The following is a 44423-nucleotide window of genomic DNA, read 5'->3' as shown; positions in this document are numbered from 1 at the left end:
GGCCAAGCCACCTCCACGGGCCCCCCGCGCGCCCACTACCCCGCCCCCCGCTTTTGGGGGGGAGGGGGGGTAGGGGTTGGGCGCGAAGGGGCGCCCAAACGCGATCGGGGTGAGGGGCAGGGCACAGCATCGGCCCAAGCAATAGTCCATCCAACTTCACTCATCGAAGCACGCATAAAAAAGGCCCGCGCGAAGCGGGCCTTTCCAATTTGCACTGTCACGACAGCCTTACCGCAGATTGCCGCAGAAGCGCTGGATGCGCTTGCAGGCGTCTTCGAGGTCGGAGGTCTTGGTCGCGTAGGAGATACGGAACGCGGGGCCGAGGCCGAACGCCGAGCCCTGCACCACGGCGACACCTTCGGTCTCCAGCAGTTCGGTCACGAACGTCTCGTCATTGTCGATCACCTTGCCCGACGGCGCGGTCTTGCCGATGGTGCCGGCGCAGGACGGATAGACGTAGAAGGCGCCCTCGGGCCGCGGGCATTCGATGCCCTTGGCCTGGTTGAGCATGGAGACGACGAGGTCGCGGCGCTCCTTGAACACCTTGTTGTTGGCCGGGATGAAGTCCTGCGGACCGTTCAGCGCCTCGACCGCGGCCCATTGCGCAATGGACGACGGGTTCGAGGTCGACTGCGACTGGATCGTCGACATCGCCTTGATCAGCTGCGCCGGACCGCCGGCATAGCCGATGCGCCAGCCGGTCATGCAATAGGCCTTCGACACGCCGTTCACGGTGAGCGTGCGATCGTAGAGTTTCGGCTCGACCTGCGCGACCGTGGTGAACTGGAAATCGTCATAGACGAGATGCTCGTACATGTCGTCGGTCATGACCCAGACGTGAGGATGCTTCACCAGCACGTCGGTCAGCGCCTTCAACTCGGTCCTGGTGTAGGCAGCTCCCGTCGGGTTTGACGGCGAGCACAGGATCACCCATTTGGTCTTCGGCGTGATCGCGCGCTCGAGCGCCTCGGCCTGGAGCTTGAAGCCGGTCGCGGCGGTGCAGACCACCGGCACCGGCTCGCCGCCGGCGAGCGCCACCATCTCGGGATAGCTGACCCAGTACGGCGCGGGGATGATCACCTCGTCGCCCGGATTGATGGTTGCCATCAGCGCGTTGTAGAGCACCTGCTTGCCGCCGGTGCCGACGATGATCTGGTTCGCCTTGTAGACGACGCCGTTCTCGCGCTGAAACTTGGCGATGATGGCTTCCTTCAACTCGGGAATGCCGTCGACCGCGGTGTACTTGGTCTTGCCGGCTTCGATGGCGTGGATCGCGGCCAGCTTGATGTTCGCGGGCGTGTCGAAGTCGGGCTCGCCGGCACCTAAGCCGATGACGTTGCGGCCCGCCGCTTTCAGCGCACGTGCTTTATCCGTGACCGCGATGGTCGCGGACGGCTTCACACGGTCGAGCGCAGCGGCAAGGAAGGACATTGTCATCTCCTGACAAGCGTCGTGAACCCTTTGGCTTCACGACTCCGATTGTGGGAATGAGCCACCCTAAAACGAGTGCCGTTGCGCCGCAAGAAACTTCGGTCCGATCCCGCAAAAGTTTACGTATCTGGCGCGCATCAAGGCGTGACTTTCCGCAATTTTCCGCAACTTTGCCGGGCAAATCCCACATATCCGACAAGGCGTGTCCTCGGAGCAATTTTGCGCGCTTCAAGACGCCCATAAAGCTGACGGCAGTCCGGCGCTTGAGAGACCAGCGGCCGAGGCGATCACGACCTTCAACCCTCTCACACAAATGCGCCGAGCAATGCGGCCGCATTGACGCAAGCGTGAACTGAGTTGGATGGTCGCACGGAAATGATCTTCCGCCGCATTGCAATGCGGTAGGGTTTTCGAGTTTTTCTATTGGCCGGGTCTTGCGGCGGATTCGCATCGGCATCATTGTTTAGCCGCGTTGCGGGGCAACAAGCGCCGCGCCCTCCCGTCTTCCGGAATCACCCCTAGAATGTACAAGCTCTATTCGATGCAGCGCTCGGGCAACAGCTACAAGGTCCGCCTTGCGCTGGCGCTGCTGAACTTGCCTTACGAAGCGGTCGAGGTGGACATTCTGCGCGGCGAGAGCCGCACCCCGGACTTCCTGGCCAAGAACCCATCCGGTCAGGTGCCGCTGCTCGAGGTCGGCGACGATCGCTATCTCGCCGAGTCCAACGCCATTCTCTGGTATGTCGCCGTCGGCACGCCGCTCGCGCCGGAGAACCGCATCGATCGCGCCGACGCGCTGCAATGGATGTTCTTCGAGCAGCACGCGCTGGAGCCGAACATCGGCGCGGCCTATTTCTGGCTGTCGCTGGTGAGGGGCGGCCGCGACCTCCAGACTCATTCGCTGGAGGACTGGATGGAGCGCGGCTATGGCGCGCTCCAGGTGATGGAGAATCACCTCAAGACCAACGCCTATTTCGCCGCCCGCCAGCTCACGGTCGCCGACATCGCGCTGTACGGCTATACCCACCTCGCCGACCGCTGCGACTTCGACCTCTCGACCTTCCCGGCGATCCGGGACTGGCTGAAGCGCGTGGAAGCCGCCCCCGGCTTCGTCGCGATGGACTGGCGGCCGGCCGACATCGAGGACCCCGCCAGCATCGCCGCCGGCGCCTGAGGGGCGATCGCGCTCTGGCGAATAGCGGGCATAAGGGTCACCATTGCCGCAATCTCGCCATTTTCACCCGATTGGCCGCCGCAATATTGCCGATTGCAACAGTGAAATTGTTCGATGTCGCGGGTGATTCGCTCGCGCGTTGAAGGATTTAGACCATGATTCGGGCGTCCGGCACGGCGGGCTTTCAAGGCCAACCCGCAACCGTTTCGTCTTCCCGGCTGACCAACGCGGTCGCGGCCTCGCTCGCCGTCGCCGCGCTCTCGCTGTGCCTGATCGTCACCCTGACGGTGCTGTCGACCAAGGCGACCATGGCGATGGGCCTGCCGGTCTGATTCCCGCTTCATCCTGGACACGCCTTCAAGGCGAAGCGTCGCCCGCGCCGACCGGCATCGCGACAGGATTTCGATGAAATCACCTGTGGTCATCGTTGCAATCACCCTGACCGCGGCCATCCTGGTCGCGGCGTCACTGTTGATCTTCGTCGGCACGCGCAAGGGCCAGGGGACGTCGACGCTGAATGCGCCCGCGCTGCAACAACGTCTCAAGCACGCGCACTTGGTCTAAAATCATCCGAAAGCTTTGCGCATGAATCAAAGCGCACCTTAAGCACACCGCGCGAAACCGCATCGCACTGGCGCGATAATCAGTCAGTGTTGCCGCCTTACCGCGTTCAGGGAGGAGCGAGACAGGCCCATGCGGTTGGGATGGCGTGCGATCTCCGGTCCGGCGCTGACGGCAGCGACTTTGCTGCTGGCGATGTTTTTCGATCGCTTCGTCCCCACTCCCTCGCCCGCGCCGCTGCTCGTCTGCATCGTGGCGCTCGCCGGCGCGCTCTCGGGTCCCGCTTCCGCCGTCGCCAGCGCAGCCATCGCCGTCATCGGCGCGGCACTGCTGCTCCTCAGCCGACACGGCGTTGCAGGTCTTACCACCGCGGATATGATCCGGCTCGGCGTCCTGGCCGCGACGGCCGCGGGCACCGCAGCCATCACCGGCCTGATGCGCCAGCGGCTGCTCGGCACGTTTGCCGCCGAACGTCGGAGCCACGCCACCGCCGCGCGGCTGTCGGCCGCGCTCGACCAGGTCGATATCGGCATCGTGCTGCTCGATGCCGAGACGCGCGCCGAATTCATCAACCGCGCGTTCCGCGATTATTTTGCGGTGCCGGACGACATCGCCGACGACAAGCCGCCGTTCATCGCGCTGATGTATCATGGCCGCGACACCGGCGCGTTCGAATTGCCCGAGGACGAGCTCGGCACTTTCATCGCACAGCGCATGGAGATGGTGCGGATCGGCGATGCCACGCCGATCGACATCGCCTTGCGCAATGGCGCGGTGTTGCGCTTCGTCTGTGCTGCGCTGCCCGATGGCGGGCGCATGCTGAGCTACACGCCCGTGACCGACCTCGTGCGCCACACCGATGCGCCGTCCCGCGCCGACTACTACCGCTCACTGCGCGATCCCACAGGCCGCAAGCTGATCCGGTATCTGCGCGTCGCGGAGTGATGCGCGATTGATCAGCACGTCCCTCATCACGTATGAAGGACACCTCATCGATCGCGGGAATCCATATGTCGCTCACCATTCGCTCCGTCACGAGGCAGGACTACGAACAATGGCTGCCGTTGTGGGACGGCTACAACGCCTTCTACGGCCGCTCCGGTCCGACCGCGCTCTCGCCCGACATCACGCGCGCGACATGGCAGCGCTTTTTCGATGCCTATGAGCCGGTGCACGGATTGGTCGCCGAGAGCGACGGCCGCCTGCTCGGGATGACGAATTACCTGTTTCACCGCAGCACCACCGCGATCGAGCCGTCCTGCTATTTGCAGGACCTGTTCACGACCGAGGCCGCACGCGGCAAGGGTGTCGGCTCGGCGCTGATCCATGGCGTCTACGAGCGCGCAAAGCTCGTGGGATCGCCGCGCGTGTACTGGCAAACGCACGAGACCAACGTCACGGCGCAGCGCCTGTACGACAAGGTCGCCGACCGTTCCGGGTTCATCGTCTATCGCAAGATCTTCTGATCCTCGCGATCGCGACGCCTGTGGATAACTCTGCCTGTCACCCGCGCGTAACATAGCGGGACTAGGCTGCAGCTGCGTCTGGTCAGCCCCCCGTCACCGATCAAGCGCCCCAAAGCGGTCCCCGTCAGTCGCCGCGTCTGACAGGGGCCGCATTTTTTTGTCGGCAGTCGTTGTCCGCAGTTCCTTGTCAGCATGGCAGCAACGCGGCGCGCGGCTTGCTGCGGCGGCGTACCGCAGTCACAATAAGCCCCTGCCCATCTCCGACAGGGATCTCCCATGGAAATTCGTAATCTCGGCGCCTCCGGCCTGCGCGTGTCTGCGGTCGGGCTCGGCTGCAACAATTTCGGCCAGCGCACGGATTTGGAGACCTCGCGCAAGGTGATCCATCGCGCGCTCGATCTCGGCATCACGCTGTTCGACACCGCCGACATCTATGCCGGCATGGGCGGTTCGGAAACGGTGCTCGGCACCGTGCTTGGCGACCGCCGCAAGGAGATCGTGCTCGCCACCAAATTTTCCAAGCCGATGGCGACCGACGGAACCAAGCAGGGCGCTTCGCGCCGCTACATCATGAACGCAGTCGAGGCGAGCCTGACGCGGCTCAAGACCGACTACATCGATCTCTATCAGCAGCACGATTACGACCCGCTGACGCCGATGGAGGAGACGCTGCGCGCGCTCGACGATCTCGTCCGTCAGGGCAAGGTGCGCTACATCGGCAATTCCAACTTTCCGGCCTGGCGCATGGCGGAGGCCGAATTCACCGCGCGCGCGATGAATGTCAGCCGCTTCGTCTCCTGCCAGGACGAATACAGCGTGCTGGTGCGCGACATCGAGAAGGACCTGCTGCCGGCCGCACAAGAGTATAAGCTCGGCCTCTTGCCGTTCTTCCCGCTCGCAAGCGGCCTCCTCACCGGCAAGTACCAGCGCGGCGCGGCCGCCCCGACCGATACGCGATTCGGCAAGGTCCCGGCGTTGCGCGACCGCTATGTCACGCCGCGCAATGAGGACATCGTCGAGAAGCTCACGGCATTCGCGAAAGCGCGCGGGCACAGCATGCTCGAGCTCGCCTTCTCCTGGCTCGCCGCGCGCCCGCAAGTGTCGAGCGTGATTGCCGGCGCCACCCGCGTCGAGCAGGTCGAGGAGAACGTGAAGGCGATTGCCTGGAAGCTCAGTCCGGAGGAGATGGCGGAGATCGACAAGATCACGCTGGGCTGATCGTTACGGCGTGGCGCGCTACTTGGCGCCGCGCCCCACCGTCTGCATCACCTCGAAGCCCTCGAACTGGGGATGGCCGAGATAGGTCGGCTTGGTATCGCCGGCCCGCGCATGCGCGGCACGAAAAGCATCCGATTTGGTCCAGGCCTCGAACGCCGCATGGTTCGCCCACACCGTGTGCGAGGCGTACAGCGTGTGGTCCTCGAGCTCGGGGCCACGCAGCAGATGAAACTCGACGAAACCCGGCACCTTGTCCAAATGGGTATCGCGCGAAAGCCAGACCTGCTCGAAAGCGGCCTCGGAGCCCTTGGCGACGCGGAAGCGGTTCATGGCGATGTACATGGATGATGGTCTCCTGATGTTCGGCTGATCATGTCGTAATTCCGGGACGCGCCGCAAGGCGCCGGCCCGGAATCGCAGTCAGACAACCAGCCCCTTCATCGGCCGTGCTCCCGCACTGTCCGGAAACACCGTCTCGGCCAGCACGCGATCCGACAGGCCGAACTGGCCCTGCAGCACGCCCTTGATCACCGAACGCAAATCAGTGGTGGGCTTGAGATCGCGGGCCTCGAAGAGATTGGCGGGCTTGAGACCTGGCCAGTCGGCGACGACACGACCGCCCTTCACCGCGCCGCCGGCGAGCAGCGCGATCGTTCCCGTGCCGTGATCGGTGCCGTCGGTGCCGTTGATGCGCGCGGTGCGGCCGAATTCGGTCGCGACCACCACGACGGTGTCGCGCCAGCGTTCCCCTAAGCCGCTTTCGAATTCGGCGAGCGCGCCGTCGAGCCCGCCGAGCAGAAATGCGAGGCGACCGACCGGCCCGCCTTCATTGGCGTGCGTATCCCAGCCATCGAACGCGAGCGCCGCGATGCGCGGGCCGTCGTCCGACGCCATCAGTTTTGCGGCGCCACGCGCGACCTGGCGCATCTGCGCGACCGCATTGCCCGGCTTCGGCTTCATGTCGTCGCCGCTCGCGGCCTTTTCCAGCTGAAGGCCCTGCGACAGCACGGCCGCCAGCGCGGGATCGCGGTGACGATAGAGCTCGACCAGACGCATCGCGGTGTCGTCATCGGCTTGCGGCAGCGCCACCGGCGCCCAGCCGACGGTCGGCGCATTGCCGCGCAGCACCAGCGGCGTGGTTGGGCCGACGGCAAGAGCACTCGACACCCGCTCGCCGCGCGGCAGCGCCTCCAGCGCGCGGTTGAGCCAGCCGGATTGCACGCGACCCGGGCCGGCATAGCCGCTTTCGAGCACGTCCTGGCCGTCGAAATGCGAGCGGTCGCGATAGGGCGTCGCCACCGCGTGGATCACCGCGGCATGCTTGTCGCGATACATGCGTGCGAACTCAGGCATCGACGGATGCAGCGCGAAGAAAGCATCGAGCATGATGGCGGGATGGGCGCCGTCCGCCGTGAGCGCGATCGCCCCGTGCAGGCCGGCATAATCGGGATCGCCGACCGGCGCGACGGTCGAAAGACCATCGAGCGCGCCGCGCAGGATCACCACGATCAGCCTGGGATCGCGGCCGTCAGCCGCGCGTGCGAATTTCGGCAAGTACGCCCAGGCCGCGAACGAGGCGCCGCCGAGCAGGAGGCCGCGGCGCGAGGTGAGGAGCCGGTTCTCGACGCAGTCGATCATCATCATCTCCTCTGCATTTCCGGCGACATCAACAGCAGCGCCAGCGCCTGCTGCCGCGACTCCGCCCGTTCGATGGTGCGCCGCGTTTCGATCGAGGCCGCATCTGCGGCGGCAAATTCCAACAAATCGAGCGGATCGATGTTGGGCCCGAGCCGCGCGCCCATTTGCGCGGCGATGTCGAGGCGGAGCTTGATGCCTTCCGGCGCAGCCCACGCGGCGCTGGTGTCGGCGAAACCATTCGGGCCGGCCGGCGACCACAGCGGCTGGCCCAGCAGATTGAGGTTGTTGAGGTAGGCGCCGGGATCCTCCGGCACGCGCGCGAGCAACCGGCCGCTCGCGACCAGGAAATCATAGGGGCTGCGCATCTTCGTCAGCGGCGCCTTCCACGCCTCGTCGGAATCAACCAGTGCCGTTGCGAGCGCCTTGAGATCCCCGTCGGTCTTGATGAAGACATCGCGCAATCGCGCCACCAGCGCCAGCGGCGGATCGTCGGCGACGAAGTGGCGGACGAATTTGGTGGCGATGAAGTTCGCGGTCGAGGGATGGTGCGCAATGTCAGCGAGGGCGGCTTCGCCTTGCGCAAGGCCGGTCGGCTCGTAGGTCTTGCCGAGCAGCATTTGCGGCCCGGGCTGGTGCGCATTGACGTTGAACACGAACGAACCGGGCGCTCCCAGCTGTCCCTGCCGGCCGGCAAAGGTCCAGCCGGTGATGATGCGCGCGAGCGACGTCACGTCGTCCTGCGTGTAGCCGCCGCCGACGCCGAGCGTATGCAGCTCCATGATCTCGCGCGCGAGATTTTCGTTCAGCCCGCGCTTGCGGTTCTGGCCCGCGCGCGAGTCCGGTCCGAGCGATTGCTGGTTGTCGAGGAAGAACAGCATCGCCGGATGCTGCTCCACCGCTTTCAGCATGTCGGCGAAACGCCCGAGCACATGCGGCCTGATCGCCTCGCGCTCGAACGCGCCGGCCCATATTCGCGCCAGCTCGCCCTTGCTGGCGGAGATGCAGAAATGGTTGGACCAGAACATGACCAGACGTTCCGTGAAGCCGCACTCGACCAGGGTCGCGCGCTGCAACCGCGCCAACGCCTCGGCGCGAAAGGTCTTCTGGATCACGTTGAGCGGCTGCGGGGCGGGTTTTGCGGTAGCCGGCGCGGCCGCGTTGGGCTGCATGGTGTCCGGCTTCGCCATATCGTCCGCCGGCTTATTATCGGTCGGTTTGTTGTCAGTAGGCTTGGCCTCGGCCATCTGGCCGGCGATCTCGGTTGCCGCAACGTTCAGCGAGAGGTTGCGGCGCAGTCCGGGTTTCTGATCTGCCGGCGCTTGCGGCGGCGCTTCGGTCGGCGCGCCGGCTTTGGCGGCGGCCTCGCGCGCCTGCTTGACCTGATCCTGATAGGCAAACACCGCCTGCCCGAGCTGCGGCGTGGATTGCAGGCCCGGCGCCTCCAGCAGCACAGCGATAGGACGAGCCAGTTCCGCCTTCACAAAACCGCGAGGATCGGAGGCGGCGTTGATGAGATCGCCGGATGCGCCACCGCGAGCGCCGAAGCCGAAACGGTTGAGCGCGACGAGCGCGGCTTGGGAATCGCGGGCCATCGATGTGTCCTTCGCGCGTTGCCAACCGCTTTCCTGATACGTGCGCGAGGCGTAATATACCGCAGGGGGAGATGAACCCGACATGAAAATGACAGCACGGCTTTTGCGCAAATCATGACAAATCCGCAAGACATTCCAGTGCAGGAACCGCGCCGCCTCGCCTGCTCCCGCTGCGGCGCCGAATTCGGCTGCGACCTGTCGGGCACCTGTTGGTGCGCGGAAGAAACGGCGCGGCTGCCGATGCCGGTCAAGGGCGAGGATTGTTTGTGCCGGGCGTGCTTGCGCGAGGCGGCGGAGGCAACGTAATCCTCCGCGTCGTCCTGGCGAAAGCCAGGACCCATTACCCCACGGAGTTGTTTGGCGAAGACTCGTCGTTCGGAACGTCTACCGAACGCCATCGACAGATTCCGCGGTATGGGTCCTGGCTTTCGCCAGGACGACGCTGAGGAGAGACAGCTCGCGACAACTACACCGCGTGCCCCGGCGATCTCCGAGCCATTCCATCAAACCCATCCAGCAGCTTTTCGCGCCAGGCGTAGACCGGGTCGTCCGCTTCCAGCAGCTTGAACGGGCTGGTCACGCGCGCCCACTGAAAACCACCGAACACGATGTAGTCGGCATAGTTCGGTGCGGCGCCGCCGATGAAGGGCTGCTTCTTCAGGGCCTGCCGCATCGGCTCGAGCGATTTGCGGAAGGCGACCACGCCGGCATCGCGGCCCGACATCACCTCTTCCAGACTCTTGCCGAAACGCGCCTCGCGCGACTGGCGGAAATAGGCGGCGTCCACCGCGTCCAGATTCTTCGGAATGTCGGCGATGATCAATGGAAAGATGCCGCCGACGATGGCGATGTCGCCCCAGGCATTGAGCATGCGCGCCATGGCGCGGCCGCCCTCGCCGCCGAACAGCGACGGACGGTCCGGAAAATGATCCTCAAGATAATTCGCGATCGTCCAGGAATCGACCACCGGCTGGTCGTGATGCAGCAGCACCGGAACCTTCTCCGAGCCGTGCGGCGCGATCGCGCTCTTCTCGGTGAAGCGCCAGGGCAGCGTTTCCGCCGAAAGGCCCTTGTGCACCAGCGCCATCCGCGTGCGCCAGCAGAACGGGCTGAACGGTCGCGAGGGATCGGTGCCGACGAGTTCGAACACTTTGAGCGACATGAAAGTGGTCTCCCGGTATTCCGTCATTGCGAGCGAAGCGAAGCAATCCAGGACTGCCGCCGCGGAAACATTCTGGATTGCTTCGCTTGCGCTCGCAATGACGGATGTGGCGGGAGCTAGCGCCCGTTCGTGCGCAGCAGTCTCTCGCCGTCCTCCGTCACCGCGATGACCAGCCCCATTCCGGGCAGCGTCTCGCGCGCGACATAGCCGCGGTCGGCGGCGTCTTCCCAGATGGTGAGGCGCGGACACGAGGTCTTCCAGGTCGCGATCACCTCGGCATAGGCGCGCGGCTCGCGCGCAACCCATTCGACGAAGTCCAGCACCAGCGGGTCGGCAGTCTCGCTCATTGCAAACCTCCCTTGTCGAAGGCGGCCAGCACGGGCGTGCGGACCAGCAGCCAACCGCCATAGGCGATGTAGTAGCAGGCGATGGTGGTGATCAGCTTCATCGACCAGGCCACGAATTGCTGGTCGGTCATGGCTTCGAGGATGCGCCGCGCCAGCGTGGTACCGAGCATGGATGCCGCGATCGCGACCCCGGCGAGCACGGGGTCGAGCGTCGCCGCCTGGTCGATGATGCTGCCGAAATAAATCAGCTTGGTGAAATGGCTGACGAGCTGGCACATCGCCTTGGTCGCCACCTTCTCGCGCCGGCCGAAATCGCCGCCGAGGAAGAAGGTGTCGAGCAGCGGCCCCGACACGCCGGTCATCAGCATGAGGCCCATGCAGATCGTGCCGTAGACGGTGCCCTGCCAGAGACGGTCCGGATCCGGCTTGATGTTCGACGGCAGCAGCCGCGCCATGAACGGCGTGATTCCGAGCAGCAGCAGCGCGACCGGCTTGTCCGGCACGTAGCGCGTGAGCGACCACGCCGCAAGCGCGACGGCCGCGCCGACCATATAGTTCGCGACCGGCCGCCAGCGGATATGCGCGCGCCAGAGAAAGGCGCGCCAGCCGTTCGAGGCCATCTGCGTGATCGCATGCAACACCATCGCTGTCGGCAGCGGCATCAGAGCCAGCAGCACGCCGATCAGGATCAGCCCTCCCGCCATCCCGAACAGCCCCGACAGGAACGCGGTGCCGACCATCAGCAATCCAAGGGCAGCGATCATGATGGGCGTCACGCAAAAATCTCCGATTGGCCTTCTCCCCGCTCGCGGCGCGAAGCGAAGGGAAACGTGCCCCGCTTGCCCCGTCTACGCAAACTGAGTTATCTTGGCCTGGCATCAGCTTTCCTGAGGGTCGGTCATTTGCGGCGCTTGCTTTTTCTCAACGGCATCAAGGCATTCGAAGCCGCGGCGCGGGCCGGCAGCTTTGCCGCGGCCGGCCTCGAGCTGAGCGTATCGGCGGCCGCAGTCAGCCGCATGGTGCACATCCTGGAAGAGCGGCTCGGCGTCGCGCTGTTCGAGCGCAAGGCCAACAAGCTGCTGCTCACGCAGGCCGGCCGCGCCTATCAGAGCGGGCTGACGCCGATCTTCGACGCGCTCGCAAGCCTCACCGCCCAGGTGACGGCGCCCTCGAGCGTCCGGGTGCTCACCATCGGCATCGGCCATACCTTTGCGATGCGCTGGCTGATCCCGCGCCTGTCGGAGTTTCGCAACGAAGAGCCCGACATCGAGGTGCGCTTCACCACCGGCGGCGCGTCGGTGCCGTTCGGCGAAGACTGGAGCTGCGGCATCCAGCTCGGGACCGGCGACTGGCCCGGGCTGGTCGCCGAGCCGCTGTTCGCCGGCGACCTCACACCGGTCTGCGTTCCCCGCCTCGCTTCCTCGCTGAAGCGCCCGGCTGATCTCAGGGGACCGAGCCTGATCCGCGTTACGCATTCGCCCGAGGACTGGCCGATCTGGCTCAAGGCCGCGAACCTCGCGCGCATCAACGCGCGGGGTCCGGAGTTCCAGTTCTACGGCCAGGCGCTTCAGGCTGCCGCCGACGGGCTCGGCATCGCCATGGGCATCCGGCCCTATATCGATGACGATCTCGCCGCCGGCCGGCTGGTCGCGCCATTCGATCTCTCGGTGCCCAAGGGCATGCGCTGGTATTTGCTCTATCGCAGCTTCCAGACCGAGCAGCGCGACTTTGCCGCGTTCCGCCGCTGGATCATGCGCGCGGCGTCGGAACCGGCCGCCCGTCCCATCCGGCGGACCGGCCGCACCAGCGCGCGGAACTGATCATCCACACGAACAGGTTTGCTGAAGCCGCGCGCCCGGAATGCGGTGCACCTCTCCCGCTTGCTTGCGGGGGAGGTCGGCGCGAAACGCCGGGTGAGGGTTCCCTCCACGTTGGGGAATCTCTCTGTGGAAACACCCCCGCCCCAACCCTCGCCCGCAAGCGGGAGAGGGAGCGCACCGGGTTTGCGGAACCGAATTCATTGGTCCGCAGACAAAAAAGCCCGCCGCTTGTGAACGGCTTCACATTCTGAAATCCGCAAACGTGGTCCCCTGACCCTCCAACAAGGCGCTCGAACAAAACATTTTGGGGACTGCAATGACGACCCTCTACGACGGCTTTGACATCGAATCCTTCGAAGCTGGCCAGGGGCTGTGGCACGCCCGTATCAGGCGTGCCGATTTCAGCCCGGTTGCCATCGACGGCGTGCTGTTTCCGGCCATGGAAGTCGGCTTCGCCTGGCCCGATCCCGATGCCGCGATTGCCCATGCCAAGCATCACATCGATCGCTTCCGCCGGCGGGCCGACGACAGCGACGACGAATAAGCGAGCGGGACTGCAGGCGACCAAGGAACGGCGCAGGGTCAAAGGGGGCAATCGATCATGTCAGTCATCGAATTCGAAGACACGCCGCGGCCGAGGATTTACACCCGCAATGTGTTGTCCAGCTGCCCGGAATGCGACGGCGATCTCGCCGTGCTCCGCGTGATCGGCGGCCGTGCCGGAAGCGAGTATTGGGCCATGCGCTGCACCGATTGCGGCGGCATCCATCTCGACATCCTCGAGCCGCATCAGGCAGCCGGGGACGATGAGGGACCGTCGCCGGCGGCCTAATCGCGAGATCCGGGATCTCAAGGCCTGCCGTGATCCCAAGGCCTGCTGCCAACCTGCTGTCAGCAGTCTGATCCGGGAAGGGCATTCGCCCTTTATTGCGAGGCGGACTCGCCCCATATTCGGAGCATGGCGAAGAAACCTGCATCCCCCGAAAAATCCGGCAAATCCCCCAAGGCCAAGGCTCCGAACGCGAAGGCGCCAAACTCCAAGGCGTCACGCCCGGACGTGCAGCCGATCGGGCCGGCGCTGGCCGAGTTGCTCAATCCCGCGATCAATCGCGGCGATGCCGGGCTCGGATCGGGCACCGGCCTGCAGCCGCCGCCGGACAATTCGCGCGACCGCCGCTCCGGGGGCGAGGCTGCCGCGCATCGCGCGCGCGCTTCGACGCCGAAGGAGTTTCCGCAGGACACCGCAACGGGCAGCGCGACTCGCGGCTTACCCCTCTCCCCGACCCTCCCCCACAAGGGGGGAGGGAGCAGCGAGGCCGAAGGTCTTGGCGAGGCGCCGCAGGCCAATTACGGAACCGCGGCCACGATCCCGACGCTCGATCCTGAACTGGCGCGTCAACTCGGCCTTCCCACCGAAGAGGACGATGCCGAAGCCCTGGCGCGCCCGCCGCGCAGCAAGATGGAGGCGCTCGGCGTCAAGGCGACCGCCGACGCGCTGGAATCGCTGATCCGCGAGGGCCGGCCGGAGTTCCGTAAGGACGACGGCTCCACCAGGGTGTGGACCCCGCATCGGCCGCCGCGCCCGGAAAAGTCCGAAGGCGGCGTGCGCTTCGAGATCAAGTCGCATTACGAGCCGCGCGGCGACCAGCCGACCGCGATCGCCGAGCTGGTCGAGGGCATCAATCGCAACGACCGCTCGCAGGTGCTGCTCGGCGTCACCGGCTCCGGCAAGACCTACACCATGGCCAAGGTGATCGAGGCGACACAGCGCCCCGCCATCATCCTGGCGCCGAACAAGACGCTCGCCGCCCAGCTCTATGGCGAGTTCAAGAGCTTCTTCCCCGACAACGCAGTCGAGTATTTCGTCAGCTATTACGACTACTACCAGCCGGAAGCGTATGTCCCTCGCACCGACACCTACATAGAAAAGGACTCCTCGATCAACGAGCAGATCGACCGCATGCGCCACTCGGCGACGCGCGCGCTGCTCGAACGCGACGACGTCATCATCGTTGCCTCGGTGTCGTGCATCTACGGTATCGGCTCAGTCGAAACCTACACCGCGATGACCTTTGCCCTGAAGAAGGGCGAGCGGATCGACCAGCGCCAGCTGATCGCCGACCTCGTCGCCCTGCAATACAAGCGCACCCAGGCCGATTTTACCCGCGGCACATTTCGCGTGCGCGGCGATGTCATCGACATCTTCCCGGCGCACTATGAAGACCGCGCCTGGCGCGTGAACCTGTTCGGCGACACCGTCGAGACCATCGAGGAGTTCGACCCGCTCACCGGGCACAAGCAGGACGAGCTCGAATTCATCAAGATCTACGCCAACTCCCACTATGTGACGCCGCGCCCGACGCTGGTGCAGGCGATCAAGTCGATCAAGTCCGAATTGAAGATGCGGCTCGACCAGCTCCACGACCAGGGCCGCCTGCTGGAAGCGCAGCGGCTGGAGCAGCGCACCACCTTCGACCTCGAGATGATGGAGGCGACCGGAAGCTGCGCTGGCATCGAGAACTATTCGCGCTATCTCACCGGGCGCCTGCCCGGCGAGCCGCCGCCGACGCTGTTCGAATACGTGCCCGATAACGCGCTGGTGTTCGCCGACGAGAGCCACGTCACTGTTCCCCAGATCGGCGGCATGTTCCGCGGGGACTTCCGCCGCAAGGCGACGCTCGCCGAATATGGTTTCCGGCTGCCATCCTGCATGGACAACCGCCCGCTGCGCTTCGAGGAATGGGACATGATGCGGCCGCAGACGATCGCGGTCTCGGCCACGCCCAGCGCCTGGGAGATCAACGAGAGCGGCGGCGTGTTCGTCGAGCAGGTGATCCGGCCCACCGGACTGATTGATCCTCCCGTGAACATTCGCCCGGCCCGCACCCAGGTCGACGATCTCGTCGGCGAGGTCCGCGCCACCGCGCAGGCCGGCTATCGCTCGCTGATCACGGTGCTGACGAAGCGCATGGCGGAGGACCTGACCGAATATCTGCACGAGCAGGGCATTCGCGTCCGCTACATGCACAGCGATATCGACACCATCGAACGCATCGAGATCATCCGCGATCTGCGCCTCGGCGCCTTCGACGCGCTGGTCGGCATCAATTTGCTGCGCGAGGGCCTCGACATTCCCGAATGCGCGCTGGTCGCGATCCTCGATGCCGACAAGGAAGGATTTTTGCGCAGCGAGACCTCGCTGATCCAGACCATCGGCCGCGCCGCGCGCAACGTCGACGGCAAGGTGATCCTCTATGCCGACCAGATGACGGGATCGATGGAGCGCGCCATCGCCGAAACCGACCGGCGCCGCGAGAAGCAGGTCGAGTACAACACCGCGCATGGCATCACGCCGGAGAGCATCAAGAAGTCGATCGGCGACATCATGAACAGCGTCTACGAGCGCGATCATGTGCTGGTCGAGATCGGCGGCCATGACATGACCGACGACGTCATCTCGATCGGCCACAATTTCGAGGCCGTACTCGGCGATCTCGAAACAAGGATGCGCGAAGCCGCCGCCGATCTGAACTTCGAGGAAGCCGCCCGGCTGCGCGACGAGGTCAAGCGCCTGCGCGCTACCGAACTCGCGGTGGTCGACGATCCCACCGTCAAGCAGCGCACGGTGCAGGGTAAAGCCGGCGCCTATGCGGGCGCGAAGAAATACGGCGACGCCGCTAACCTGCCGGTCAGCGCGCTGAAGAACAAGAGCGCTGCCACGGCGCTCAAGGCGAGCGGCAGCAAGGGCTCGCGAATCCACAAGCCGCATCTCGACGAGATGCACGGCCCGGAGTCGTTGCCGTATCGGGGCGACCGCGCGCTGCCCTCAAAACCGTTCGGCGGCGAAAGCCGCATCATCCAGCCGACGGATTCGCGGCAGTCAGGCCCGGAGTTTGGGCCATCGCCGCGGTCGAGCGGAGGGGCGCCGGGGCACAGGGGTGGGTGGAAGAAGAGGTAGGGGGCGCAGAGCGCCGGCGCCGCCCATGGTTATTAATGGCGGCGTCCGAGAATGATGAGAACGCGCACTCACCCCACGCTCGTCGCCAGCAGCGACAGCAGCAGCACTGAGGCCACCAGTTGCATCGACGTCGCGGGCTTGGCGCGCCAGCGGGCGATCTTGTCGGAGAAGGACAGGCTGGCGTCGAAGAGCAGCGGTTCGTAGGCGTTCTTTGCAAATCTCGGGAATGTCGATCCCGCCCAGATGGCGAGACAGCTGTAGAAGATCGACGCCATCGCGATGGTGAGGACGTGACTGCCACCGCGGTCATGTCCCAGGAGCTTCACCATCAGCGACGCCGCGGCGAAGATCGGGAAGCCCTGAAGGATCGTGGTGAGCGCAAAGCCTTCGAGCCAGTTGAGCGGGCCGGATTTCGACGCGGTGACCAAGGGCATGATGCGATCACCCCACGCTCGCCGTGACCACCGCCATCACCGACAGCAGCAGCACGATGGTCACGAGTTGCAGCGAGGCGACCGGCTGGGTGCGCCATGCCGTGATCTTGTCGGTGAGTGACAGATGGGCCTCGAAGAACTTGGGTTCGTACACGGTCTTGAAGAAGACCGGGAAGCTTGGCCCGAAGGTCACCGCAAGCAGCGCATGGGCGAGTGAGGCGATGGCGACGAAGATGGCGACGCCGGGATCGCCGACCAGGTCGTGATTGCCGACCAGCTTGAGCAGGAAAGCCGCGGCGGCGAAGGTCGGGAAGCTCTGCAGCGTCGCAGTCAGCGCGAGACCTTCGAGCGCGTTGTGCAGGCTGGACTTTCTGACTGTGGCGATGGCGGCCATGGCGCGTCTCCCTGATGACATGGGGAGGACGATAGCCACAGGGGAAGGCGCGCGATGTGAGCTGGCTCACGCCCGGCCGAGAGCCCGGGACGTGAGGCAGCCGGGACCGGCTCAAAGCTGGCGAAAGAAAACGAGATAGATGGCGAGGCCGATCGTCGAGAATGACAGCAGGACGCCGACCCAATTGTATTTGACGCCCGCAGAACGGGAAGCCTTCCCCAGAAAAGCGACGACGAAATACAGGAACAGGATTGCGAGGACTAAACCCCACAAGGACTTCCCGACGTCCATCGTTCCCTCGCCTGGTTCAATCCCAGCGTTCGCGAATGGAATTTACCATCGAAGCATGCCGGATAGAAGACGGCGGGAGCACAGTTTTCCGTGCCGTTACAGCTTGCCCTGGCCGTTGACCTGGCTCTGCTGTTGTCGCTGCCTCTCCTGCTCTTGCTGCTCCTTGGCATGGTGGCGGCCGTAGAGGCAGCCGGCGGCGGCGCCGAGGACGCCGTGATGGCCGGCGTAGTGGCCGGCGACGCCGCCGACGACGGCGCCCTTGATGCAGCCCTTGGCGTTGGCGGCGGAGGTCGCGCCAAGCATGAGAAGTGCGGCGGCGATGGCGGCAAGGGATTTCATGGATCGATGTCTCCGAATGCGGTGTCGCAATCTCAACGGGCACGGACCCGTCCCGGTTCCCGCGTTCGCTGCCGCGCGTTGGGCAGCGCGAGCCCATGCAGCCGAAGGCCACGCGAATTCGTGCAGGCGCGCGGTAACTCAACCGCCAGTTGCAGTCATGAACCTGGCATTGCGTTTGCGCGTCAAATCGTCTGCAACATCCCCTGTGGTTTTGCGGATTGCCGGTGTCCGAAGCCGCGCGTTAGCTTTGCGCAAACTCCACACGGCCAATGAGGACGGGCGGAATGACGGTCGAGAAGCTCAATCGCCAGCGCGTGCTGCACCTGCTCGACGCCATCGGGCGCAGCGATCTCGAGGCCGCGCTGTCGTGCTGCACCGACGACGTCGATTTTCTCACCCACGCGCCGATCGACGTGCTGCCGCACATGGGCCCCTGCCACGGCAAGAAGGAGCTCGGCGAATTCTGGCGCACCGTGCAGGAGCGATACGCCGAAATCCGCTACGAGGTGCCGCAGATCGTCGCCGAAGGCGACACGGTCGCGGCCTATCTGCGCGTGTTCTTCAGGAAGCGCAGCCACGACCGCATCATTCAGGTCGACATGGCCATATTCTACACTTTCCGCAACGGCCAGGTGGCGCAGATCCGCGAGATCATCGATTCCTACGACCTGGTGCAGCAGGTGCTGGAACGTGAGATCGGCCCGCTGATCGTGGGCGAGCGGGTGGACGGGGGCTAGCTCTCTCCAAACCGGCCCGGACCGGGAAAATACGGGCTCCTATTGTAAATCTCACACGCCGGGATCAATTGTGCATTGCGAAAACGTGAATTGCGTTTTGGCCGAATTGGCGTATTTTGTTCGTATACAAATGAGTTGAGCGACCCCGCGGCACCATTTCTGTGCGCTGGGGTTGATTTTTGTTTTTGCAAGCCAGCTTCAGGACTGCCCAAAATGACAGAGCACAGCCTCTGGCGTTTCTCGCGCGCATTGCACCGCGCGATCAACGACCGGCATTTCGAGGACATCGAGGCCCTGATCGACGAGGACGTCGAGTGGGCGCTCTACGGCCCGATCGACATGTTTCCGTTCCTCGGCGCGCGCCAGGGCAAGGATGCCGTGCTCGATGTCATCCACCAACTCGCCGACAATTTCCAGGTCCGCCGCTTCGACCGCGAGAGCATCATGCTCGGCGTCGATTCCGCCGCCTCGATGCTGCGCTATTCGCTGACCGCGCTGGATTCCAACAAGCCGATCAGCTTGCGGGTGGCGCAGTTCGCCCAGTTCAGGGCAGGCAAACTCACCAGCATGCGCGTGCTGATCGACACGTTCGATCTGGTCGAGCAGGCACTCGGCCGCGCCATTCATCTGCCGAAGATGACCGGCGTCGGCTGAACGGAACACCAACGGGCCCCGCACTTCGGGACCGATGGCTGATGCTCCCCGCGACGCGTCCTGGCCTCCAGCCCCGCCGGATGCAATGGTGGAGAAGCTCGTCATCGGGCGCGCGCCTTTCGCGCGGCCCGTTGGTTCGCGCTTGATGGAGCCGCCACAATTTCGCGACGATGGTTCCGCATCCTCGGCGAGAACTGGGCTGACGGGCAGGACGATGGAATTCTCGACAGGGTTTGGCTTGACCAGGCTGCCGATGCTGGCGGCCGCTTTCATCTTGGGATCGGTGCTGACGGTGTCGGCGCAGATCATTCCGCCCTTCTCCCCCGGCCCGGCCGCAGCGCCCGACGACGAGGCCGAGACGGCGGAGGCCCCTGATGTCAACGATCCCGACGTGCTCCGCGGCATCGACGTCGACAAGCTCGACTGGGGCCAGCTCGCGATCGACGCCGGGACGCTCAACGACATCATCGCCGCCAAGAAACGCGCGCAGGCCGCCGCCAAGGACGGGCTGAACTGGGCGTCGAACGCCAACGCCAACGGCACCTCGGCGGTGACCGTGAAGCAGTCGGTATCCTCATTCTGGGACGCCCGCATCGGCGCCGACATGACGGTGACGAGCGAGCCGCGGACGATGTCCGAGCTGCTGGCACAGAAGGCCACCAATGGCGGCAACGTGCCTCAATCGTCCGGCAGCGCCTGGGCGGCCGCGACCGCGCCGGGCGCAGGCGCGATCTGGGACAAGACCGCGGTGGAGGCCCGCGTCGATCCCGGCGCCGAACAGAGCAAACTCGGGGCGGCGCTGATCAAATCGGTGCCGCTATCGGGCGACACGTCGCTGACGCTCCAGAACGGCTACAGCGTCAACCAGCAGGGCACCACGGCGCTCCCCGGAGTCGGCGGTCACATCACGCGGAATTACGAGACCGAGCAGTCGGCCAAGGTCACTCTCACCGACACCGGCACCAGCATCACCGCGGGCCAGTCGCTGTCGACCACCGACGACAAATGGCTGCGCAAGGTCGGCGCCGAGCAAAAGCTGTTCGACAACGTCACCGTCTCCGGCTCGGTCGGCGAAACCTCGCAAGGGGCGATCAACAAGAGCCTGACGGCGGGGTTCAAGAAGAGCTGGTAGTTGGGCGCTAATCTTTCTCCTCATCCTGAGGGGCGCGCTCTTGCGCGCGTCTCGAAGGATCGAGGCCCCCGCTGCTACAGTTGGGCCTGCATGGTTCGAGACGCGCTTCGCGCTCCTCACCATGAGGAGCTACAAAGTTCGCCGGTGCGGCCGCATTCAGACTTCCGTAACCATACGCCACGGCAAAGCCCCCGAATGGACCGCCCTTGCCGCACCTCGGCCAAGTTGCGGCCAAAATCCGACGCCCTAGTCCTGACTGACGTCGTCGTGCGGGGGACACTCGCGCTGCGCTCAACGCGAACAGGGGAACAACGATGAACGCCATGCGTCCGGAAAAGACCGAAGCCACCGAGACCGAGACCATCGACACCAACCTCGCCGCAGTGACGGAAGTCGAAGCCGGCATCCGTGACTTCGTCCGCAACGACATCGCCTATCTGCGCCGTCCGGCAGCGACCGCCACGGACGCGCCGCCGCTCGACCCGAGCGCGGAGGCCACCGTCACCAACGTCAACTCGCTGATCCAGCGCGTCGCCGGCACCTCGCTCGCCGAGATCGAGAATCTGATCTCCGAGCTTGAGAGCCTGCGCGACCTGCTCCACGCCGAAGGCCAGCGCGTCCAGCGCGAGATCTCCGGCTACGCCCAGCTCAGCCAGGCCGCGATGAAGTCGACCCGCATGATCGCCGACAACGTCTCGCAGTGGAAGCGCGCCGCCGACGGCCTGCGCAACAGCTGATCGCTGACATCACGCATCACCGGCCGCCGCGTTCCGAAAGGGGCGCGGCGGTTTTGATTCTGGGGGGCACCCTCAATGTAACGTCATCATCCGCGAAGGCGGATGATCCAGTATTCCAGAGGCGGTGATGTGCTACCGAGACGCCGCGGCGTACTGGATGCCCCCGCTTTCGCGGGGCATGACAGCGGAGGGTTTTGAACGCCCCACCGCCACCCGACGACTAACGCCAAGCGCTCCTGCCATCGCGGCGGGCCCGGGGACATGTCATGGAAAGCATTCGGCCCGACACCACCGACCCGATACCGCTGCGGCCCGCGCCGAACCAGTTCGGCACGATCATGCTGCGTTTTGTCGGATTGCTGGCGGTTGCGATCGCGATATTGGCGTTCGTCTATAGCCGCTGAGGGCGGAGGCCGCGTTGCGGCCCCGCAGAGTTAACGAAGTCTTACCGGGCGGCTTCCACGGTCGAAGCTTCCAGGGTGTAGGCACCATCGGCATAGCCCTTCACCACCATGCCGGCGACCAGCATCACGGCCAGCGTGGCGGTAGCAAAGATGAATCCGACCAGCTTGAGTGCGCCGCGGTCTGCCATGGTCCTCGTCCCCTGTACTCTGCCCAGTTCGTTCAAATAGACAGCGACAGGTTCATAATTGGTTAGCAACTCGATGGTTCCGCACACTGCTTCGCGGGAAAACCATGTTGCGCAGGCTTATGGCAGCCCCCCGGAATCGCGTCCATAGCGCGGAAGCAACACTCGCACGCTGTTTTCGCCGTTCATCCTGGAACGAATCTAACCGCCGTTCGCACGCATCGGCACGAAGGCCGTTGCGGTGATGGCGTAGACGTCCTCGCCTCGCTGGTTGGTGCCGGTGGTGCGCGCGGTCAGGATGCCCCAGCCGGGTCGCGAGGCGGAGCTGCGTTTGTCGATGACGACGTTGACGTAGGTGACGATGTCGCCGGCGAGCACCGGCCTGATCCAGCGCAGGTCGCGAAAGCCCGGCGACGGGCCCCACACCGCGACCTCCTCGCCGCGCGAAGCGGCTTCCCGCGCCAGACGCTGGCCGTCGGCGACAAGCAGGCTCATGCAGGCCGAGCCGACATGCCAGCCCGAGGCCGCGAGCCCGCCAAACAGCGAGTTCTTGCCCTCCTCCTCGTCGAGGTGAAAACGCTGCGGATCGAACTTTGCGGCGAATGCCTTGATCGACTCCGCCGTGAACGTATAGGCGCCGATCTCGCGGCGATGCCCAATCTCGATCTCCTCGAAAAACGGCATCAGACCGCCCCCTCGCGCCGCTTGATCAGGATCGGCGACGTCATCTCGCACAGCGCATCACCCCTGGCGTTACGCACGGTGCATTTGAACTTGACGATGCCGAGCTCCGGGCGGCTCTTCGAGATGCGGGCCTCCACGACGTCGACATCGAGCATGAGGTCGTCGCCAGGCCTCAAGGGCGACAACCACCGCACTTCGTCGACGCCGGGAGATCCCAGCGAAGCGGCGCGGGTAATGAAACCGTCGGCCATCATCCGCATCATCAGCGAACAGAGATGCCAGCCCGAGCCGGACAGGCCCCGCAGCATGCTCTTGCTGGCGGCCTCCTCGTCGAGGTGCATCGGCTGCGGATCGAACTCGGCGGCAAAGGCCACGATCTCGTCGCGCGTGACATGGCGCGGGCCGAATGTTCCGAACCGGCCGGGCGGGAAATCTTCGAAGGTCAGGGTCATCTTGGGAAAGGTTTGAGGAAATGACAGATTGTGGCCGCACTTTGCGGCAATCTCAACCCGCCGGCCCGCATGGCTCGTGCTACATTCGGCGCGCCGGCGTCGGTCTTGAGTCGGATCGATCAGGGGCCACGATCCATTTGCAAGGCCCGACAACACCCGAATTGCCCTGGGGAGAGCAATGTTTTCATTCAGCGATCTGTTTCAATGGGACCGCTTTATCACGCCGACGATCATCAAGACCTTCTACTGGCTGGTGATCGCGCTGATCTGCCTGTTCGGCCTCTCCGGCATCTTCTCCGGCCTCGCGATGATGGCGATCAGCCCGTTCGGCGGCTTCCTGATGCTGCTGTCGTCGATCGCGAGCGTTGTCGTCGGGATCGTGTTCTCGCGCATCATCGCGGAGCTGATCCTGATCATCTTCCGCATCAACGAGCACCTCGGCGCGATCAGGGATCAGGGCGGCGGGGTGCGGTGAGGCAAGCGCAGGTGCCGTAGGGTGGGTTAGCCGAAGGCATAACCCACCAACTTCGTTCCGCAAACGAGGAAGCATGGTGGGGTACGCTGCGCTAACGCACCCTACGAACCTATCCAGATCTTACGTATTGAACCTGAAATGCATCACGTCGCCGTCGGCGACGACGTATTCCTTGCCTTCGAGGCGGAGCTTGCCGGCATCGCGGGCGCCGGCTTCGCCGCCGAGCGCGACGTAGTCTTCATACGCAATGGTCTCGGCGCGGATAAACCCCTTCTCGAAGTCGGTGTGGATCACACCGGCCGCGCCCGGCGCCTTGGTGCCGCGATAGATGGTCCAGGCGCGCGCTTCCTTCGGGCCCACCGTGAAATAGGTGATGAGGTCGAGCAGCGTGTAGCCGGCGCGGATCAGGCGATCGAGGCCGGCCTCTTCGAGACCCAGCGTCTCCAGGAAGTCGGCGCGTTCGTCACGTGAGATGGTGGCGATCTCGGATTCGATTTTTGCCGAGATGACGACGGCGATGGCGCCTTCCTTGGCGGCTTGGTCCTGCACCGCCTTCGAGAACGAATTGCCTGATGCGGCCGAGCCTTCCTCGACGTTGCAGACGTAGAGCACGGGCTTGGACGACAGCAGGCCCAGCATGCCGAAGGCGCGCTCCTCCTCGGCCTTGCGCTCGACGAGACGCGCGGGCTTGCCCTCGCGCAGCAGCACCAGGGTGCGATTGACGAGGTCGAGCTGCTCCTTGGCGTCTTTGTCGTTGCCCTTGGCCTTCTTGGCCAAATTGTCGACGCGCTTTTCGAGGCTGTCGAGATCGGCGAGCATCAGTTCGGTCTCGATGGTCTCGATGTCGGCGAGCGGGGCGATCTTGCCCTCGACATGGGTGATGTCGGAATCCTCGAAGCAGCGCACGACATGCGCGATGGCGTCGACCTCGCGGATGTTGGCGAGGAACTGGTTGCCGAGGCCTTCACCCTTGGACGCGCCGCGCACGAGGCCGGCGATGTCCACGAAGGTCAGCCGGGTCGGGATGATCTGGCCCGACTTGGCGATCGCTGCGAGCTTATCGAGCCGCGGATCCGGCACAGCGACCTCGCCGACATTCGGCTCGATCGTGCAGAACGGATAGTTCGCCGCCTGCGCCGCGGCCGTCTCGGTCAGCGCGTTGAACAAGGTCGATTTGCCGACATTGGGCAATCCGACGATCCCGCATTTAAATCCCACGAGCGTTAATCCTTGCCGTTGTCGTCCTTGGTCAAAAATCCCTTCGCCTGCATGGCGAGGTGCACCCTGTTGGCGAAAGTCGCGTCCGTGCCCTTGGCAACCAGTGCCGCGTGCTCGGCCACCGCGTCGCAGAGCGTCGCCACCCAGTCGTTGTCCGCTTTGGCGAAGTCCGACAGCACGTGGCCGTGCACCAATTCCTTCACGCCGGGATGACCGATGCCGAGCCGCACCCGGCGGTAGTCGTTGCCGATATGGGCGGAGATCGAGCGCAGGCCATTGTGGCCGGCGATGCCGCCGCCGATCTTCACCCGCACCTTGCCCGGCGGCAGTTCGAGTTCGTCATGGAATACGGTGACGTCGCCCGGCGCGATCTTGAAGAAGCTTGCCGCTTCTTGAACGCTGCGGCCGGACTCGTTCATGTAGGTCATCGGCTTGAGCAGGATCACGCGCTCGGTGCCGAGCGTGCCTTCCGAGGTCTCGCCCTGAAACCTGCGGCGCCAGGGTGCGAACCCATGACGCCGCGCGATCTCGTCGACGGCCATGAAGCCGACATTGTGCCGGTTACGTGCGAATTTCGGGCCGGGATTGCCGAGCCCAACAAACAGTCGCATGACGCGGCGCGCCCCTCGCTCGGCGCGCGGTCAGGGACCGCGCGCCAGCTTTGAGAGATTACTTCTTCTTGTCGCCGCCGGCGGGGGCCTTGGCAGCCGGGGCCTTGGCAGCCGCTGCCGGAGCAGCAGCACCCGCAGCCGGAGCAGCACCAGCCGCCGGAGCAGCAGCACCCGCAGCCGGAGCAGCAGCCGCAGCCTTCTGCTCTTCGGCGTAGCCGGACGGCGGCACGATGGTGACGAGGGTCGCGTCCTCGGAGGTCAGCGCCTTCACGCCGGCCGGCAGCTTGATGTCGGAGAGATGCAGCGAGTGGCCGATCTCGAGCGAACCGACGTCGGCCTCGATGAACTGCGGGATGTTCTCCACGCCGCACTCGAGCTCGATCGCGTGCGCAACGATGTTCACGGCGCCGCCGCGCTTCACGCCGGGCGAACCTTCAGCCTTCACCACGTGCAAGGGAACGCTGATGCGGATGGTGGCGCCTTCGCCGAGCCGCATGAAGTCGACGTGGATCGGGAAGTCCTTGACCGGATCGAGGTGGTAGTCGCGCGGAATCACGCGGTGCTTGTTGCCTTCGAGGTCGATGTCGACCAGCGTGGTCAGGAACCGGCCGGCGAGGATGCGCGAGCGCAGTTCGCGATCGTCAACCGAGATGGTCAGCGGGGGCTGGTTGTTGCCATAGATCACTCCGGGCACTCTCCCGGCGCGACGCTCAGCCCGGGCGGCCCCCTTGCCGCTCTTCGGACGTGCGGTCGCCTTCAATTCCTTGACGGTCGCCATAACGTTAAGTCCTTGTTTTTGCAAAAGTTAATGGGCCGCAACGCGGCCCATGGCATACGCCGCAGCAAGCCTCCAGGGGTGCGGGGGCTGCGGACGTGGCGGGCTTTTACCCGGAAGACGCGGAAATGACAAGGAGAATGGGCTGGTGGGCGGAACCGGATCGCCCGGATGGAGCCGGCGGAGTTAGCCGCCGAGCTTGGCCTCCAGCGCCGCGATGCGCGCCTTCAGAGCCTCGTTCTCCTCACGCGCCAGGCGCGCCATGTCCTTGACCGCCTCAAACTCCTCGCGCTTGACGAGGTCCATGTCGCGCAGGAATTTTTCGGCCTGGGTGCGCATCACCGTGTCGAACTCGCGCTTGACGCCCTGCGCGGCACCGGCGGCATCGTTCATCAGGCGGCCGATCTCGTCGAAAAACCGGTTGTTGGTCTGGGTCATGTCGGTCTCCTGGCGGCTTTCGATGAACTCTGCGCGAACGCGCGGGGAGACAATGGCAATCCGATTGGGCCGGTTCAAGGGCCGATCGGCGGTATCCTTGTCATGCCCCGGTTTCCTTGCAATCGTATTCAACGTCCCTGCATAAGAAGAATCACAAAAGGCGCTCGAGATGATCGACCAGCAGATCGCGATCCCCACCAAGGACGGTCACACCGCAACCTTCATCAGCCATCCCGAACGCGGCGGGCCGTTTCCGGTCGTCCTGTTCTACATGGACGCGCCGGCGATCCGCGAGGAGCTGCGCGACATGGCACGCCGGCTCGCGACATCGGGTTATTACGTGATGCTGCCGAACCTCTATTACCGTTCCGGCGTGATGGAGCTCGGCGCGCTGCCGGCCGATCCGAACGCTCCGGAACGCAAGCGCATGTTTGCGCTGATGGGATCGCTCACGATCCCCATGATCATGGACGACACGCGGGCGCTGCTCACCTATGCCGAGGGCCAGGCGGCCGCGAACACCAAACTGATCGGCACTGTCGGTTACTGCATGAGCGGCCGCTACGCGATCAACGCCGCCACGCATTTTCCCGATCGCGTCAAAGCCGCTGCCTCGGTCTACGGCACGCAACTCGCAACCGACCAGGACGACAGCCCGCATCTCGCGGCCGCCAAGACCAAGGCCGAACTCTACTTCGCCTGCGCCGAGACCGACATCTACGCACCGGCCGAGATCATCGAGCAGGTGAAGCAGGGCATGAGCGGCGCCAAAGCCGAAGTCGAGATCTATCCCGACACCCATCACGGCTTCGCCTTCCCCAAGCGTCCGGTCTATCACCGCGACGCCGCCGAGCGGCATTGGGAGCGTCTGCTGGCGCTCTATCGCCGCAATCTCGTCTAGACATAGAAGGCGCGATGCCCTTTCTGCTCATCGACTTTCCCGCCTTCAAGCCGATCGCGATCGAGATCGGTCCGTTCGCGATCCGCTGGTATGCGCTGGCTTATATCTGCGGCATCGTGTTCGGTTGGCTCTATGCGCGCTCGCTCCTGAAGAAAGAGCGGCTGTGGGGCGGCCCGGCGCCGATGTCGTTGGTGCAGATCGACGACTTCATTCTGTGGGTCACGCTCGGCATCATCCTCGGCGGCCGCACCGGCTATGTGCTGTTCTACAATCTGCCCTTCTTCATCGACCATCCCGCCGCGATCTTCAGGCTGTGGGAAGGCGGCATGTCCTTCCACGGCGGCTTCCTCGGCTGCGTCGTCGCGGTGATGTGGTTCGCCTATCGCAACCGCATCTCGATCCTGTCGCTCGGCGACATCACCACCGCCGTCGCCCCGGTCGGGCTGCTGCTCGGCCGCATCGCCAATTTCATCAATGGCGAATTGTGGGGCCGCACCGCCGGGCCGGAGCTGCCCTGGGCGATGATCTTCCCCAACGATCCCACCCAACTGCCGCGTCATCCGAGCCAGCTCTACGAGGCCGGCATGGAGGGCATTTTGCTGTTCACGGTGCTCGCGATCATGATCCGCTTCGGCGCCCTGAAGCGGCCGGGCATGATCCTCGGCGCGTTCATCCTGATCTATGGTCTGAGCCGGATCGCCGGCGAGCATTTCCGTGAACCGGACGTCCAGCTCGGCTTCCTCTGGGGCGGATTAACCATGGGCATGCTGTTGTCGATTCCGATGCTTATTGTGGGCGGCATACTTATTGTATTGGCAGTGAGGCGCGGTGCGCCCGAGCCCGCAGGGGCTATTCGTTAATTCCTTTTGAGAAGATAGGCCGTGACCGACCAGCCGTTACTCGACGAGATCAAGGCGCTGATCAAATCCTCAGGCCCCATGCCGGTCTGGCGGTACATGGAACTGTGCCTGATGCATCCGCGCTATGGCTATTACGTCTCGCGCGATCCGTTGGGACGAGAAGGCGACTTCACCACCGCGCCCGAGGTCAGCCAGATGTTCGGCGAGCTGTTGGGCCTATGGACCGCCTCGGTGTGGAAGCAGATGGGCTCGCCGCAATTCCTGCGGCTGATCGAGCTCGGTCCTGGCCGCGGCACCATGATGGCCGATGCGCTGCGTGCGCTCCGCGTGCTGCCGCCGCTCTACCAGGCGCTCCACATCCACATGGTCGAGGTCAATCCGGTCCTGCGCGAGCGGCAGAGTGCGACGCTGTCGGGCGTGCGCAACATTGCCTGGCACGACAGCATCGACGACGTGCCGGACGGACCGAGCATCATCCTCGCCAACGAATATTTCGACGTGCTGCCGATCCACCAGATGGTCCGTCACGAGAACGGCTGGCACGAGCGCGTGATCGAGGTCGACGCCAACGGAAAACTTCAATTCGGCGCGGCGGCCGAGCCGACCCCACGCTTCGAGGTGCTGCTGCCGCCTCTGGTGCGCGCCGCGCCCGTCGGGGCCGTGTTCGAGTGGCGGCCCGATGCCGAGATTATGAAGCTCGCCAGCCGCGTGCGCGACCAGGACGGCGCGGCGCTGATCATCGATTACGGCCATCTGCGCAGCGATGCCGGCGACACCTTCCAGGCGATCGCGCGCCACACCTTCACCGATCCCCTGAAGGCGCCGGGCCAAGCCGACGTCACGGCCCATGTCGACTTCCAGGCGCTCGCGCGCGGGGCGGAGGACGTGGGCGCCCGCGTGCACGGGCCGGTGACGCAGGGCGATTTCCTCAAGCGCGTCGGCATCGAGACCCGTGCCGCCGCCTTGATGCAGAAGGCGGCGCCCGACGTTGCCACGGACATTTCGATCGCGCTCAAGCGCCTGACTGAAACCGGGCGCAGCGGCATGGGTTCGATGTTCAAGGTGCTCGGCATCTCTGAGCCGCGCTTGACGGGCCTTGCGGGACTGAGCGATCTCGAACGCGCCGGAGACCATTCATGACGCTTGCCTCCTCGCTGCTCTCAGCGGTGCCCGGCCTGCGCCACGCCTTCTTCACCCGCGAAGGCGGCGTCTCGGGCGGTATCTATTCCGCGCTGAACGGCGGGCTCGGCTCCAACGACGATCAGGCCCTTGTCGCAGAGAACCGCCGCCGCATGGCCGAGCATGTCGGCGTCGCACCGGAACGCTTTCTCAGCCTGCACCAGATCCATTCGCCCGACGTGCTGGTGGCCGAAGCTCCGTGGCCGAGCGGGCCGCGGCCGAAGGGCGATGCGCTGGTGACGAAGGTGCCCGGCATTGCGCTCGGCGTCTCCACCGCCGACTGCGGGCCCGTGCTGTTCGTCGACCCCAATGCGGGCGTGATCGGCGGCGCGCATGCCGGCTGGAAGGGCGCGCTCACCGGCGTGCTGGAGCAGACCATTTCAGCGATGGAAAAACTCGGCGCCTCGCGGAGCGGCATCATCGCCGCGATCGGCCCGCTGATCCGCCAGGACAGTTATGAAGTCGGGAACGAGTTCGTGGCGCGCTTCATCGAGGCGGATGCGGACAACACGATGTTTTTCATCCCGTCGGTGCGCGAGGGACACGCGATGTTCGACCTCGCCGGCTTCATCCGCAAGCGTCTGGAAGCCGCGGGCATCCTGATGATCGACGATCTCGGTCTGGACACCTACGCCGACGAACGCTTCTTCAGCTACCGCCGCTCGGTGCATCGCAAGGAGCCGGATTACGGCCGCCACGTTCACGCGATCGCGCTCGAAGCGTGAACACAAAGGCAACCCCGTGTCATTCCGGGGCTATGCCTGCGCGCGATGACAGTGGGCTGTGGCGCCCCCGCCCTAGACGTTAATGCGTTTTAACGATATCGCTGCCCTCCATAATGAGGGACGCGTCATTCATCTTGCGCCGCGCAGGTTCGCGCGTGCTGGCGGTCATGCTGCTGACGGCTGCGACCGCGCTTGGCGGCTGTGCCGGTGGCGGTGGTGCCGCAAACTCCTACGCCATGGCGCCGAGCGCCGGCTCCGGGGCGACAGTCGCGTTCGAATCGATCGACGGGCCGCCGCCGCAAGTGTTCGACCGCATGGTCGGCGTGCTCGACACCGAATCCAAGCTGCGCAGCCTGTCCGTGGTCTCCCGCGAGGGGACGGCTGCCTACCGCGTGCGCAGCTACCTCTCCGCTCAGATCGTGCGCGGCAAGACCGTGATCGCCTGGGTCTGGGACGTCTACGACGCCAACCAGCAGCGGGCGCTGCGCCTTTCCGGCGAGGAACCTACGGCGGCCAAGGGCGGCCGCGACGCTGCCCGGGATCCTTGGGGAGCTGCCGACGATCTCGTGCTGCGGAAGATCGCCCAGGCCGGATTCAGCGGACTTTCCAACATGATCAACGGTACGCCGGATGCGCCGAACTCGGCTCCCGGCTTGCGCGGGCCGGCTGTGGCGAGCGTGATCCCGGAGGCTCCGGCGACCGGGATGCCGGCCTCGGCGCTGGGCTATGCCGAGCGATAACCCCCGCGAAACCACGGCCCCAACTTCCGGCCAAACCGTTGGCCGGATTCGGGATTTCGCAGGGAAAACGTAGCGTCCCGGGTTGCCATTGCAGCCCCCGGCCTGATATTTCCTCGCCCGTCGTAACCGTGCTTCCAGTGGGTATTGTTTGATGTTGAACATCGTGTCCAGCAAAGCGCGGGAGGAAGCGTCCATGTCGGCCAAGAACGGCTCCATCAAGCTCGTCGCCGGCAACTCCAACCCGGCTCTCGCACAGGCCATCGCGCAAGGTCTCGACCTGCCGCTGACCAAGGCAGTGGTACGGCGCTTCGCCGACATGGAGATCTTCGTCGAGATCCAGGAGAACGTGCGCGGCTCGGATGCCTTCGTCATCCAGTCGACCTCGTTCCCGGCGAACGACCATCTGATGGAATTGCTGATCATCACCGACGCACTGCGCCGCTCCTCGGCGCGCCGCATCACTGCGGTGCTGCCCTATTTCGGCTACGCCCGGCAGGACCGCAAATCGGGTTCGCGCACGCCGATCTCGGCTAAACTCGTCGCCAATTTGATCACGCAGGCCGGCGTCGACCGCGTCATGACGCTCGACCTGCATGCCGGCCAGATCCAAGGCTTCTTCGACATCCCGACCGACAACCTCTACGCGGCGCCGCTGATGGTGCGCGACATCAAGGACAAGTTCGACCTCTCCAGGACGATGGTGATCTCGCCCGACGTCGGCGGCGTGGCGCGCGCACGCGGTCTCGCCAAGCGCATCAACACCCCGCTCGCGATCGTCGACAAGCGCCGCGAGAGGGCGGGTGAATCCGAGGTCATGAACGTGATCGGCGACGTCGCCGGCTACACCTGCATCCTGATCGACGACATCGTGGACTCCGGCGGCACGCTGGTGAACGCCGCCGACGCGCTGATCGCCAAGGGCGCCAAGGACGTCTACGCCTACATCACCCACGGCGTGCTGTCCGGCGGCGCGGCGGCCCGGATCACGAACTCCAGGTTGAAGGAGCTGGTGATCACCGACTCGATCCTGCCGACGGAGGCGGTGAGCAAGGCCCCGAACATCCGCACGCTGCCGATCGCCAGCCTGATCTCCGACGCGATCGCCCGCACCGCCGCGGAAGAGTCGGTGTCGAGCCTGTTCGACTGAGCACGCTGACCTCGTAGGGTGGGTTAGCCCTGCGGACTGCGCGAAGCGCAGACCGCTCGGCGTAACCCACCACTTCTACCCCCGCGGAAAGTAAGAGGCGGGTTACGGCTGCGCCTAACCCACCCTACGGCTCCCTCACGCGCCGCCGCTCCCCATTGTTGCCAACGACCGCCCATGACATCATCCGAATCCCGAGTCATCTCTGCCCTCTGGATGCCCGATGCCACGCCGGAAATTTGCCTGGGAGAAGCTGGCGGATGACGAGTTGCTCAAGCAACGCCTCTCCAGCCTGAGGGTTACGGTCGAAGGCACCTGGCTCGAGGATTGCGTCAGCACGCTGTACGAGGAGCTCGAGGAGCGCGGCATCCGGCTGCGGCCGCACACCTGGATGTCGAGCGAATGGTTCAGCCCGGGCGGCGTTCCCGGCATCGCCATTCCGTTCTATCTCGCTCATCCCCGCCTGATGAAGCTCGAGAAGAAGATGATGTTCGACGTCGAGGGCGGAACCTGGCGCGAATGCATGGCCATCCTCCGTCACGAAGCGGGCCACGCCATACAGCACGGCTACCAGTTGCAGCGCCGCCGGCGCTGGCAGCAACTGTTCGGCCCGTCGTCGAAACATTATCCGCGCTATTACCGGCCCAATCCGGCGAGCCGGCGCTATGTCCAGCATCTGCGGCTCTGGTACGCGCAGAGCCATCCGGACGAGGATTTCGCCGAGACGTTTGCGGTGTGGCTACGGCCCCGTTCGAACTGGCGGACGCGATATGCCGGCTGGCCGGCACTGAAGAAGCTCGAATATGTCGACGAGCTGATGGGCGAGATTGCGGGCAAGCGGCCGCCGATCACGACGCGGGAGCGTGTCGATCCGCTGGGTCGGCTCAGCCAAACGCTGGAAGAGCACTACAAGAAGAAGCAGGCGTTCTACGCCTTCACGCCTCCCAAGACCTACGACCGCGATCTCTCCCGGCTGTTTTCGGCCGATCCGCGGCATCACCGCTCAAAGCCGGCTTCGACCCTGATCAGGCGCCACCGCTCCCAGATCAGGCAATTGGTCGCGCGATGGACCGGCGAGAATCAGCTTACGCTCGATGCCGTGCTTGACGAGATGATCTCCCGCTGCCGCGAGCTCGACCTGCGCGCCGTCGGTCCTGAACAGAAGCTCGTTCTCGACTTCATCGTCCTCGTGACCGCCAAGACGATGCACACGATGTTTGGCCCATCTCGACGAAAATGGATCGCGCTATGAGACGTCTGCGCATTCTGGTGCTCATGCATCCGGACTTCGTGCCGCCGGACTCCAGCGACGGGCACACCGCGCAGGAAATCAATGCGTGGAAAACCGAATACGACGTGGTGAGCACCTTGCGCGCAGCCGGCCATGAGGTTCGCCCGCTAGGCGCGCAGGAGGAAATCAAGCCGGTGCGCGAGGCGATCGAGGAGTTCAAGCCGCACGTGGTTTTCACGCTGCTGGAGGAATTCCACAACAACGTCGCCTTCGACCAGCACATCGCGAGCTATCTCGAGCTGATGAAGGTCCCTTATACCGGGTGCAATCCGCGCGGCCTGACCCTGGCCCGCGGCAAGGATCTGTCCAAGACGCTGGTGCATCACCGCCGGATCGCCGCGCCGGCCTTTGCCGTCTTCCCGATGCGCCGCAAGGTGAAACGCCCGACGCGTCTTGCGCTGCCGCTGATCGTCAAGAGCCTGAACATGGATGGCTCGTTCGGCATCTCGCAAGCATCGATCGTCGACACCGACGAGAAGCTGGCCGAGCGGGTCGCCTTCATCCACGAACGGGTCGAATCCGCCGCCATCGCCGAGCAGTTCATCGAAGGACGAGAGCTTTACGTCGGCGTGCTCGGCAACAACCGCTTACGAGTCCTGCCGGTCTGGGAGTTGAAATTCGGCAGCATGGGCGGCCGCTCGTCACGGCACATCGCCACGGAGAAAGCCAAGCACGACACCGACTATCAGGAGAAGGTCGGCATCGTCGACGGGCCTGCGAAGGATCTGGCGCCGGAAGTGACCGCCAGGATCCAGCGGGCCGCGAAACGCATCTACCGGGTGCTTGGCCTCGACGGCTACGCGCGTATCGATTTTCGTCTCACCGCCGACGGCACGCCGTATTTCATCGAAGCCAATCCAAATCCCGAGATCGCCAAGAGCCAGGAATTCGCCACGGCCGCTCTACATGACGGGCTGAAATATCCGGCTCTCCTGCAGCGCATCCTGGCGCTCGGAATCAGCCGCGCCAAAGCGGGCGTGTCATTGGGGTGATGACGGCTGCGATCACCCCTCATCCTTCGGGACGCGCTTCGCGCCCCTCGGGATGAGGGATGGTCGTTGCGCGGCGTTACACGATTCCCGCGGCGACCTGGCCGCGCAGGCGTTCGAGCCCGAGCAATGTCTCCGCACAGGCGGCCGCCACTTCGACGCCCTTGATCGCAAAATGCCTGCGGAAGAAATCGTAGTGCACCTCGGTCTCGTGGAATTGCTGCGGCGTCAGCACCGCGGAGAACACGGGCACCTCGGTACGCAGCTGCACGTCCATCAACGCCTTGATCACGGTGTCGGCGACGAATTCATGGCGGTAGATGCCGCCGTCGACGACGAGGCCGGCCGCGACGATCGCGGTGTAGCGCCGCGTCTTGGCGAGGATCTGCGCATGCAGCGGGATCTCGAACGAGCCCGGCACCTCGAACACGTCGACATGATTGAGGTGGCGCGCTTCTGCCTCCTTCACGAAGGCGATACGGGCCTCCTCGACCACGTCGCGGTGCCAGCAGGCCTGCACGAAGGCCACCCGCTGCGGTTTCGCGAAGCGCGGGTGGTCGGGCGCCGGGTCCTGTGGAACCGGCGGTGGCGTTTGGGTTGGTTGGGAGGTTTCGGCTTGGGGATCTTGCAACATCTGATTCATGGCTTTCCTCAGTTAAGGACCAGAATCAGGGCACACGGAACGACAAACAGCCGCATCCTGCGATGCGTCTGCCACCGACCGTTCTCTTTCATCCGGACTTTAACCGTCGGCTTCGGAGTTGCACCGAATCTGCTGACCCTTCCCCGCAGCAACAGGCTTTGAGGAAGGCGCTCGCGGGCTTGGGCCTTACGGCCCTTACCGCCGGTGGGGACTTTCACCCCGCCCTGAGAACATCGGCCGTCCGGAATGAACGGCCTGACCGAAATATGACGCCGGTTCGGGGCCGCGGCAAGCGGGTTCCGCATGGGAAAATCGCATGGTCCCATACCGCGAAGGCGGTCCAGGGGGCACGCCGCGGAATTAACGATCGGGGGCGGCCCCAAATCCGATTCCGATTTGTTCTTCCCGTTAATAATTGTGGCCGAGATGAGCTGTGGACGAACGAGTCCTGACTTGTGGACGGACTCGGCAGCCAGTTGCGCAGATTCCGCAAATCACATCAGTTGATCCGCGACAAGCCCGCGCTGATCCGAACGGATCGCCTTAGCAAATTTAAGGGAGCGCGCGCCGGACCAACCGCGTGCGTATCAAAGACAACAAAAAGGCAAGAGGTCGAGACGGCATGTCCCTGCTCGAAGGCACTATCGATTCCAAAAACCATCCGCTCGCGGTGGTCGAGGATATCGCTGCCAGCAACAACTGGCCGTTCGAACGCTCCGGCGAAGACGAACTCACGATTGTCTCCAAGGGACAATGGACCGACTACCAGATCTCCTTCACCTGGATGGGCGAGATCGAGGCGCTGCATCTGGCCTGCGCATTCGACATGAAGATTCCGGTTGCGCGGCGATCTGAGGTCCAGCGGCTCGTCGCCGCGGTCAACGAGCAGCTGTGGGTCGGGCACTTCGACCTGTGGACCACCACCGGCATGATCATGCACCGGCAGGCCCTGGTGCTGCCGGGCGGGCTCATCGCCTCCACCGGCCAGTGCGAAGCCATGCTCGCCGGCGCCATCCACGCCTGCGAACGCTATTTCCCGGCGTTCCAGTTCGTGGTGTGGGCCGGCAAGTCCACGGCGGAAGCCATGGACGCGGCCATGTTCGACACGGTGGGCGAGGCTTAAGGCCTCTCAGCAAGTGAGGGAGCCACACCTCCCTCCTCATCGTCGTCCTGGCGAAAGCCAGGACCATATCGCGAGGTCTCTCCGTGTCTCGCGGTGCTTGTTGCCCTGCCATCCTTCCACTAGAACCAGCCGTGGTAATGGGTCCTGGCCCCCCGTGCGCAATTGCGCACTAGGCCAGGACGACGGCGGTGGCGACAGCGATGGCGAACAGCACTCTCCAAAACATCACCGGCACCATCCTGCTCGCCGGCGCCGGCAAGATGGGCGGCGCGATGCTGACCAGATGGCTTTCGGGTGGGCTCGACCCGCGCCGCGTCGCGGTGATTGATCCTCACATCTCGGCCGAGATCACCGCACTTGCCGCCAAGGGGGTTGCGCTCAATCCTGATGTGACCACGGCGGGCCAGGTCGAGACGCTGATCGTCGCGGTGAAGCCGCAAATGTTCCGCGAGGCCGGCGCCAAGCTGAAGCCATTCGTCTCCGACAAGACCGCGGTGGTGTCGATCATGGCGGGAACCACGATCGCCTCCCTCGAGGAGGTCTGCGGCGGCGCGGTGGTGCGCGCGATGCCGAACACACCGGCCGCGATCGGTCGCGGCATCACGGTGGCTGTCGCCGCGAACAATGTCAGCGCACAGCAACGCGCGGTGGCCGATGCGCTGCTACGCGCCACCGGCTCGGTCGAATGGGTCGACGATGAGAGCCTGATGGACGCGGTGACCGCGGTGTCCGGCTCGGGCCCGGCCTATGTGTTTCTGCTGGCCGAAGAGCTCGCGCGCGCCGGTGTCGAGGCGGGATTGCCCGAGGCGCTCGCGACAAAACTCGCGCGCGAAACCGTCGCCGGCTCCGGTGAACTTCTCCACCAGTCGGAGCTTGCCTCCGGCACGCTGCGCCAGAACGTCACCTCGCCCGGCGGCACCACGGCTGCGGCACTCGGCGTGCTGATGGGCGAGCCCGGCCTGCGCGATCTGATGATCCGTGCGATCGCGGCGGCGACGAAACGGTCGAAGGAATTGGCGAAGTAAGGAAGCTATCCCCTCATGGTGAGGAGGCGCGAAGCGCCGTCTCGAACCATGCAGGCCCGGCTCTCGCCTGTGGCGATCCTTCGAGACGACCGCGGCGCGGTCTCCTCAGGATGAGGGCGGAGCAAGCGGCTCCTAGCTCGTCCCCAGCCGCTTGTTGAACATCGCGACATTAATGAGCCCGCGCGCGTGGCGGCCTTCGCCGAGTTTTCGCGAGCCCTCGAAGGCCTCGACCTCGAAGCGGATGACGCGGCGCTCGACCGCGACCACCTTCGCGGTAGTCCGCACCGTCGCACCGACGAGAGCTGCTGCAAGATGGCGGATGTCGACCTCGGTGCCGACGGTGACCCAGCCGGGCTGAAGGACGCTACGGATCGCATCGCCCGACGTCATCTCCATTTCCAGAATCATCATCGGCGTCGCATAGACCATCGGCATGCCGGGCACGAAATGCCCGACCGTGCGCTCCACCGGCACCACCAGCGTGCGCTCGGCGCTCATGCCGGCCTTGATGAAGTCGCGTGCGTCCATGGGGCCTCCCCCGTCGTCCTGGACAAGCGAGCAAAGCGAGCGCCGATCCAGGACCCATTACCCCGACACAACATTTTTATGCGCGGTCTGAACTCAACCTGCTGCAACAACTGCCGCTTGGGGTAATGGGTCCTGGCCCCCGTGCGCAATTGCGCACTAGGCCAGGACGACAGTTGCGTTTGCAGCTACAGCGGTGGCTACTTCTTCGCAGCCGCCGCGCGCTCCACGAACGTCTTGCCGCCCTTCATCTTATGGGCAAGCGGGGCTTCGTTGATCTGGATGACGACCGCGTCGGCATCGACGCCGAGATTCTTCACCAGCGCCTGGGTGATGTCGCGCATCATGCCGGCCTTCTGCTCGTCGGTGCGGCCCACGGCCATGCTGACAGTGATCTCAGGCATTTTTCTCTCCCTATGCTGTCGTCATGGCCGGGCTTGTCCCGGCCATCCACGTTCTCTTCCATCAAACAAGGCGTGGATGCTCGGGACAAGCCCGGGCATGACGCCTGCCGGCATAGCTATCCCCACTTTACGTCATGGCGCGCCAACACCTCGCGCACTTTGGCGACGAGGTCGGCCTCGCTGCACGAGAACTGCGCCGGGCGGCTCTCCCGCCATTCCTGGTTGGAAGCGATCGCGGCCGCCGCCTTCGCGCCCTCGATCAGATCCTTGATCTGCACCTCGCCACGCGCTTTTTCATCGGAGCCCTGGATGATGACGCAGGGCGCATTGCGGCGGTCGGCATATTTGAGCTGGTTGCCCATGTTCTTGGGATTGCCGAGATAGAGTTCGGCGCGGATGCCGGCGGTTCGCAACGATGCGACCATCTTCTGGTAGTCGGCGACGCGCTCGCGCTCGAACACGGTGACAACGACGGGGCCGAACTCTGGCTTCGTGTCGAGCTTGCCAAGCAGCGTCAGCGCGGCCTGAAGCCTGGACACGCCGATCGAGAATCCGGTCGCCGGCACCGGCTCGCCGCGGAAGCGTGAGACGAGGCCGTCATAACGGCCGCCACCTCCAACGGAGCCAAAGCGGACGGGACGGCCCTTCTCGTCCTTGGTCTCGAGCAGCAGTTCGACCTCGTAGACAGGGCCCGTGTAGTATTCGAGGCCGCGCACGACGGAGGGGTCGATACGGATGCGGTCTGCGCCGTATCCCGAAGCCGTCACCAGTTTGGCGATTTCTTCCAGCTCGCTCACGCCGGCCTGACCGACTTCGCTCTTGGCGAGATAGGTTTCCGCCGCGGCGATCGCCTCTTTCCAGTCGTCGTGCGGTTTGGTGATGGCGAGAACGACGTCAGCTTCCGACGCGCTCAAATTGGCGCCCTTCGTGAAGTCGCCCTTGCCTTCTTCGCCGCCATCCCATCTGCCGGGACCGAGCAGCTTGCGAACTTCCTCGGCGGGAAACTTGTCGAGCTTATCGATCGCGCGCAACACGGTCAGTCTGCGTGCTGCGTTCTCTTCGCCACCGAGCCCGATTGCTTCCAGAACGCCGTCAAGCACCTTGCGATTGTTCACCCTCACGACATACGAGCCGCGCGCAACGCCCAGCGCCTCCATCGTGTCGGCCGCCATCATGCAGATCTCGGCATCGGCCGCCGGTGTTGCCGAGCCCACCGTGTCCGCGTCGAACTGCATGAACTGGCGGAATCGGCCGGGGCCGGGCTTCTCGTTGCGGAAGACGTAACCGACGCGATAGCTGCGATAGGGCAATACAAGACCGTCGGTACCGTAGCGCTCGCCAACGTAGCGCGCGAGCGGCGCGGTCAGGTCGTAGCGCAAGCTGATCCACTGCTCGTCGTCGTCCTGGAACGAGAACACGCCCTCGTTCGGACGATCCTGGTCGGGCAGGAACTTGCCGAGCGCATCGGTGTATTCCATCGCCGGCGTTTCCACGGGCTCGAACCCGTAGAGCTCGTAGACGGTCCGGATCTTCTCCACCATCTCCCGCGTCGCCCGGATCGCGGCGGGATCGCGATCCTCGAGCCCGCGCGGCAGGCGCGCCTTCAGTTTCTGGGGTTTTTTGGATTTTTCGGCCATGCGCGGCATTTACCAGCCGACGCGCGAGGCGGCAACTGCCGGGTAGGCTCTTACGGCTGCTCCATCCGCGCCCGGAGCGCGTCGGCATCCGCTTTCGGCAACGACTTCAGCGTTGGCTTGATGGTTTCGCCGCCGACGATCTTGCCGTTGCGCATGAACATCCAGTCCGAGATGTCGGCTTCAGTGAATTCGACCTTGTCGCCTGCCCGCTTGCCGGGCAGATCGCGTGGCTCGTTGGCGAAGAGGCCGGAATAGGCCCCGTTGGGTATCTTCTTCACCTCGGCCATCCAGATGTGCTCACCGCCTTTGCGGGTCGAAAAGTGCACCTTCAGGGCATGCCCTGTCTCCGACGGCTTCGGCGCCTCATAGGAGGCCCAGAATGTCGGCAGCGTGCCGCGGGCGCGCGCGATCGCGGTGTTCATCTCCGGATCGGTGGTGCGCACGTCGACAACGGGCGAACGTCCCTCAGCGGAGACATCCGGCTGGGGGCCGATGGTCAGAATGCCAAAGACGGTGACGCCGGTGATCGCGGCGAGAACGACCCATTTCAGGGGTTGGGGAAGAGTGGATGCCATGATCGCGATGTCCAGATGACTCGATGTTCGAGTATTCGAGGTCTCGGACTTTGTCGCACGATCATCGTGTCGCGTTCATGGCGCCTCTCTCTCCCCGCGCGCGGGGAGAGAGAGGGCAAAAATCAAGACAGATTGCGGATCCAGTTGTGCGGATCGTTGGTGCGGCCGTACTGGATGTCGACGAGTTGCTTGCGCAGGCCCATGGCGACCGGGCCCGCGGCGCCGCCGCTGATCTCGAAATCGCCGCTCACCGAGCGCACCGTGCCGATCGGCGAGATCACGGCGGCGGTGCCGCAGGCAAACGCTTCCTTCAGCTTGCCGCTTGCCGCATCCTTGCGCCACTGGTCGAGCGAGTACGGCTCCTCGCGCACGGTCTTGCCGGCATCTTTGGCCAGCGCGATGATGGAATCGCGGGTGATGCCGGGCAGGATGGTGCCGAGCGGCGGGGTCGAGAGCGAGCCGTCGTCGAACACGAAGAACACGTTCATGCCGCCGAGCTCTTCGATATAGCGGCGCTCGATCGCATCGAGGAACACGACCTGGTCGCAGCCGTGCTGGATCGCTTCGGCCTGGGCGCGCAGGCTCGCGGCATAGTTGCCGCCGCATTTGACGGCGCCGGTGCCGCCGACCGCGGCGCGCGTGTAATTCTCGGACACCCAGATCGAGACCGGCGCAGGGCCGCCCTTGAAGTAGGAGCCGACCGGCGAGGCGATCACCGCGAAAATGTATTCGGACGACGGCTTGACGCCGAGGAAGGTCTCGCTCGCGATCATGAAGGGGCGCAGGTAAAGGCTGCCCTCGCCGCCCGGCATCCAGGCGCGGTCGATGCGCACGATTTGCTCGACCGCCTCGATGAAGACGTCTTCGGGGAGCTGCGCCATCGCCATGCGGTCCGCCGAGTCCTTGAAGCGCCGTGCATTGGCGTCGGGGCGAAACAGGTTCACGCCGCCGTCGTCGCGCTTGTAGGCCTTGAGGCCTTCAAAAATTTCCTGGGCGTAGTGGAGGACGGCGCCGGCCGGATCGATCTGGAAATTGGCGCGGGCCTCGACACGCGCCTCGTACCAGCCGCCCTTGGCCTGGTTGTAGCGGACCACCGCCATGTGGTCGGTGAAGACGCGCCCGAAACCGGGATCGACCAGCTTGGCGACCCGATCCTTCTCGGGGGTCGGATTGGATGCGGGCTGGATGTCGAATTTCATGCTCATGTCCTTGCCTCCCGCTGCCGGTGGCGGTGCCGTTGTGGCACCCACCTGCCCTGATTTGGGCCCGGCTGGCTCGATTGGTTTCTGGCCGGACCGCCGCCAGCCTTGTTACGGCCGGTTTCCGTGGCCAGCATGTCACCGAGGACATGCTTTTGCGGAAGACGGAAGTCCAGTATGTTTTGCCGAAATGCCGTTCGACAATCGCACGGTAGATCTGCTCCGGCCGTCGCCGCCCGTCCGGCCCACTGCGGCGGCCTTGCTTCGATGCCCACCCGACGCGAAACGATCTAAAATTTCGTGCGGGCTGATCGTTTTGTAACATTGAGACCAAGATACGTCAATATGCCTGACATAAATTTCGCGACTCCTTCTCAAGACGCTGCCGGGCCGCGGCCGGCCGCAGACGACGGAGGCAATTTGCGCTGGGATATCATCGAACTGCTGTTCTTCGCTTATCGCGATTTCGTCGGCGATCCCGACCAGGAGCTGGAGGCGTTCGGCTTCGGCCGGGCCCATCACCGCGTCATGCACTTTGTCTATCGTTATCCCGGCCTCAAGGTCGCCGACCTCCTCGACGTCCTGCGTATCACCAAGCAATCGCTCGGCCGGGTGCTCAAGCAGCTCCTGGACGAGGGCTATATCGTGCAGAAGACCGGCGACAATGATCGCCGCCAACGCCTGCTGTTTGCGACACCGAAGGGCGAGGCGCTGGTGCAGAAGCTCGCCGGCCTGCAGACCACGCGCATCACCAAGGCACTCGCCGAGATGGCGCCGCAGGATGCCGAGACCGTCAAGCGCTTCCTGCGCGCGATGATCGACCGCGACGATCCGGACAAGGTGCTGGAGACGATCTTTGCCACCGTCAATCAGGACAAGGAGTGACCGTGCCGCTCGCTGCAACGCTCGCACGCCCGCCGGCACGCCCCGCCGACGATGCCCCGCATCTCCTGCTGGTCGACGACGACCGCCGCATCCGCGATCTGCTCTCGCGCTTCCTTGCCGGCGAAGGCTATCGCGTCTCGACCGCCGCGAGCGCCAGCGACGCCCGTTCCAAGCTTTTGGGCCTGCACTTCGACCTCTTGATCCTGGATGTCATGATGCCCGGCGAGACCGGCTTCGATCTCGCCCGTTTCATCCGGACCTCGTCCTCGGTGCCGATCGTGATGCTGACGGCGCGGCATGAAGCCGAAGCGCGCATCGAGGGCCTGCAGATCGGCGCCGACGATTACGTCGCGAAGCCGTTCGAGCCGCGCGAGCTTGCGCTGCGCATCAACAACATCCTCAAGCGCGCTGCGCCGCCGCCGCAGGCCGCTGCAGTGGAGAAGATCGCGTTTGGCCCGTACATCTACCACCTCGAGCGCGGCGAATTGCGCCAGGGCGAAGACGTCATTCACCTGACCGACCGCGAGCGCGAGATGCTGCGGATCCTGTCGGAGACACCGGGCGAGACCGTGCCGCGCAGCGCGCTGACCGGCAATGGCAGCGTCAACGAGCGCGCCGTCGACGTGCAGATCAACCGCCTCCGGCGCAAGATCGAAACCGATCCCGCCAATCCGCTGTTCCTCCAGGCCGTGCGCGGCATCGGCTACCGGCTGGTAGCCTCGCCATAAAACAGTAAAGCGCCACCGATGAGCACGATCGATACCGGCCTGACGCTTCTGAAGAGCGCCGCCGGCCGCGTCTCCGCCGCCAATGGCTGGATGGGCAACGCGTTCAAGGGCTGGATGCCGACCGGCCTTTATGCGCGTGCGCTGCTGATCATGATCGTGCCGATGGTGATCCTGCAATCGGTCGTCGCCTTCGTGTTCATGGAGCGGCACTGGAACACGGTGACACGCCGCCTGTCGGCCGCGGTGGTGCAGGACATCGCCGCGTTGATCGACGTCTACAAGGGCTATCCGCAAGACAAGGATCGCGACCAGATCCGCCGTATCGCGCAGCAGCGCCTCGGTCTCGTCGTCGATTTCCTCCCGGCCGGCGACATGCCGCCGCCGGGACCAAAGCCGTTCTTCTCGCTGCTCGACCAGACGCTGTCAGTGCAGCTCGGCCGCCAGATCGGGCGCTCCTTCTGGATCGATACGGTCGGCCGCTCCAACCTGGTCGAGATCCGGATTCAGCTCGACGACGCCGTGATGCGCGTGTTCGCACAGCGCAGCGCGGCTTATGCCTCGAACTCGGAGATCTTCCTGTTCTGGATGGTCGGCACGTCCTCGATCCTGCTGATCGTCGCGGTGCTATTCCTGCGCAACCAGATCAAGCCGATCCTGCGACTTGCCGACGCTGCCGAAAGTTTTGGCAAGGGCCGCGAGGCGCCGAATTTCCGTCCGCGCGGCGCGCGCGAGGTGCGGCGCGCGTCGGTCGCCTTCCTCGAAATGAAGTCGCGCATCGAGCGGACGATGGAGCAGCGCACCGCGATGCTCGCCGGCGTGAGCCACGATCTGCGCACGATCCTGACGCGGTTCAAGCTCGAGCTGGCGCTGATCGGCGACAGCCCCGAAATGGAGGGCATGCGCAAGGACGTCGACGAGATGTCGATGATGCTGGAGGACTATCTCGCGTTCGCCCGCGGCGATTCCGGCGAGCAGTCGCAGCCGACCGACATGGCGCAGGCGCTCGAGGAGCTGCGCAGCGACGCCGAACGCCACGGCCACATTGCGACCGTCGCGTTCAACGGGCTGCCCGTGGTCACGGTGAAGCCGGCCTCGTTCAAGCGCTGCCTCGCCAACCTCGTCACCAACGCCGCCCGCTACGGCAAGGCCATCGCTATCACCGGCCAGCGCGATCACCGTTATTTGACCGTGACAGTCGACGACGACGGCCCGGGTATTCCCGCGCACTTACGCGAAGAGGTGTTCAAGCCGTTCCTGCGGCTGGACAACGCCCGCAACCAGGACGAAGGCGGCACGGGTCTTGGCCTCGCGATCGCCCGCGACATCGCCCGTTCGCACGGCGGCGACATCACCCTTGGCGACAGCCCGATGGGCGGATTGAGAGCAAGCGTGCGGATACCGGTGTAGCTGCCTCTTCCCTTCTCCCCCTGTGGGCCTGTTGCGCTATTGGCTTTTGAGGCTGAAGACGTCGAGAGAGAAGGTCTGGGTCGCGACAGGCTCCGGCCAAGACTGTGATTGTCGCC

At 64.8% G+C, this 44423-nt stretch carries 54 protein-coding genes and 1 riboswitch; of the genes, 30 read left to right on the top strand and 24 right to left on the bottom strand.

Annotated features, from left to right (window positions below):
* Positions 1–228: 228 nt before the first annotated feature.
* Complete coding sequence (locus tag ABIB90_RS38905) at positions 229–1431, bottom strand: pyridoxal phosphate-dependent aminotransferase (RefSeq protein WP_007596745.1); 1203 nt, start codon at positions 1429–1431, stop codon at positions 229–231.
* 523 nt (positions 1432–1954) lie between these two features.
* Between ABIB90_RS38905 and ABIB90_RS38900 the strand changes: the two genes are divergently transcribed.
* The 6 genes from ABIB90_RS38900 to ABIB90_RS38875 all read left to right on the top strand — a co-directional run bounded on the left by ABIB90_RS38900 (position 1955) and on the right by ABIB90_RS38875 (position 5850).
* Positions 1955–2605 carry a glutathione S-transferase family protein gene (locus tag ABIB90_RS38900; protein ID WP_007596746.1) on the top strand — a complete coding sequence of 217 codons (651 nt, stop codon included), beginning with the start codon at positions 1955–1957 and terminating at the stop codon, positions 2603–2605.
* 155 nt (positions 2606–2760) lie between these two features.
* On the top strand, positions 2761–2937 hold the full coding sequence (locus ABIB90_RS38895; protein ID WP_007596747.1) for a hypothetical protein: 177 nt from the start codon (positions 2761–2763) through the stop codon (positions 2935–2937).
* 73 nt (positions 2938–3010) lie between these two features.
* Positions 3011–3169, top strand: a complete 159-nt coding sequence (locus ABIB90_RS38890) for a hypothetical protein (protein WP_007596748.1) — start codon at positions 3011–3013, stop codon at positions 3167–3169.
* Between the two features lie 129 nt (positions 3170–3298).
* Positions 3299–4111, top strand: a complete 813-nt coding sequence (locus tag ABIB90_RS38885) for a PAS-domain containing protein (RefSeq protein WP_354169283.1) — start codon at positions 3299–3301, stop codon at positions 4109–4111.
* A gap of 65 nt (positions 4112–4176) precedes the next feature.
* Positions 4177–4632, top strand: a complete 456-nt coding sequence (locus ABIB90_RS38880) for a GNAT family N-acetyltransferase (RefSeq protein WP_354202677.1) — start codon at positions 4177–4179, stop codon at positions 4630–4632.
* Between the two features lie 276 nt (positions 4633–4908).
* A complete protein-coding gene (locus ABIB90_RS38875) occupies positions 4909–5850 on the top strand; it encodes an aldo/keto reductase (protein ID WP_354202676.1) in 942 nt (313 codons plus the stop codon).
* Between the two features lie 18 nt (positions 5851–5868).
* On the opposite strand, the gene hmuQ is transcribed toward ABIB90_RS38875, so the two are convergent.
* The 3 genes from hmuQ to ABIB90_RS38860 form a co-directional block, all read right to left on the bottom strand.
* Entirely contained in the window at positions 5869–6192 is a 324-nt protein-coding gene (hmuQ, locus tag ABIB90_RS38870) for a heme-degrading protein HmuQ (RefSeq protein WP_007596764.1), read from the bottom strand.
* 78 nt (positions 6193–6270) lie between these two features.
* On the bottom strand, positions 6271–7488 hold the full coding sequence (locus tag ABIB90_RS38865; protein WP_354202678.1) for a DUF1501 domain-containing protein: 1218 nt from the start codon (positions 7486–7488) through the stop codon (positions 6271–6273).
* A gap of 2 nt (positions 7489–7490) precedes the next feature.
* Positions 7491–9080, bottom strand: coding sequence for a DUF1800 domain-containing protein (locus ABIB90_RS38860; RefSeq protein WP_354202675.1), 1590 nt, complete (start codon positions 9078–9080; stop codon positions 7491–7493).
* Positions 9081–9194: 114 nt separating this feature from the next.
* On the opposite strand from ABIB90_RS38860, the gene ABIB90_RS38855 reads away from it, so the two are divergent.
* Complete coding sequence (locus ABIB90_RS38855; protein WP_007596767.1) at positions 9195–9386, top strand: cysteine-rich CWC family protein; 192 nt, start codon at positions 9195–9197, stop codon at positions 9384–9386.
* Between the two features lie 160 nt (positions 9387–9546).
* On the opposite strand, the gene ABIB90_RS38850 is transcribed toward ABIB90_RS38855, so the two are convergent.
* The 3 genes from ABIB90_RS38850 to ABIB90_RS38840 all read right to left on the bottom strand — a co-directional run bounded on the left by ABIB90_RS38850 (position 9547) and on the right by ABIB90_RS38840 (position 11365).
* Entirely contained in the window at positions 9547–10242 is a 696-nt protein-coding gene (locus ABIB90_RS38850) for a glutathione S-transferase family protein (protein ID WP_354202673.1), read from the bottom strand.
* Positions 10243–10358: 116 nt separating this feature from the next.
* A complete protein-coding gene (locus tag ABIB90_RS38845; RefSeq protein WP_018453537.1) occupies positions 10359–10589 on the bottom strand; it encodes a hypothetical protein in 231 nt (76 codons plus the stop codon).
* Positions 10586–11365: a sulfite exporter TauE/SafE family protein gene (locus ABIB90_RS38840; protein WP_007596772.1), complete on the bottom strand. Its 780-nt coding sequence runs from the start codon at positions 11363–11365 to the stop codon at positions 10586–10588. The genes ABIB90_RS38845 and ABIB90_RS38840 overlap by 4 nt, the downstream gene beginning before the upstream one ends.
* Positions 11366–11491: 126 nt before the next feature.
* Here ABIB90_RS38840 and ABIB90_RS38835 point away from each other — a divergent pair, with 126 nt between their 5' ends.
* The 4 genes from ABIB90_RS38835 to uvrB all read left to right on the top strand — a co-directional run bounded on the left by ABIB90_RS38835 (position 11492) and on the right by uvrB (position 16367).
* On the top strand, positions 11492–12409 hold the full coding sequence (locus tag ABIB90_RS38835; protein ID WP_354169269.1) for a LysR substrate-binding domain-containing protein: 918 nt from the start codon (positions 11492–11494) through the stop codon (positions 12407–12409).
* A 316-nt stretch (positions 12410–12725) separates the two neighbouring features.
* Positions 12726–12953 carry a hypothetical protein gene (locus ABIB90_RS38830; RefSeq protein ID WP_007596778.1) on the top strand — a complete coding sequence of 76 codons (228 nt, stop codon included), beginning with the start codon at positions 12726–12728 and terminating at the stop codon, positions 12951–12953.
* Between the two features lie 57 nt (positions 12954–13010).
* On the top strand, positions 13011–13241 hold the full coding sequence (locus ABIB90_RS38825; RefSeq protein ID WP_007596779.1) for a hypothetical protein: 231 nt from the start codon (positions 13011–13013) through the stop codon (positions 13239–13241).
* A 126-nt stretch (positions 13242–13367) separates the two neighbouring features.
* Complete coding sequence (gene uvrB, locus ABIB90_RS38820; protein ID WP_354202672.1) at positions 13368–16367, top strand: excinuclease ABC subunit UvrB; 3000 nt, start codon at positions 13368–13370, stop codon at positions 16365–16367.
* A gap of 68 nt (positions 16368–16435) precedes the next feature.
* Here uvrB and ABIB90_RS38815 read toward each other — a convergent pair whose 3' ends face one another.
* The 4 genes from ABIB90_RS38815 to ABIB90_RS38800 form a co-directional block, all read right to left on the bottom strand.
* Positions 16436–16801: a hypothetical protein gene (locus tag ABIB90_RS38815; RefSeq protein ID WP_354202671.1), complete on the bottom strand. Its 366-nt coding sequence runs from the start codon at positions 16799–16801 to the stop codon at positions 16436–16438.
* Between the two features lie 7 nt (positions 16802–16808).
* Positions 16809–17195, bottom strand: a complete 387-nt coding sequence (locus ABIB90_RS38810; protein ID WP_354202669.1) for a hypothetical protein — start codon at positions 17193–17195, stop codon at positions 16809–16811.
* 111 nt (positions 17196–17306) lie between these two features.
* A complete protein-coding gene (locus tag ABIB90_RS38805; RefSeq protein ID WP_354172468.1) occupies positions 17307–17486 on the bottom strand; it encodes a hypothetical protein in 180 nt (59 codons plus the stop codon).
* A gap of 96 nt (positions 17487–17582) precedes the next feature.
* Complete coding sequence (locus tag ABIB90_RS38800) at positions 17583–17825, bottom strand: hypothetical protein (RefSeq protein ID WP_007596784.1); 243 nt, start codon at positions 17823–17825, stop codon at positions 17583–17585.
* Positions 17826–18109: 284 nt separating this feature from the next.
* Here ABIB90_RS38800 and ABIB90_RS38795 point away from each other — a divergent pair, with 284 nt between their 5' ends.
* The 5 genes from ABIB90_RS38795 (at position 18110) to ABIB90_RS38775 (ending at position 21489) form a co-directional block, all read left to right on the top strand.
* Positions 18110–18562: a nuclear transport factor 2 family protein gene (locus tag ABIB90_RS38795; RefSeq protein ID WP_007596785.1), complete on the top strand. Its 453-nt coding sequence runs from the start codon at positions 18110–18112 to the stop codon at positions 18560–18562.
* Positions 18563–18775: 213 nt separating this feature from the next.
* Positions 18776–19216, top strand: coding sequence for a nuclear transport factor 2 family protein (locus ABIB90_RS38790; RefSeq protein WP_354172465.1), 441 nt, complete (start codon positions 18776–18778; stop codon positions 19214–19216).
* Between the two features lie 214 nt (positions 19217–19430).
* On the top strand, positions 19431–20348 hold the full coding sequence (locus ABIB90_RS38785; RefSeq protein ID WP_354202668.1) for a hypothetical protein: 918 nt from the start codon (positions 19431–19433) through the stop codon (positions 20346–20348).
* 314 nt (positions 20349–20662) lie between these two features.
* Positions 20663–21085 (top strand): hypothetical protein, encoded by a 423-nt coding sequence (locus ABIB90_RS38780; RefSeq protein WP_354202667.1) that lies wholly within the window; start codon positions 20663–20665, stop codon positions 21083–21085.
* Positions 21086–21351: 266 nt separating this feature from the next.
* Positions 21352–21489, top strand: coding sequence for a hypothetical protein (locus ABIB90_RS38775; RefSeq protein ID WP_007614812.1), 138 nt, complete (start codon positions 21352–21354; stop codon positions 21487–21489).
* Between the two features lie 41 nt (positions 21490–21530).
* Here the strand turns inward: ABIB90_RS38775 and ABIB90_RS38770 are convergent, their stop codons facing one another.
* The 3 genes from ABIB90_RS38770 to ABIB90_RS38760 form a co-directional block, all read right to left on the bottom strand.
* Positions 21531–21677, bottom strand: coding sequence for a hypothetical protein (locus ABIB90_RS38770; RefSeq protein ID WP_007596790.1), 147 nt, complete (start codon positions 21675–21677; stop codon positions 21531–21533).
* Positions 21678–21875: 198 nt separating this feature from the next.
* On the bottom strand, positions 21876–22358 hold the full coding sequence (locus ABIB90_RS38765) for a MaoC family dehydratase (RefSeq protein ID WP_007596799.1): 483 nt from the start codon (positions 22356–22358) through the stop codon (positions 21876–21878).
* On the bottom strand, positions 22358–22810 hold the full coding sequence (locus tag ABIB90_RS38760; RefSeq protein WP_007596801.1) for a MaoC family dehydratase: 453 nt from the start codon (positions 22808–22810) through the stop codon (positions 22358–22360). Before ABIB90_RS38760 ends, ABIB90_RS38765 begins: the two co-directional genes overlap by 1 nt.
* A 178-nt stretch (positions 22811–22988) precedes the next feature.
* Between ABIB90_RS38760 and ABIB90_RS38755 the strand changes: the two genes are divergently transcribed.
* Positions 22989–23285 (top strand): DUF4282 domain-containing protein, encoded by a 297-nt coding sequence (locus tag ABIB90_RS38755; RefSeq protein ID WP_007596805.1) that lies wholly within the window; start codon positions 22989–22991, stop codon positions 23283–23285.
* A 120-nt stretch (positions 23286–23405) separates the two neighbouring features.
* Here ABIB90_RS38755 and ychF read toward each other — a convergent pair whose 3' ends face one another.
* From ychF to ABIB90_RS38735, 4 genes are all read right to left on the bottom strand, one after another.
* Positions 23406–24503, bottom strand: coding sequence for a redox-regulated ATPase YchF (gene ychF / locus ABIB90_RS38750; protein ID WP_007596807.1), 1098 nt, complete (start codon positions 24501–24503; stop codon positions 23406–23408).
* A 5-nt stretch (positions 24504–24508) separates the two neighbouring features.
* A complete protein-coding gene (pth, locus tag ABIB90_RS38745) occupies positions 24509–25114 on the bottom strand; it encodes an aminoacyl-tRNA hydrolase (protein ID WP_007596809.1) in 606 nt (201 codons plus the stop codon).
* A 58-nt stretch (positions 25115–25172) separates the two neighbouring features.
* Positions 25173–25892 carry a 50S ribosomal protein L25/general stress protein Ctc gene (locus tag ABIB90_RS38740; RefSeq protein ID WP_007596810.1) on the bottom strand — a complete coding sequence of 240 codons (720 nt, stop codon included), beginning with the start codon at positions 25890–25892 and terminating at the stop codon, positions 25173–25175.
* Between the two features lie 183 nt (positions 25893–26075).
* Positions 26076–26327 carry an accessory factor UbiK family protein gene (locus tag ABIB90_RS38735; protein WP_007596812.1) on the bottom strand — a complete coding sequence of 84 codons (252 nt, stop codon included), beginning with the start codon at positions 26325–26327 and terminating at the stop codon, positions 26076–26078.
* Positions 26328–26496: 169 nt separating this feature from the next.
* Between ABIB90_RS38735 and ABIB90_RS38730 the strand changes: the two genes are divergently transcribed.
* The 8 genes from ABIB90_RS38730 to ABIB90_RS38695 all read left to right on the top strand — a co-directional run bounded on the left by ABIB90_RS38730 (position 26497) and on the right by ABIB90_RS38695 (position 34159).
* The gene (locus tag ABIB90_RS38730; RefSeq protein WP_007596814.1) at positions 26497–27228 is read left to right on the top strand and encodes a dienelactone hydrolase family protein; all 732 of its coding nucleotides are present in this window, start codon (positions 26497–26499) and stop codon (positions 27226–27228) included.
* Between the two features lie 14 nt (positions 27229–27242).
* On the top strand, positions 27243–28088 hold the full coding sequence (lgt, locus tag ABIB90_RS38725; RefSeq protein ID WP_007596816.1) for a prolipoprotein diacylglyceryl transferase: 846 nt from the start codon (positions 27243–27245) through the stop codon (positions 28086–28088).
* 21 nt (positions 28089–28109) lie between these two features.
* On the top strand, positions 28110–29228 hold the full coding sequence (locus ABIB90_RS38720; protein ID WP_007596817.1) for a class I SAM-dependent methyltransferase: 1119 nt from the start codon (positions 28110–28112) through the stop codon (positions 29226–29228).
* On the top strand, positions 29225–29992 hold the full coding sequence (gene pgeF, locus ABIB90_RS38715) for a peptidoglycan editing factor PgeF (protein ID WP_354202666.1): 768 nt from the start codon (positions 29225–29227) through the stop codon (positions 29990–29992). Before ABIB90_RS38720 ends, pgeF begins: the two co-directional genes overlap by 4 nt.
* Positions 29993–30105: 113 nt before the next feature.
* Positions 30106–30732 (top strand): hypothetical protein, encoded by a 627-nt coding sequence (locus ABIB90_RS38710; protein ID WP_354202665.1) that lies wholly within the window; start codon positions 30106–30108, stop codon positions 30730–30732.
* A 193-nt stretch (positions 30733–30925) separates the two neighbouring features.
* Positions 30926–31879 (top strand): ribose-phosphate pyrophosphokinase, encoded by a 954-nt coding sequence (locus ABIB90_RS38705; RefSeq protein ID WP_007596822.1) that lies wholly within the window; start codon positions 30926–30928, stop codon positions 31877–31879.
* A gap of 220 nt (positions 31880–32099) precedes the next feature.
* Positions 32100–33128, top strand: a complete 1029-nt coding sequence (locus tag ABIB90_RS38700; protein WP_354172455.1) for a putative zinc-binding metallopeptidase — start codon at positions 32100–32102, stop codon at positions 33126–33128.
* Positions 33125–34159 carry a D-alanine--D-alanine ligase family protein gene (locus ABIB90_RS38695; RefSeq protein WP_007596826.1) on the top strand — a complete coding sequence of 345 codons (1035 nt, stop codon included), beginning with the start codon at positions 33125–33127 and terminating at the stop codon, positions 34157–34159. Before ABIB90_RS38700 ends, ABIB90_RS38695 begins: the two co-directional genes overlap by 4 nt.
* A 76-nt stretch (positions 34160–34235) precedes the next feature.
* Here ABIB90_RS38695 and ABIB90_RS38690 read toward each other — a convergent pair whose 3' ends face one another.
* Positions 34236–34799 carry a 6,7-dimethyl-8-ribityllumazine synthase gene (locus ABIB90_RS38690; RefSeq protein WP_007596828.1) on the bottom strand — a complete coding sequence of 188 codons (564 nt, stop codon included), beginning with the start codon at positions 34797–34799 and terminating at the stop codon, positions 34236–34238.
* Between the two features lie 76 nt (positions 34800–34875).
* Positions 34876–35035, bottom strand: a riboswitch (FMN riboswitch).
* 386 nt (positions 35036–35421) lie between these two features.
* Between ABIB90_RS38690 and ABIB90_RS38685 the strand changes: the two genes are divergently transcribed.
* Together ABIB90_RS38685 and proC are read left to right on the top strand one after the other, a co-directional pair.
* Positions 35422–35922: a type III secretion system chaperone family protein gene (locus ABIB90_RS38685; protein ID WP_007596830.1), complete on the top strand. Its 501-nt coding sequence runs from the start codon at positions 35422–35424 to the stop codon at positions 35920–35922.
* A 200-nt stretch (positions 35923–36122) separates the two neighbouring features.
* Positions 36123–36947, top strand: a complete 825-nt coding sequence (gene proC, locus ABIB90_RS38680) for a pyrroline-5-carboxylate reductase (protein WP_354202664.1) — start codon at positions 36123–36125, stop codon at positions 36945–36947.
* Between the two features lie 132 nt (positions 36948–37079).
* Here proC and ABIB90_RS38675 read toward each other — a convergent pair whose 3' ends face one another.
* The 5 genes from ABIB90_RS38675 to ABIB90_RS38655 all read right to left on the bottom strand — a co-directional run bounded on the left by ABIB90_RS38675 (position 37080) and on the right by ABIB90_RS38655 (position 41293).
* On the bottom strand, positions 37080–37475 hold the full coding sequence (locus tag ABIB90_RS38675) for a thioesterase family protein (protein WP_219683636.1): 396 nt from the start codon (positions 37473–37475) through the stop codon (positions 37080–37082).
* A 197-nt stretch (positions 37476–37672) separates the two neighbouring features.
* Positions 37673–37876 carry a tautomerase family protein gene (locus ABIB90_RS38670; RefSeq protein ID WP_007596840.1) on the bottom strand — a complete coding sequence of 68 codons (204 nt, stop codon included), beginning with the start codon at positions 37874–37876 and terminating at the stop codon, positions 37673–37675.
* A 116-nt stretch (positions 37877–37992) separates the two neighbouring features.
* Positions 37993–39513, bottom strand: a complete 1521-nt coding sequence (hisS, locus tag ABIB90_RS38665) for a histidine--tRNA ligase (RefSeq protein WP_354202663.1) — start codon at positions 39511–39513, stop codon at positions 37993–37995.
* A 50-nt stretch (positions 39514–39563) separates the two neighbouring features.
* Entirely contained in the window at positions 39564–40088 is a 525-nt protein-coding gene (locus tag ABIB90_RS38660) for a YegJ family protein (RefSeq protein ID WP_007596843.1), read from the bottom strand.
* Between the two features lie 122 nt (positions 40089–40210).
* Positions 40211–41293, bottom strand: a complete 1083-nt coding sequence (locus ABIB90_RS38655) for a branched-chain amino acid aminotransferase (RefSeq protein WP_007596844.1) — start codon at positions 41291–41293, stop codon at positions 40211–40213.
* Positions 41294–41632: 339 nt separating this feature from the next.
* Between ABIB90_RS38655 and ABIB90_RS38650 the strand changes: the two genes are divergently transcribed.
* The 3 genes from ABIB90_RS38650 to ABIB90_RS38640 are packed head-to-tail and all read left to right on the top strand — an operon-like array spanning position 41633 to position 44307.
* A complete protein-coding gene (locus tag ABIB90_RS38650; protein ID WP_007596846.1) occupies positions 41633–42172 on the top strand; it encodes a MarR family winged helix-turn-helix transcriptional regulator in 540 nt (179 codons plus the stop codon).
* Positions 42169–42900, top strand: a complete 732-nt coding sequence (locus ABIB90_RS38645) for a response regulator (protein WP_035993624.1) — start codon at positions 42169–42171, stop codon at positions 42898–42900. The genes ABIB90_RS38650 and ABIB90_RS38645 overlap by 4 nt, the downstream gene beginning before the upstream one ends.
* Before the next feature lie 18 nt (positions 42901–42918).
* Positions 42919–44307, top strand: a complete 1389-nt coding sequence (locus ABIB90_RS38640; RefSeq protein WP_354172445.1) for an ATP-binding protein — start codon at positions 42919–42921, stop codon at positions 44305–44307.
* The last annotated feature ends 116 nt before the right edge of the window (positions 44308–44423 follow it).

This window comes from Bradyrhizobium sp. JR4.1, from assembly GCF_040548605.1.
Taxonomy (GTDB): Bacteria; Pseudomonadota; Alphaproteobacteria; order Rhizobiales; family Xanthobacteraceae; genus Bradyrhizobium; species Bradyrhizobium canariense.
Note: the sequence above shows the minus strand (reverse complement) of the source record. Positions and strands in the feature narration are given on the sequence as shown.

Bases quoted from the DNA above. Each gene is read 5' to 3' on its own strand.
- uvrB (WP_354202672.1), top strand. From the start codon at position 13,368: ATGGCGAAGAAACCTGCATCCCCCGAAAAATCCGGCAAATCCCCCAAG.
- proC (WP_354202664.1), top strand. From the start codon at position 36,123: ATGGCGAACAGCACTCTCCAAAACATCACCGGCACCATCCTGCTCGCC.
- ABIB90_RS38900 (WP_007596746.1), top strand. From the start codon at position 1,955: ATGTACAAGCTCTATTCGATGCAGCGCTCGGGCAACAGCTACAAGGTC.
- ABIB90_RS38810 (WP_354202669.1), bottom strand. From the start codon at position 17,195: ATGGCCGCCATCGCCACAGTCAGAAAGTCCAGCCTGCACAACGCGCTC.
- ABIB90_RS38690 (WP_007596828.1), bottom strand. From the start codon at position 34,799: ATGAATCAGATGTTGCAAGATCCCCAAGCCGAAACCTCCCAACCAACC.
- ABIB90_RS38895 (WP_007596747.1), top strand. From the start codon at position 2,761: ATGATTCGGGCGTCCGGCACGGCGGGCTTTCAAGGCCAACCCGCAACC.
- ABIB90_RS38755 (WP_007596805.1), top strand. From the start codon at position 22,989: ATGTTTTCATTCAGCGATCTGTTTCAATGGGACCGCTTTATCACGCCG.
- ABIB90_RS38860 (WP_354202675.1), bottom strand. From the start codon at position 9,080: ATGGCCCGCGATTCCCAAGCCGCGCTCGTCGCGCTCAACCGTTTCGGC.
- ABIB90_RS38850 (WP_354202673.1), bottom strand. From the start codon at position 10,242: ATGTCGCTCAAAGTGTTCGAACTCGTCGGCACCGATCCCTCGCGACCG.
- ABIB90_RS38740 (WP_007596810.1), bottom strand. From the start codon at position 25,892: ATGGCGACCGTCAAGGAATTGAAGGCGACCGCACGTCCGAAGAGCGGC.
- lgt (WP_007596816.1), top strand. From the start codon at position 27,243: ATGCCCTTTCTGCTCATCGACTTTCCCGCCTTCAAGCCGATCGCGATC.
- pgeF (WP_354202666.1), top strand. From the start codon at position 29,225: ATGACGCTTGCCTCCTCGCTGCTCTCAGCGGTGCCCGGCCTGCGCCAC.
- ABIB90_RS38640 (WP_354172445.1), top strand. From the start codon at position 42,919: ATGAGCACGATCGATACCGGCCTGACGCTTCTGAAGAGCGCCGCCGGC.
- ABIB90_RS38905 (WP_007596745.1), bottom strand. From the start codon at position 1,431: ATGTCCTTCCTTGCCGCTGCGCTCGACCGTGTGAAGCCGTCCGCGACC.
- ABIB90_RS38845 (WP_018453537.1), bottom strand. From the start codon at position 10,589: ATGAGCGAGACTGCCGACCCGCTGGTGCTGGACTTCGTCGAATGGGTT.
- ABIB90_RS38800 (WP_007596784.1), bottom strand. From the start codon at position 17,825: ATGAAATCCCTTGCCGCCATCGCCGCCGCACTTCTCATGCTTGGCGCG.
- ABIB90_RS38790 (WP_354172465.1), top strand. From the start codon at position 18,776: ATGACAGAGCACAGCCTCTGGCGTTTCTCGCGCGCATTGCACCGCGCG.
- ABIB90_RS38815 (WP_354202671.1), bottom strand. From the start codon at position 16,801: ATGCCCTTGGTCACCGCGTCGAAATCCGGCCCGCTCAACTGGCTCGAA.
- hmuQ (WP_007596764.1), bottom strand. From the start codon at position 6,192: ATGTACATCGCCATGAACCGCTTCCGCGTCGCCAAGGGCTCCGAGGCC.
- ABIB90_RS38735 (WP_007596812.1), bottom strand. From the start codon at position 26,327: ATGACCCAGACCAACAACCGGTTTTTCGACGAGATCGGCCGCCTGATG.
- ABIB90_RS38655 (WP_007596844.1), bottom strand. From the start codon at position 41,293: ATGAGCATGAAATTCGACATCCAGCCCGCATCCAATCCGACCCCCGAG.
- ABIB90_RS38765 (WP_007596799.1), bottom strand. From the start codon at position 22,358: ATGCCGTTTTTCGAGGAGATCGAGATTGGGCATCGCCGCGAGATCGGC.
- ABIB90_RS38880 (WP_354202677.1), top strand. From the start codon at position 4,177: ATGTCGCTCACCATTCGCTCCGTCACGAGGCAGGACTACGAACAATGG.
- ABIB90_RS38685 (WP_007596830.1), top strand. From the start codon at position 35,422: ATGTCCCTGCTCGAAGGCACTATCGATTCCAAAAACCATCCGCTCGCG.
- ABIB90_RS38705 (WP_007596822.1), top strand. From the start codon at position 30,926: ATGTCGGCCAAGAACGGCTCCATCAAGCTCGTCGCCGGCAACTCCAAC.
- ABIB90_RS38695 (WP_007596826.1), top strand. From the start codon at position 33,125: ATGAGACGTCTGCGCATTCTGGTGCTCATGCATCCGGACTTCGTGCCG.
- ABIB90_RS38785 (WP_354202668.1), top strand. From the start codon at position 19,431: ATGGAATTCTCGACAGGGTTTGGCTTGACCAGGCTGCCGATGCTGGCG.
- ABIB90_RS38885 (WP_354169283.1), top strand. From the start codon at position 3,299: ATGCGGTTGGGATGGCGTGCGATCTCCGGTCCGGCGCTGACGGCAGCG.
- ABIB90_RS38825 (WP_007596779.1), top strand. From the start codon at position 13,011: ATGTCAGTCATCGAATTCGAAGACACGCCGCGGCCGAGGATTTACACC.
- ABIB90_RS38775 (WP_007614812.1), top strand. From the start codon at position 21,352: ATGGAAAGCATTCGGCCCGACACCACCGACCCGATACCGCTGCGGCCC.
- ABIB90_RS38865 (WP_354202678.1), bottom strand. From the start codon at position 7,488: ATGATCGACTGCGTCGAGAACCGGCTCCTCACCTCGCGCCGCGGCCTC.
- ABIB90_RS38700 (WP_354172455.1), top strand. From the start codon at position 32,100: ATGCCACGCCGGAAATTTGCCTGGGAGAAGCTGGCGGATGACGAGTTG.
- ABIB90_RS38770 (WP_007596790.1), bottom strand. From the start codon at position 21,677: ATGGCAGACCGCGGCGCACTCAAGCTGGTCGGATTCATCTTTGCTACC.
- ABIB90_RS38830 (WP_007596778.1), top strand. From the start codon at position 12,726: ATGACGACCCTCTACGACGGCTTTGACATCGAATCCTTCGAAGCTGGC.
- ABIB90_RS38890 (WP_007596748.1), top strand. From the start codon at position 3,011: ATGAAATCACCTGTGGTCATCGTTGCAATCACCCTGACCGCGGCCATC.
- ABIB90_RS38780 (WP_354202667.1), top strand. From the start codon at position 20,663: ATGAACGCCATGCGTCCGGAAAAGACCGAAGCCACCGAGACCGAGACC.
- ABIB90_RS38805 (WP_354172468.1), bottom strand. From the start codon at position 17,486: ATGGACGTCGGGAAGTCCTTGTGGGGTTTAGTCCTCGCAATCCTGTTC.
- hisS (WP_354202663.1), bottom strand. From the start codon at position 39,513: ATGGCCGAAAAATCCAAAAAACCCCAGAAACTGAAGGCGCGCCTGCCG.
- ABIB90_RS38660 (WP_007596843.1), bottom strand. From the start codon at position 40,088: ATGGCATCCACTCTTCCCCAACCCCTGAAATGGGTCGTTCTCGCCGCG.
- ABIB90_RS38730 (WP_007596814.1), top strand. From the start codon at position 26,497: ATGATCGACCAGCAGATCGCGATCCCCACCAAGGACGGTCACACCGCA.
- ABIB90_RS38675 (WP_219683636.1), bottom strand. From the start codon at position 37,475: ATGGACGCACGCGACTTCATCAAGGCCGGCATGAGCGCCGAGCGCACG.
- ABIB90_RS38670 (WP_007596840.1), bottom strand. From the start codon at position 37,876: ATGCCTGAGATCACTGTCAGCATGGCCGTGGGCCGCACCGACGAGCAG.
- ABIB90_RS38710 (WP_354202665.1), top strand. From the start codon at position 30,106: ATGAGGGACGCGTCATTCATCTTGCGCCGCGCAGGTTCGCGCGTGCTG.
- ABIB90_RS38650 (WP_007596846.1), top strand. From the start codon at position 41,633: ATGCCTGACATAAATTTCGCGACTCCTTCTCAAGACGCTGCCGGGCCG.
- ABIB90_RS38760 (WP_007596801.1), bottom strand. From the start codon at position 22,810: ATGACCCTGACCTTCGAAGATTTCCCGCCCGGCCGGTTCGGAACATTC.
- pth (WP_007596809.1), bottom strand. From the start codon at position 25,114: ATGCGACTGTTTGTTGGGCTCGGCAATCCCGGCCCGAAATTCGCACGT.
- ABIB90_RS38875 (WP_354202676.1), top strand. From the start codon at position 4,909: ATGGAAATTCGTAATCTCGGCGCCTCCGGCCTGCGCGTGTCTGCGGTC.
- ABIB90_RS38795 (WP_007596785.1), top strand. From the start codon at position 18,110: ATGACGGTCGAGAAGCTCAATCGCCAGCGCGTGCTGCACCTGCTCGAC.
- ABIB90_RS38855 (WP_007596767.1), top strand. From the start codon at position 9,195: ATGACAAATCCGCAAGACATTCCAGTGCAGGAACCGCGCCGCCTCGCC.